This is a genomic window from Mesorhizobium sp. SEMIA396 (genome assembly GCF_024518615.1).
Classification (GTDB): domain Bacteria; phylum Pseudomonadota; class Alphaproteobacteria; order Rhizobiales; family Rhizobiaceae; genus Mesorhizobium.
Genome location: NZ_JANIFC010000009.1, coordinates 115,344 through 172,300, shown reverse-complemented (window position 1 = coordinate 172,300; position 56,957 = coordinate 115,344). Strand labels below are relative to the sequence as shown.

Annotated in this window: 50 protein-coding genes and 2 tRNA genes (2 of these 52 cut by a window edge); 21 read left to right on the top strand and 31 right to left on the bottom strand. The window is 63.2% G+C overall.

Annotation, left to right across the window (positions count from 1 at the left end; genetic code table 11):
* Window positions 1-12, top strand: the 3' portion of a protein-coding gene (locus NP503_RS21865) for a hypothetical protein (RefSeq protein WP_164748997.1). Its footprint begins 252 nt before the window's first position; the window shows 12 of its 264 coding nt (coding positions 253-264); its start codon lies beyond the left edge, outside the window; its stop codon occupies window positions 10-12.
* Between the two features lie 15 nt (window positions 13-27).
* Here NP503_RS21865 and bmt read toward each other — a convergent pair whose 3' ends face one another.
* The 3 genes from bmt to NP503_RS21850 form a co-directional block, all read right to left on the bottom strand.
* The gene (gene bmt / locus NP503_RS21860; protein ID WP_164748998.1) at window positions 28-1,050 is read right to left on the bottom strand and encodes a betaine--homocysteine S-methyltransferase; all 1,023 of its coding nucleotides are present in this window, start codon (window positions 1,048-1,050) and stop codon (window positions 28-30) included.
* 102 nt (window positions 1,051-1,152) lie between these two features.
* Window positions 1,153-1,755 (bottom strand): DUF1989 domain-containing protein, encoded by a 603-nt coding sequence (locus NP503_RS21855; protein ID WP_127267835.1) that lies wholly within the window; start codon window positions 1,753-1,755, stop codon window positions 1,153-1,155.
* A gap of 92 nt (window positions 1,756-1,847) precedes the next feature.
* On the bottom strand, window positions 1,848-2,705 hold the full coding sequence (locus NP503_RS21850) for a helix-turn-helix domain-containing protein (protein ID WP_127267834.1): 858 nt from the start codon (window positions 2,703-2,705) through the stop codon (window positions 1,848-1,850).
* A gap of 229 nt (window positions 2,706-2,934) precedes the next feature.
* Between NP503_RS21850 and NP503_RS21845 the strand changes: the two genes are divergently transcribed.
* Both NP503_RS21845 and NP503_RS21840 read left to right on the top strand, forming a co-directional pair.
* Window positions 2,935-3,945 carry a fatty acid desaturase gene (locus NP503_RS21845; protein WP_164748999.1) on the top strand — a complete coding sequence of 337 codons (1,011 nt, stop codon included), beginning with the start codon at window positions 2,935-2,937 and terminating at the stop codon, window positions 3,943-3,945.
* A gap of 92 nt (window positions 3,946-4,037) precedes the next feature.
* Complete coding sequence (locus NP503_RS21840) at window positions 4,038-4,865, top strand: phosphate/phosphite/phosphonate ABC transporter substrate-binding protein (RefSeq protein WP_127267833.1); 828 nt, start codon at window positions 4,038-4,040, stop codon at window positions 4,863-4,865.
* Here the strand turns inward: NP503_RS21840 and NP503_RS21835 are convergent.
* The 4 genes from NP503_RS21835 to NP503_RS21820 all read right to left on the bottom strand — a co-directional run bounded on the left by NP503_RS21835 (window position 4,830) and on the right by NP503_RS21820 (window position 10,963).
* A complete protein-coding gene (locus NP503_RS21835; protein WP_127267832.1) occupies window positions 4,830-6,185 on the bottom strand; it encodes a Xaa-Pro peptidase family protein in 1,356 nt (451 codons plus the stop codon). The genes NP503_RS21840 and NP503_RS21835 overlap by 36 nt on opposite strands.
* Before the next feature lie 9 nt (window positions 6,186-6,194).
* Window positions 6,195-8,765: an FAD-dependent oxidoreductase gene (locus NP503_RS21830; RefSeq protein WP_127272734.1), complete on the bottom strand. Its 2,571-nt coding sequence runs from the start codon at window positions 8,763-8,765 to the stop codon at window positions 6,195-6,197.
* On the bottom strand, window positions 8,762-9,247 hold the full coding sequence (locus tag NP503_RS21825) for an endonuclease domain-containing protein (RefSeq protein ID WP_127271897.1): 486 nt from the start codon (window positions 9,245-9,247) through the stop codon (window positions 8,762-8,764). The genes NP503_RS21830 and NP503_RS21825 overlap by 4 nt, the downstream gene beginning before the upstream one ends.
* A gap of 138 nt (window positions 9,248-9,385) precedes the next feature.
* A complete protein-coding gene (locus NP503_RS21820; RefSeq protein ID WP_127271459.1) occupies window positions 9,386-10,963 on the bottom strand; it encodes a trimethylamine methyltransferase family protein in 1,578 nt (525 codons plus the stop codon).
* A gap of 253 nt (window positions 10,964-11,216) precedes the next feature.
* On the opposite strand from NP503_RS21820, the gene NP503_RS21815 reads away from it, so the two are divergent.
* From NP503_RS21815 to NP503_RS21780, 8 genes are all read left to right on the top strand, one after another.
* Complete coding sequence (locus NP503_RS21815; protein WP_127268230.1) at window positions 11,217-12,392, top strand: MFS transporter; 1,176 nt, start codon at window positions 11,217-11,219, stop codon at window positions 12,390-12,392.
* 163 nt (window positions 12,393-12,555) lie between these two features.
* On the top strand, window positions 12,556-13,728 hold the full coding sequence (locus NP503_RS21810) for an MFS transporter (protein WP_127268231.1): 1,173 nt from the start codon (window positions 12,556-12,558) through the stop codon (window positions 13,726-13,728).
* 68 nt (window positions 13,729-13,796) lie between these two features.
* Window positions 13,797-15,869, top strand: coding sequence for a prolyl oligopeptidase family protein (locus NP503_RS21805; RefSeq protein ID WP_127268232.1), 2,073 nt, complete (start codon window positions 13,797-13,799; stop codon window positions 15,867-15,869).
* A gap of 68 nt (window positions 15,870-15,937) precedes the next feature.
* Window positions 15,938-16,078, top strand: coding sequence for a capsid protein (locus tag NP503_RS21800; protein WP_127268233.1), 141 nt, complete (start codon window positions 15,938-15,940; stop codon window positions 16,076-16,078).
* A 47-nt stretch (window positions 16,079-16,125) separates the two neighbouring features.
* Window positions 16,126-17,505 carry an aspartate aminotransferase family protein gene (locus NP503_RS21795; RefSeq protein WP_127268234.1) on the top strand — a complete coding sequence of 460 codons (1,380 nt, stop codon included), beginning with the start codon at window positions 16,126-16,128 and terminating at the stop codon, window positions 17,503-17,505.
* A gap of 143 nt (window positions 17,506-17,648) precedes the next feature.
* Window positions 17,649-18,014: a hypothetical protein gene (locus NP503_RS21790; RefSeq protein ID WP_127268235.1), complete on the top strand. Its 366-nt coding sequence runs from the start codon at window positions 17,649-17,651 to the stop codon at window positions 18,012-18,014.
* Between the two features lie 81 nt (window positions 18,015-18,095).
* Window positions 18,096-18,740: a cytochrome c oxidase assembly factor Coa1 family protein gene (locus tag NP503_RS21785; protein ID WP_127271457.1), complete on the top strand. Its 645-nt coding sequence runs from the start codon at window positions 18,096-18,098 to the stop codon at window positions 18,738-18,740.
* Window positions 18,741-18,933: 193 nt separating this feature from the next.
* Window positions 18,934-21,369, top strand: a complete 2,436-nt coding sequence (locus NP503_RS21780; protein WP_127269793.1) for an FAD-dependent oxidoreductase — start codon at window positions 18,934-18,936, stop codon at window positions 21,367-21,369.
* A 320-nt stretch (window positions 21,370-21,689) separates the two neighbouring features.
* On the opposite strand, the gene mmsB is transcribed toward NP503_RS21780, so the two are convergent.
* The 3 genes from mmsB to NP503_RS21765 form a co-directional block, all read right to left on the bottom strand.
* Window positions 21,690-22,571, bottom strand: a complete 882-nt coding sequence (mmsB, locus tag NP503_RS21775; protein WP_127269795.1) for a 3-hydroxyisobutyrate dehydrogenase — start codon at window positions 22,569-22,571, stop codon at window positions 21,690-21,692.
* Between the two features lie 91 nt (window positions 22,572-22,662).
* Window positions 22,663-23,031, bottom strand: a complete 369-nt coding sequence (locus NP503_RS21770) for a four helix bundle protein (RefSeq protein ID WP_127271453.1) — start codon at window positions 23,029-23,031, stop codon at window positions 22,663-22,665.
* Between the two features lie 36 nt (window positions 23,032-23,067).
* Entirely contained in the window at window positions 23,068-24,237 is a 1,170-nt protein-coding gene (locus NP503_RS21765) for an isobutyryl-CoA dehydrogenase (protein WP_127271451.1), read from the bottom strand.
* Between the two features lie 136 nt (window positions 24,238-24,373).
* On the opposite strand from NP503_RS21765, the gene NP503_RS21760 reads away from it, so the two are divergent.
* Both NP503_RS21760 and NP503_RS21755 read left to right on the top strand, forming a co-directional pair.
* On the top strand, window positions 24,374-24,988 hold the full coding sequence (locus NP503_RS21760; protein ID WP_127268802.1) for a dimethylsulfonioproprionate lyase family protein: 615 nt from the start codon (window positions 24,374-24,376) through the stop codon (window positions 24,986-24,988).
* A complete protein-coding gene (locus NP503_RS21755) occupies window positions 24,988-26,463 on the top strand; it encodes a cobyric acid synthase (protein WP_127268803.1) in 1,476 nt (491 codons plus the stop codon). Before NP503_RS21760 ends, NP503_RS21755 begins: the two co-directional genes overlap by 1 nt.
* Before the next feature lie 23 nt (window positions 26,464-26,486).
* Here NP503_RS21755 and NP503_RS21750 read toward each other — a convergent pair whose 3' ends face one another.
* The 4 genes from NP503_RS21750 to NP503_RS21735 all read right to left on the bottom strand — a co-directional run bounded on the left by NP503_RS21750 (window position 26,487) and on the right by NP503_RS21735 (window position 28,920).
* A complete protein-coding gene (locus NP503_RS21750; protein WP_127268804.1) occupies window positions 26,487-26,906 on the bottom strand; it encodes a VOC family protein in 420 nt (139 codons plus the stop codon).
* Window positions 26,907-26,978: 72 nt separating this feature from the next.
* Window positions 26,979-27,809 carry an AraC family transcriptional regulator gene (locus NP503_RS21745; RefSeq protein WP_127268805.1) on the bottom strand — a complete coding sequence of 277 codons (831 nt, stop codon included), beginning with the start codon at window positions 27,807-27,809 and terminating at the stop codon, window positions 26,979-26,981.
* A gap of 102 nt (window positions 27,810-27,911) precedes the next feature.
* Entirely contained in the window at window positions 27,912-28,082 is a 171-nt protein-coding gene (locus tag NP503_RS21740; RefSeq protein WP_127268806.1) for a hypothetical protein, read from the bottom strand.
* A gap of 52 nt (window positions 28,083-28,134) precedes the next feature.
* Window positions 28,135-28,920: a TSUP family transporter gene (locus NP503_RS21735; RefSeq protein WP_127268807.1), complete on the bottom strand. Its 786-nt coding sequence runs from the start codon at window positions 28,918-28,920 to the stop codon at window positions 28,135-28,137.
* A gap of 148 nt (window positions 28,921-29,068) precedes the next feature.
* Here NP503_RS21735 and NP503_RS21730 point away from each other — a divergent pair, with 148 nt between their 5' ends.
* Entirely contained in the window at window positions 29,069-29,500 is a 432-nt protein-coding gene (locus NP503_RS21730; protein WP_127268808.1) for a TerB family tellurite resistance protein, read from the top strand.
* Window positions 29,501-29,520: 20 nt separating this feature from the next.
* Here the strand turns inward: NP503_RS21730 and NP503_RS21725 are convergent, their stop codons facing one another.
* The 5 genes from NP503_RS21725 to NP503_RS21705 all read right to left on the bottom strand — a co-directional run bounded on the left by NP503_RS21725 (window position 29,521) and on the right by NP503_RS21705 (window position 35,886).
* Entirely contained in the window at window positions 29,521-31,143 is a 1,623-nt protein-coding gene (locus NP503_RS21725; RefSeq protein WP_127271448.1) for an ABC transporter ATP-binding protein, read from the bottom strand.
* Window positions 31,140-32,009, bottom strand: a complete 870-nt coding sequence (locus tag NP503_RS21720; RefSeq protein ID WP_127269829.1) for an ABC transporter permease — start codon at window positions 32,007-32,009, stop codon at window positions 31,140-31,142. Before NP503_RS21720 ends, NP503_RS21725 begins: the two co-directional genes overlap by 4 nt.
* The gene (locus tag NP503_RS21715) at window positions 32,006-32,953 is read right to left on the bottom strand and encodes an ABC transporter permease (RefSeq protein WP_127269831.1); all 948 of its coding nucleotides are present in this window, start codon (window positions 32,951-32,953) and stop codon (window positions 32,006-32,008) included. The genes NP503_RS21720 and NP503_RS21715 overlap by 4 nt, the downstream gene beginning before the upstream one ends.
* A 13-nt stretch (window positions 32,954-32,966) precedes the next feature.
* Window positions 32,967-34,445, bottom strand: a complete 1,479-nt coding sequence (locus NP503_RS21710) for an ABC transporter substrate-binding protein (protein ID WP_127271445.1) — start codon at window positions 34,443-34,445, stop codon at window positions 32,967-32,969.
* A 160-nt stretch (window positions 34,446-34,605) separates the two neighbouring features.
* A complete protein-coding gene (locus NP503_RS21705) occupies window positions 34,606-35,886 on the bottom strand; it encodes an acetylornithine deacetylase/succinyl-diaminopimelate desuccinylase family protein (protein WP_127269347.1) in 1,281 nt (426 codons plus the stop codon).
* A 222-nt stretch (window positions 35,887-36,108) separates the two neighbouring features.
* Between NP503_RS21705 and NP503_RS21700 the strand changes: the two genes are divergently transcribed.
* Entirely contained in the window at window positions 36,109-36,537 is a 429-nt protein-coding gene (locus NP503_RS21700; RefSeq protein WP_023812266.1) for a L,D-transpeptidase, read from the top strand.
* Between the two features lie 61 nt (window positions 36,538-36,598).
* On the opposite strand, the gene NP503_RS21695 is transcribed toward NP503_RS21700, so the two are convergent.
* The 10 genes from NP503_RS21695 to NP503_RS21650 all read right to left on the bottom strand — a co-directional run bounded on the left by NP503_RS21695 (window position 36,599) and on the right by NP503_RS21650 (window position 47,288).
* Entirely contained in the window at window positions 36,599-37,582 is a 984-nt protein-coding gene (locus NP503_RS21695; RefSeq protein WP_164748868.1) for a lipid A biosynthesis lauroyl acyltransferase, read from the bottom strand.
* Window positions 37,583-37,595: 13 nt separating this feature from the next.
* Window positions 37,596-38,624 (bottom strand): zinc-binding dehydrogenase, encoded by a 1,029-nt coding sequence (locus tag NP503_RS21690; protein WP_127269349.1) that lies wholly within the window; start codon window positions 38,622-38,624, stop codon window positions 37,596-37,598.
* Between the two features lie 37 nt (window positions 38,625-38,661).
* Window positions 38,662-39,933 (bottom strand): beta-ketoacyl-ACP synthase, encoded by a 1,272-nt coding sequence (locus NP503_RS21685; RefSeq protein ID WP_027039033.1) that lies wholly within the window; start codon window positions 39,931-39,933, stop codon window positions 38,662-38,664.
* 51 nt (window positions 39,934-39,984) lie between these two features.
* Window positions 39,985-41,175, bottom strand: coding sequence for a beta-ketoacyl-ACP synthase (locus NP503_RS21680; RefSeq protein WP_127267432.1), 1,191 nt, complete (start codon window positions 41,173-41,175; stop codon window positions 39,985-39,987).
* Between the two features lie 56 nt (window positions 41,176-41,231).
* The gene (locus NP503_RS21675) at window positions 41,232-41,513 is read right to left on the bottom strand and encodes an acyl carrier protein (protein WP_010909964.1); all 282 of its coding nucleotides are present in this window, start codon (window positions 41,511-41,513) and stop codon (window positions 41,232-41,234) included.
* A gap of 232 nt (window positions 41,514-41,745) precedes the next feature.
* Complete coding sequence (locus NP503_RS21670) at window positions 41,746-42,888, bottom strand: slipin family protein (RefSeq protein WP_023812260.1); 1,143 nt, start codon at window positions 42,886-42,888, stop codon at window positions 41,746-41,748.
* Window positions 42,889-43,240: 352 nt separating this feature from the next.
* Window positions 43,241-43,310 (bottom strand) — tRNA-Asn (locus NP503_RS21665).
* Window positions 43,311-43,312: 2 nt separating this feature from the next.
* Window positions 43,313-43,386, bottom strand: a tRNA-OTHER gene (locus tag NP503_RS21660).
* Between the two features lie 229 nt (window positions 43,387-43,615).
* The gene (locus NP503_RS21655) at window positions 43,616-44,164 is read right to left on the bottom strand and encodes a histidine phosphatase family protein (protein WP_127267431.1); all 549 of its coding nucleotides are present in this window, start codon (window positions 44,162-44,164) and stop codon (window positions 43,616-43,618) included.
* A gap of 103 nt (window positions 44,165-44,267) precedes the next feature.
* Window positions 44,268-47,288 carry a caspase domain-containing protein gene (locus tag NP503_RS21650; RefSeq protein WP_127267430.1) on the bottom strand — a complete coding sequence of 1,007 codons (3,021 nt, stop codon included), beginning with the start codon at window positions 47,286-47,288 and terminating at the stop codon, window positions 44,268-44,270.
* A gap of 129 nt (window positions 47,289-47,417) precedes the next feature.
* On the opposite strand from NP503_RS21650, the gene NP503_RS21645 reads away from it, so the two are divergent.
* From NP503_RS21645 to NP503_RS21635, 3 genes are all read left to right on the top strand, one after another.
* Window positions 47,418-48,368, top strand: coding sequence for an AEC family transporter (locus tag NP503_RS21645; RefSeq protein WP_027039038.1), 951 nt, complete (start codon window positions 47,418-47,420; stop codon window positions 48,366-48,368).
* A gap of 191 nt (window positions 48,369-48,559) precedes the next feature.
* On the top strand, window positions 48,560-50,017 hold the full coding sequence (locus NP503_RS21640) for an NAD-dependent succinate-semialdehyde dehydrogenase (RefSeq protein ID WP_127267428.1): 1,458 nt from the start codon (window positions 48,560-48,562) through the stop codon (window positions 50,015-50,017).
* 92 nt (window positions 50,018-50,109) lie between these two features.
* Entirely contained in the window at window positions 50,110-51,132 is a 1,023-nt protein-coding gene (locus tag NP503_RS21635; RefSeq protein ID WP_127267427.1) for an aldose epimerase family protein, read from the top strand.
* Here NP503_RS21635 and NP503_RS21630 read toward each other — a convergent pair.
* Entirely contained in the window at window positions 51,129-52,049 is a 921-nt protein-coding gene (locus tag NP503_RS21630) for a sugar kinase (RefSeq protein WP_127272010.1), read from the bottom strand. The genes NP503_RS21635 and NP503_RS21630 overlap by 4 nt on opposite strands.
* Before the next feature lie 151 nt (window positions 52,050-52,200).
* On the opposite strand from NP503_RS21630, the gene NP503_RS21625 reads away from it, so the two are divergent.
* Window positions 52,201-52,650 (top strand): FixH family protein, encoded by a 450-nt coding sequence (locus NP503_RS21625; RefSeq protein WP_027039042.1) that lies wholly within the window; start codon window positions 52,201-52,203, stop codon window positions 52,648-52,650.
* A 7-nt stretch (window positions 52,651-52,657) separates the two neighbouring features.
* Window positions 52,658-53,857 carry a cytochrome-c peroxidase gene (locus NP503_RS21620; protein WP_127272012.1) on the top strand — a complete coding sequence of 400 codons (1,200 nt, stop codon included), beginning with the start codon at window positions 52,658-52,660 and terminating at the stop codon, window positions 53,855-53,857.
* Window positions 53,858-54,367: 510 nt separating this feature from the next.
* Here the strand turns inward: NP503_RS21620 and NP503_RS21615 are convergent.
* The gene (locus NP503_RS21615) at window positions 54,368-54,820 is read right to left on the bottom strand and encodes an Lrp/AsnC family transcriptional regulator (RefSeq protein WP_127270518.1); all 453 of its coding nucleotides are present in this window, start codon (window positions 54,818-54,820) and stop codon (window positions 54,368-54,370) included.
* A gap of 163 nt (window positions 54,821-54,983) precedes the next feature.
* On the opposite strand from NP503_RS21615, the gene putA reads away from it, so the two are divergent.
* Window positions 54,984-56,957 carry the 5' portion of a bifunctional proline dehydrogenase/L-glutamate gamma-semialdehyde dehydrogenase PutA gene (gene putA / locus NP503_RS21610; protein WP_127328132.1) on the top strand. The gene runs 1,638 nt beyond the window's last position, so the window shows 1,974 of its 3,612 coding nt (coding positions 1-1,974); the start codon lies at window positions 54,984-54,986; its stop codon lies off the right edge, out of view.

Genomic DNA, 56,957 nt, shown 5'->3' with positions numbered 1-56,957 from the left:
AACAGCGAATAACCGAAATCGATGAGGTCAGGCCCGGCTGCGGCGGCGCTCGCGGCGGGCTTCGCTGGTCTCGGCGGTGTTTTCCGTCGCGACCTGGTTGCGCATCGGACCAATGCGCTCGACGATCGCCGCAACCGTCGGACGATCCGACTTGGTGTGCGCGTCGAGCGCCTTGCGCATGGCGGCAAGGTGCTGGAACGAGGTGCCGCAGCAGCCGCCGATAATCTTGGCGCCGCCATCGACGGCGAGGCGCACATAATCGGCCATCAGTTCGGGCGTGCCGGAATAATGGATTTCGGTGCCGCGGAATTCGGGAATGCCGCAATTACCTTTGACGATCACCGTCGCCTCCGGCTTCGCCTCGGTCATGTCGAGCAGCGAGGCCAGGATGTCGGACGCGCCAACGCCGCAATTGGCGCCAACGCCGAGCGGCGCCTGCGACAGCCCGTCGGTGACGCCGTGGATATCCCTGGGCAGCAGGCCCATCATGGTGCGGCCGGCAGTGTCGAAGGAACCGGTATAGGTGTAGGGCAGGCCGACGCGGATAGCAGCCTCGGCGGCGGCCCGGATCTCGTCTGGAGCCGACATCGTCTCGATCCAGGCGACTTCGGCGCCGCCTTCCTTGAGGCCCTCGATCTGCTCGGCGAAGGCGTCGACTGCCTCGTCATAGGTCATGGCGCCCAGCGGCACCAGCAATTCGCCGGTCGGGCCGACCGAACCGGCGACGATCACCTTGCGGCCGGCCTTGCCGGCGACCGCACGCGCAAGCTCAGCGGCGCGTTTGTTCAACGCGTGCACGCGATCCTGCGCATGGTGCAGCTTCAAGCGGTGACGGGTGCCGCCGAACGAGTTGGTGAGGATGATGTCGGCGCCGGCATCGACGAAATTCTGATGCAGGCTGGTGATGGTGTCGGGCGCCGTCTCGTTGAGCAGCTCTGGCGCCTCGCCCGCCTCCAGCCCCATGGCGAACAGGTTTGTGCCGGTGGCGCCATCGGCCAGCAGCACGCCCTTTTCAGCCAGCAGCTCATCGATCGGGTTCGTGGTCGTCATCGGATTGGCTTTCATGTTTCGAATTCGAATAATGATATAAAGAAGTCTTTATGTGTAGTCAATGATTTTGCCGCGACCGCTCGGCCAGATGGTGCCCTTTCCTCACGATCCGGGGGTGATCTCGACGTGGATCTCGGTGCAGATGCCGCCATTGGTCGGGTGATGGTCGACCGAGCAAGCGGTGACCACCAGCAGGAGGTCCTGTTCGGCGCGCAACGTCACATAGCCGCCCGGCGGGTTGATCGACGCGGAAACCACCAGCCGACCGTCGGGTTCCGGCAAGGAGTTCTGAAAGAGATCGACCGGATCGGGGGCGAAAGGCAGCGATATGCCCTCTGTGGCCAGCGCCTGCATCAGATTGTCCCGGCAGTTCGGATGATTGGGAAATCCGGCGCGCTCATAAAGCGCGCTGTCGCAAGCGGGGTAAAGCATGTCGTGCGGACCCGGCGAGCCATCTTCGACCAGCGTCAGCATCGGCTTGGCGGCGGCACTGAAGAAACTGTCGCCGATTGCGGGAAAAAGCCGCTCGGTGATGTCACGGGTCTGCGAGGTGCTCAGCCAGTCGACCGTCGGGTCGGTGCTGAAAGCCCAGAGATCGGAAACCTGCTGTCCTTTGGGATCGATGATGCGGATGAGGTCGCCTTGTGAGACGCGGATGGCGCGGCCCGACTGGGGTGGAACGACGATGCGGCGCGGATCGGGCATGAGCTGTCCTTCAAAAATGGAAATGGCGTGGCCGGGACGAGGCTCCACCAGAGGACCATGATTGCCAGAGATCAGACCATGATTGCCAGAGATCAGACAGTGCCTGTTGGGAACGACATGCCGGCCAGCCTGTGCGCGAAGCCGGACGCCTCGTGCGCGTTGATGTCGGCGGCGCGGATCAGATTGTCAAAATGCTGGATCAGCGTCTGGATCGGCTGGGTGGCGTTGAGCACCAGATACATGTCGCCGACATAAATGGCGGCGCGATAGGGACCGAAGATGGTGTAGGGGATGGAATAGCGAATCCGCCCGTCATAGAGAAACAGCCGGAAGGTGGGGTAGAGGTCGTCGAGCAGCGTCGCCATGTGCAGCAATTGGGCGCGGCGGTCGGCTTCCGGGAAACGATCCCAGACACCCAGGCCGCGGGCGAAAATCTCCAGCGTATGGCGAGGCATGCAGACTTCCATGTCGGTTTCCGGCCGCCTGTTGTAGTCGATGCGGTATTGCGTTTCGCCGGCCTGGGCGAGGCGGCTCTTGTTGGTGATGCCGGCTTCGTAGTCGACCAATGCTTCGGTGCGCAGAAGGTCGGGAATGCCGGCCGGTACGTAGCGGATCTTGGTGCCGGCCGCCTCGGCATGCCATTTGGCCAGCAGCGTGCGGTCGAAGCCGTCCGGTGCCTCTTCTATCTCCAGGCTCTCGCGGATTTCGCCGGTGAGACCCTCGTCCTGGCTGAGGCCGAGAAGCCAATCGAGCGACACCTTGAACTCGGCGGCGATGTTGAGCAGCGTTTCCGCTCGGGGCAGGCGCGTCGAGGCGCCCGACAGCAGCTGCGACAGCGCCGAACGGTCGATGCCGACCGCGGTCGCGAAGGCCGACTGGTTGAGGTCGGAGCGTGTCAAGAGTGTTTTCAGGCGCTCGCGGAAGATCGTCGACAGGTCGCGCTTGTCCATGTGCGTGCTCCACCTCGATTGAGGAAAAATTTGCGCCGAATCGCTTCCGAGCGCACCTCAGGCGTAAATGAATCCCTAAGCCTGTTTACAATGTGTAACATGTGCGGTCAAAAATGCGCAATCGCAACAGTTTGTGTACTTTGTCTCGTTGAGTGGAATCACTTCTCCTGACACAATGTTGTCAGGAGCCAATTGGGGCTCCGGCGACTGAGGGGCAGTGGTCGATAGCATGACGAGCAAGAGCATCAGGCGACACAGCGCACCGGCCATAGAGTGGCCGACCGTGGTACTCGCCTTCTTCTGCTACGCAACTTGGCTCGCCACCGGTTTCCTGCTCTGGCCATCTTACCCCATACTGGCGCTCGCCCTCCTGGCTTTGACCGCCGCACTGCAATCGTCGATCATGCACGAAGTGCTGCACGGTCATCCGACACGCAACGCGCGGGTCAATGAAGCCTTCGTGTTCCTGCCGATCGGTCTGGTCTGGCCGTTCCGCCGCTTCAAGACCATCCATCTGCGCCACCACGCCGACGAGCGGCTGACCGATCCGCTGGACGATCCGGAAAGCTATTATCAGGCGCTCTGGCAGCACGACGAACTGCCGCCGACGATGAAATTCCTACTCAAGATCAACAACACCATGGCCGGCCGCTTCGTGCTTGGCCCGTGGCTGTCCTGCGTCGGCTTCTTCATCGACGATGCCAAGCACGTGATCGCCGGTGACAAGGCGATCCGCAAGGCCTGGCTGCTGCATGCGATCGGCCTTGCCGTCGTGATGCCGATCGTGCAGTTCGGCTTCGGCATCCCGCTGTGGCTTTACATTCTGGTGCCGGTCTGGCTCGGCCAGTCGCTGATCTCGATCCGTACTTTCGCCGAGCATCAATGGTCGGAACATCCGGAAGGCCGCACGGTGATCGTCGAGCGCTCGCCGCTGTCGTTCCTGTTCCTCAACAACAATTTGCACTTCGTCCATCACAAGACCCCGACCGTGGCCTGGTACAAGCTGCCCAAGCTGTTTCGCGATCGCCGTGAGGAATGGCTGCGGATGAACAATGGCTATGCCTATCCCAACTATTTCGCGCTGATCAAAGCCTATGCGTTCAAGGCGAAGGAGCCGATCGTGCACCCGGTGCTGCGGCGTCAAGCCGAGCCGGGCAGGGCCTTCAAGCCGCGCATCAGGGCGCGCAGCATCAGCGGACTCGGCAGTGCGCCGGTTCCCGCAGAGCCGCCGAAGGAATAATTCCGGTCTACCCGGAATCCGTGTCGGCCAATTCTGATTGGGCGCCGCGTTTTTGCGATCATTTTTCCAGACATGATGATTTGATATCCGGCATGAGTGAATTGGTTGCGGCGTTGCCGATGTATGACTGGCCCGAAATACGCGGCGAGGTCGACGCGCAATGGGCGCTGTTGCGCGACGCGTTTCGGCAAAAGGGTATCGACGCACCGCAAACCATCGTGCGGCGCAATGGAGACCTGCCGCCGGTGCCGGGCGGTATTCGTGATGCTGCCGGTGCATTGATCGCATCCGATCCAGTGACATTGCCGCCGGACGAACTCGATTTTCACAGACTGTGGCTGCACCCGGCGCTGCTGTTCGCGCAGACCTGCTGGGGGCCGATGGAACTCGGCCTGTCCAGGCATGTGCAGGTGGTTGCCCAGCCAAGCTACGACGCCTACGAAGGCGGGCAGGGCGAGCTCTATTCCAGCGCCATCGTCATGCTGGCGGATGGCGCGCCGTCGGTTGCCTCGCCCAATGACGGCAGCCCGCTGATCCCACTCGATCGGATCCGCGGCAAGCGCTTCACCTTCAACAGCCTCGATTCGATGTCGGGGTTCCTCGGTTTGACGCGCGACCTGGAGGCGATGGGCGAGAGCCTTGACCTCTTTGCCTCGCGCAGCGAAAGCGGTGGGCACCGTTCCTCGATCGTCGCAATTGCAGAGGGCAAGGCCGATATAGCGGCCATCGACTGCGAGAGTTGGGCGCTGGCGCAACGCTTCGAGCCGGCGGCGAAAAAGGTGGCGGTCGTTGGCTGGACCGGACGGCGCAAAGGCCTGCCCTACATCACCGCCGCAGGGACACCGGAAAAGACGGTTGGGGCGTTGCGCGAGGCCATTGCCGGGCTAGCCGAGCAGTCTCTTATCCAACGGGTAGGTTGAGAGCTGTTCGTTGCCCGTCTCGGTGATCAGTATCTGTTCCTCGATCTTGACGCCTTCGCGCCCGCCAAGCCTGCCGATATAGCTTTCCACGCACAGCACCATGCCCGGTTCCAGCACGCCGTCCGGAGTGTCCGATGTCCAGTCGCTGGCATGCGGCAAGGTCGGGTATTCATCGGCCAGGCCGACGCCGTGATAGAGCACGCCGTAGCGCGTCGGGAAGCAGTCGCCGGGCGGCACCGCCGAGCGTTCGACGAGGTCGCGAAACGAGATGCCTGGCTGCATCAGTGCCGCGTTGTGCCCGATCTGGTCGGCAGCGATGCGGAACAGGTCGCGCTGTTCGCTGGTCGGCTTTCCATCGCCGCACAGCCATGTGCGCGACAGGTCGGCGCAGAAGCCGTAGGGGCCGATCAGGTCGGTGTCGAAGGCGACGAGATCGCCAGCCTCGATCTTGCGCGACGAGCATTCCTGGAACCACGGATTGGTGCGCGGGCCTGACGTCAGCAGTCGCGTCTCGATCCATTCGCCGCCGCGCGCGATGTTGCCGCGGTGCAGTTCCGCCCACAATTCGTTTTCGGAAATCCCCGGCTTCAGCGCTTGTTCCATCTCGCCCATCGCCGCCTCGCAGGCGACGATCGCGCGGCGCATGGCGAGGATCTCGTCGGGTGATTTGATCAGCCGCGCGTTCTCCATCAACGCTTCGCCATTGCCGATGGAAATGCCGAGGCGAGCCAGCTCCTCGACGCCTTCCGGATTGATATGGTCGACGGCGATGCGGCTGTTGCCGCCGCCATGCTCTTTCACCAGATCGGCTATTCCTGCGGCCCAGCGGCGGACCTTTTGCTCGGTCAACTCACCGCCATAGAGATACATCCACGACACTGCCGGTCGCACTTCGTCGACGACGCCGGAATGATCGGACAAATGCTCGCAGGAGAAATAGTCGAACAGCACCACCGGCCCCTCCGCGGCGACAAAGCAATGCCGCGTCGGGTTGTGCGCCACCCATAGCTGCATGTTGGTGCTGTCTGTGGCGTAGCGGATGTTGACGGGATCGTAGAGCACGGCGCCGGCATAGCCGCGGCGCCTCAGCTCGGCGCGGATGCGCTCCAGCCGGTATTGGCGCATCGCCGCCAGATCGGGCGCGGCAATGCCTGCCGCGGCCCATTCAGCCTCGGCCTGCGCACCGTAGCCCAGCACATGCTGGTTGAGCGAAGCCGCCTTCTGGCGGGAGGCGTCGCGCAAGGCTTCGATCGAATCGGCTTCGAACGGCATGATTTTGCGATGCCGGCCAAAGCTGCCCTTCGGCCCCGCGTTGTCCATGGTCGAAACTCAGGTCCGCATCTTCTCGCCGCTCGGATCGAAGGGCGCTTCGACATTGATGCGGGCCGGGCGCCGGTGACCGAGGATCTCGATCTCGAACAGCCCGGCACTTTCGTCCTCGGCAAGCGCTGCGGGGACGTAGCCCTGCGCCATCGACTTCTGCACATAATGCGCATAGCCGCCCGACGTGACCCAGCCGACCACGCGCCAGTCACCGTCGACGATACCCCGCACGGCGGAAGCGCCTTCGGTAGCCTTGGAGCCACGTATTTCCTTGCCGCCCTCGTCGAAGCGGGGCGCGCCATAGCCATGCGGCTTTTCAACCGTGCCATAGTCCTTGCTGACCTTGGCCCAGATCGGCTCATCGCCCATGACATCGGCGTCGGTGGCATCGACGATGAAGGAGACGCGGCGCAGCTTTGGCCCCTCGGCCTGTTCCTTGGCAGCGGCCTCGCGGCCGATGAAGTCGTTCTTCTCGAGCTTGATGAAGCGGTCCATCGCGCCTTCGAACGGTCCATAGATCGGCCGCAACTCGCGGAACCAGGTCGGAAAATTCTTTTCGAGGCGCATGGAGAGCAGCGCGCGCATGCCGAAATCGACAAGGCCGAATTCCTCGCCGGCGTCCTTGATCGCTTTGTAAACCAGGCGCTCGTAGGCCGGTGCCATCCAGATTTCATAGCCGAGGTCGCCGGTGTAGGTGATGCGGTTGACCATGCAAGGCGCCCCGCCAACCGCCATCTCGCGGAAATCCATGAAGCGGAAGGCTTTTGTCGAGACATCGACATCGACCAATTTCTGCAGCAAGTCACGTGACTTCGGCCCTGCGATCGACAGGCCGACCAGCGTCTGGTCGAAGCGGTGGATGCGCACCGTTCCGTCCTTCGGTAGATGCTTCTCGAACCAGCGCATGTGGTATTTCTGCGCCGCCGAGGAACCCCAGATCATGAAGCGGTCTTCTGCCGCCTTGGCGATGGTGAAGTCGCCAATCAGCTTGCCGAATTCGTTGAGCATCGGCGTCAGCACGATACGGCGGGTCTTCGGCATGCGGTTGGTCATCAGCCGGTTGAGGAAATCCTCGGCTGCGGGTCCCGAGACTTCGTATTTGGCAAAATTGGCGATCTCGGTGACACCGACACGCTCACGCGTGGCGCGCACTTCCTCACCGATCGGCCCAAAATCGTTGGAGCGGTGGAAGGAGACGATATCCCTGGGTTCCTTGCCTTTCGGTGCGAACCAGAGCGGCGTTTCAAGTCCCCAGCTGTCGCCCATGACGGCATTGTTGGCCAGCATCGTGTCGTAGAGCGGTGTCGTCTGCGCCGGGCGTGCCGCCGGCAGTTCCTCATTGGGGAAGCGGATGGAGAAGCGGCGCGAATAGTTTTCGCGCACCTTGGCGTTGGTGTAGCGCAGGCCTGCCCATTCGCCGAAGCGGGTGACATCCATGCCCCAGACGTCGAAGCCGGGATCGCCATGCACCATCCAGTTCGACAGCGCGAGGCCGACACCGCCGCCCTGGCTGAAGCCGGCCATGACGGCGCAGGCGCACCAGAAATTGGTCAGGCCCTGGACCGGGCCGACCAGCGGGTTGCCGTCGAGCGCGAAGGTGAAGGGGCCGTTGATGATCTGCTTGATGCCGGCTTTCTCGATGCCGGGGAAATGCTTGAAGCCGATTTCCAGCGACGGGGCGATGCGATCGAGGTCCGGCGGCAACAATTCATGGCCGAAATCCCACGGCGTGTTGACCGGCGACCACGGCTTGCAGGCCTTCTCATAGGTGCCGAGCAGGATGCCGTTGCGTTCCTGGCGGGTGTAGATCTCGCCCTTGAAGTCGAGCACGCCGATCATTTCGCGGCCGGTAGACTTGTTGAATTCCTCGACCTCCGGCATCGGCTCGGTCAGCAGATACATGTGCTCCATGGCCAGCACCGGCAGTTCGACGCCGACCATGCGGCCGATCTCGCGCGCCCACAGGCCGCCGCAATTGACGACATGCTCGGCCTTCACCGTGCCCTGTTCGGTGACGACGTTCCAGGTGCCGTCGACCTCCTGTGTCAGTTCCACAACGCGATTGCGCAGCACGATCTCGGCGCCGAGTTTTTTCGCCGCCTTGGAATAGGCGATGGTGGTGCCCGACGGATCGAGATGGCCTTCGACCGGGTCCCACATGGCGCCGACGAAGTTGGTCTCGTCCATCAGCGGGAACATCGCCTTGGCTTCGGAAGGGGTGATCAGCTCTGTGTCCATGCCGAGATAGCGGCCCTTGGCGTGGGCCAGCCGCAGGAAGTCCATGCGCTCGGGCGTGTCGGCCATCATCACGCCGCCGGTCAGGTGCAGGGAGCAGGACTGGCCGGATATTTCCTCGATCTCCTTGTAGAGCTGCACCGTATAGGCCTGCAGCTTGGCGACGTTGGGGTCGCCGTTCAGCGTGTGGAAGCCGCCCGCGGCGTGCCAGGACGAGCCGGAGGTGAGCTCCGAGCGCTCGATCAGCATGATGTCGGTCCAGCCGGCCTTGGCCAGGTGGTAGAGAACCGAGCAGCCGACGACGCCGCCGCCGATAACAACCGCTTTTACGTGAGATTTCATCTAGATAGGTCCGTTTTTGAAGAGATTGAATCGGGTGAGTGAGGCGTGAAGACAAAGCGGAGGTCGGGTGCCGTGATGTTCTCGGCTAGCCTGCCATCGAGCGCGGCGAGGATGGTTTCACAAACCGAAGTACGATGCTTCAAGACTTCATGGCTCCAAACACGCAGGATCGAATAGCCCTGGGCATGCATGAAATCGTCGCGGCGGCGGTCATAGGAACAGTCGGCGTGTTGATGTCCGTCGACTTCCACGACGAGCCATTTTTCGCGGCAAGCGAAGTCTGCGTAGTATGGTCCGATAGAGAACTGTCGCGTGAACTTGTAGCCGCCAAGTTTGCGGGCTTTTAACTCAAGCCAAAGCAGCGCTTCGGCCTGGTTGTCACCTTGCCTGAGTTTTCGGGCTCGCTGGGTGATGCCCGTTTTGCGGCGGCTGCGTGTTGCGGGGCGGGCTTCCCCCACTCCGTCTCGGCTTCGCCGAGCCACCTCTCCCCCCTCCGGAGGGAGAGGAAGGGAGCCAGCCTGCATAAGTTCGCGCCTTTCCTCTCCCCCGTCGATCGGGGGAGAGGTGTCGAGCACAGCTCGACGGAGTGGGGGTCGACCGTTCATCAACAGCACTGCCGATCAAAAATCGGTCGGCGCGCCGCCTTCGGACCGGCGCTTGGCGACGAAGGCGTTGAGTTCCTCGCGGATGGCCGGGTCCATGTAAGGCTCCTCATAGGACGCCAGCCGCTCCTTCCAGACCTTGTTGGCCTTTTCGAGCGCCGTCGGCGAGCCGGCTTCCGCCCAGGTCTCGTAATTGCGCCAGTCGGACAGGATCGGCGAGTAGAAGGCGGTCTTGTAGCGGTCCTGCGTGTGCTGGGTGCCGAAGAAATGGCCGCCGGGACCGACCGACTGGATGGCGTCGAAGCCGAGTGCCTCGTCGGAAAGATCGAGGGGGGTCAGGAATTCGGCCACCATCTGCAGCAGGTCGATGTCCAGGATGGTCTTCTCGTAGGAGCAGCGCAGGCCGCCTTCGAGCCAGCCGGCGGCATGCATCATCAGATTGCCGCCGCCCTGGATGGCGCCCCACAGCGAGAACACGCTTTCATAAGCCGCCTGCGCGTCGACCGTGTTGGCGGCGCAGGTGTTGGAGGTGCGGTAGGGAATGTTGTAGCGGCGGGCAAGCTGGCCGCCGACGAGCTGCGCCTTCATGTATTCCGGCGTGCCGAACGCCGGCGAACCGGACTTCATGTCGACATTGGAGGTGAAGCCGCCATAGCCGACGGGTGCGCCCTTGCGCACCATCTGGGCGAAGGCGAGGCCGGCAAGCGCCTCGGCGTTCTGCTGCACCAGTGCGCCGGCGATGGTGACAGGCGCCATGGCGCCCGACAGGGTGAACGGCGTCACGACGACGACCTGGCCCTTGCTCGACATCTGGATGATGCCTTCCATCATCGGCACGTCGAGCTTGAGCGGCGAATTCGTGTTGATGATGGTGAAGACGGACGGCTCTTCCAGCATCTGCTCGTGGCTGATGCCGCGCGCGATCCTGGCGATCTCGATGCCGTCGACATTGCGTTCCTTGCCGAGCGAATAGATGTGGAACACCTTGTCGGTGAGCACGCTGAGATCGCGGATGCATTCGAGGTGGCGGACGGACGGATGGATATCGGTCGGCTCGACCGGGTAGCCGCCCGTGCAGTTCAGGATGTTGTGCATCTGCGCGAGCTTTAAGAAATTGCGGTAGTCCTGCTGGTTGCCGGGCCGGCGGCCGCGATCGATGTCGGAGCAATTGGGCGCCGACGCCATCATCGAGATGATCACATTGTTGCCGCCAAAGCGCACATTGTGCGCCGGATTGCGGGCATGGATGGTGAACTCCGACGGGCAGTGCGACACCAGTTCGAGGATCATGTCGCTGTCGAAGCGCACCCGCTCGCTGCCGTCGCGCACATCGGCGCCATGCGCCTTCATGATGCTGCGGGCTTCGTCATGCAGCACATCGACGCCGATTTCCCTGAGCACGCGCAGGGAGGCGAGGTGGATCGATTCCAGCTCGTCGTCGGAGACCAGCCTGGTCGGCGTCAGCGGGTTTTTCAGCTGGCGGAAAGCCGGCTGCTCGAACGCGGCCGAGCCGCCGGCGCGCTTTCCGGCGCGGCCACCGCGACGGGCGCGGTCGGTGGCCAATGCCGGTTCCAAGGGTTGTAGGGCGGCGGTCATGATGGTCCTCGTAGGATGCGATAGCGGGCGGCATAATGGACCGGCGGCTGTCCAGCCATTGCGGAGGCGGCGACCACTAGGGCGAGGGAAGCGACATGCCGGAACGGCAGTTGCGCGGCCACGACATCGGCCTGATCCCGCCGCCTCGTTGGCGCAAGCGGATTTCGCCGGGCGGCCCTTCCTTTGCCTGGATCGAACCGATAGCTACTCGGGCTTGCCGGCCGGATGGCCAGCAATTCACATGGATGGCAGCATGGTTGCGACCGGCTCGAACGAAGGCGAAGCAGGAACGCAGTGGGCAGCGCTTGCCGGCGTCACCGCGGCACTTGCGATGTTCGGCGCGGCGCAGGGGTTGAGTTCGCCGCTGTTCACGCTGCTGATGCAGAAACAAGGCATGTCGCCAGCGCTGATCGGCTTGTCGGCGGCGATGATGCCGCTCGGGCTGATCCTTTCGGCTTCTTTCGTGCCCGCGGCTGTGCGGCTTGTCGGTGCACGCAACCTGGCGGTCGGCTGCTCGCTGATCGGCGCGCTCTGCTTCCTGGGTATCGGCTATCTGCAGGACTGGGTGGCCTGGTTCGTCATCCGCTTCATCATCGGCGTCGTCATCAACCCGCTCTACATCCTCGGCGAGGTGTGGGCACTGTCGCTGGCGCCGCCATCGCGGCGCGGCAGGGTGATGGGCGTGTTCAACACGCTAATGGGCGCCGGCTACGCCGCCGGACCATTCGCGCTGACCCTGCTCGGTACGTCGGGCTGGGCGCCCTTCATGGTCGGCGTCGCCGGTTTCGCGCTCTGCGCGGTGATCCTGCACGCGGTCTCGTCTAAGCTGACCGGTTTCGAGGATGACGACCAGCCTGCCAGCGGCCTTGTCGGCTTTGCCAAGGTGGCGCCGGCGCTGCTGCTTGCCGTGCTTGTCTCGGCGGCGGTCCAGCAGAGCACCTATGCGCTGGTCCCGGTCTTCGGCGCCAGCTACGGCTTGGCGGAAGCCGTTCTGGCCTCGCTGGTGATGGCGCTTTCCCTCGGCAACATCCTGCTGCAGATACCACTCGGCCTTCTGGCGGAGCGTTTTGGCGGCCGCGCCATGATCATCGTCTGCGCGCTGGCAACAACCGTTTGCGCGCTTTTGCTGCCTTTGCTGATCACAACGCCGTTGATCTGGGTCGTGCTGCTGGTGATGGGCGCGGTCGGTTACGGCGTCTACACCATGGCATTGGTCGAACTCGGCAGCCGGTTCAAGGGCTCTGTGCTGGTCGCCGGCAACGCTGCCTTTGCACTGATGTGGGGCGTCGGTGGCATCGTCGGCCCACCCGGTGCCGGCGTGCTCATGCAAGGCATCGGCCCGCTCGGGCTGCCGGTCGTGATCGCCGGCCTCGACGCGGTGCTGGTGATGTTCGCGCTGTATCGGTCGTCCGTGCGCCGAGCTTCCTGACGAGCCCAACCTCCTGACCGGCCCAACTTCCTGACAGGCCCAACTTCCTGACAGGCCCAACCTCCTGACAGGCATTGTCTGGAGCAAGCGGTTTTCGCCTCCCAGGGGCTTACCACCACGTTGCTCAATCGCTAATCCTGCAGCCTCGATAGCGGTGCGCACAATGAATTTGGTTGAATCGAACAAGGACGAGACGATGCAGTGGGCGGCGATCACCGGTGTGATCGCGACCGTCTCGGTGTTCGCCATCGCGCAAGGGTTGTCCTATCCGCTGCTGAGTTTCATCCTGCAGCGCCAGGGCGTTTCGCCAGCGATGATCGGCCTGTCGGCGGCCATGACGCCGATTGGTTTCATCCTGTCGTCGCCATTGATCCCGGCGCTGGCCCGCCGGTTCGGGGCAGGGCGCACAGCGCTTACCTGTGCGGCGCTTTCGGCTGTCGTGCTGGCGCTGATCGGCTGGACGCAGAATGTCTATCTGTGGTTTCCCCTGCGCTTCCTGATCGGTGTGGTGACCAACCCGCTCTATGTGCTGAGCGAGATCTGGGTCATCGCGCTGGCGCCGCCGGCGCGGCGAGGGCGCGTCATGGGTGTCTATTCGACGATCATCTCGGCCGGTTTCGCGGCCGGGCCGCTATGCCTGCTTGCAGTCGGCACTGAGGGCTGGCCGCCCTTCCTCGTCGGCATCTCCGCCTTCGTGCTGTGCGGCATCTGCCTGGGCTTGGTGCTGCCGCGCTTGCCCAAGGTCGACGAGGCCGGGCATCAAGTTTCCGTCCTGGGTTTCGTGCCGCTGGCGTGGCTGCTTTTGTTTGCCGTCATAGTCGCCGCCGGTTTCGAACAGGGCGCGCTGGCGCTGCTGCCTGTCTATGGCACCCATCACGGCATTACCGAAACCCGCATGTCGGCGCTGCTGTCGGTGATGATTGCCGGCAATATCGCCATGCAGGTGCCGCTAGGCCTGCTGGCGGAAAGGCTTTCCGCGCGCCTGGTGCGGCTTGCCTGCGTCGCGATCACGGTGCTCGGCTGCGTCCTGCTTCCGCTTCTCATCGAGTCGCCGCTGATCTGGCCAATGATCTTTGTCTGGGGTGCGGTTTCCTACGGCATCTACACGATGTCGATCATCGAGCTCGGCGAACGCTTCACCGGCTCCGCACTGGTTGCCGGCAATGCGGCCTTTTCCTTGATGTGGGGCGTCGGCGGTATCGCCGTGCCGCCGCTGGCGGGCGGCGCCATGGATATTCTGGGTGCCGGCGGGCTGCCGATCACGCTTGGGCTGCTGTGCCTGGCGCTGGCTATTGCTAGCCTCGCTGGTGGGCGGAAAGCCTCAATTGTGCGCTGAGCATAGTGAATATCGATACGGCCTATCCGCGTTGGCTTTTTCAAAGCAACGCGTTTATCGGAGACCTCATGACCAAGCCTTCCACCCAGACGCCGAATTCCACCCTCTCGACCGACGATCCCTTTCTCTGGCTGGAGGACAGGACAGCCATACAGTCATTGGACTGGGTACATCGCCAGAACGAGATCACGGTTGGTGAATTGCAGGGCGATCCGTCCTACCAGGCGTCGTTCCAGACCGCGCTCGACCTGATGACGGCCGAGGACAACATTGCGGTCGGCGCTGCGTTGAAAGGCCATGTCTACAATTTCTGGCAGGACAAGACCAATGTGCTCGGCCTCTGGCGCCGCACGACGGTCGCTTCCTACAAGACCGAGAAACCCGACTGGGAAACAATCGTCGACTTCGACCAGCTTGCGGCGAAGGAGGGGATCAAATGGGTGTTCAGCGGCGCCAGCCGGCTCTATCCGGACTTCAACCTTTGCCTTGTCTCGATGTCGCCGGATGGCGGTGACGCGAGCGAGATGCGCGAGTTCGACATTGCGACCAAGTCGTTTGTCCACGGTGGGTTTCGCGCGCCCGCTTCCAAGTCGGGCTTCAGCTGGCTGGATAAGGACACCGTGATTGTTTCCGCCGCTTTCGACGAGGCCGACAAGACCGAGTCCGGCTATCCGCGAGTCATAAAGCTGTGGAAGCGCGATACCAAGCTGGAAGACGCGACGCCGATCTTCGAGGCGCAGAAAGAGGATCTCGCCGTTGGTGCCGCTGTCGAGTACGACGGTGACAGACGCTATCTGGTCCTGGCTCGAACGCTGAATTTCTTCGCTTCGCACATCTTCCTTCGGCTGCCTTCCGGCGAAAACAAACAGCTGCCGCTACCGGACGACATGACCGATACGGCAATATTCAGGGATCAGCTCGTGTTCGGCGTGCGCAGTCCATGGACGTCGCCCGACGGCACGGTTTGCAAGCCCGACGGCCTCTATTCGCTGGATCTGGCGCACTGGGTCGAGACCGGCGCGCTCGGATCTGTCGAAACCTTGTTCGAGCCGGCATATCGCGTTTCCATCGCCGGCATGGCCCGCACGCAGGACCGGCTGTTCATCAGCCTGATGGACAATGTGCGCGGCAAGGTCGTCGTCTGCGAGCGCAAGGATGGCAACTGGTCGCTGAAACCGGTGGCGCTGCCCGAAAATGGCAATGTCGGCATCAGCCATGCCGAGCAGTTCGGCTCGACCGTGTCCTTTTCCTTCACCGATTTCCTGACCCCGAGTGCGATCATCTGGTCTGACGACAATGGCGAGACGCTCGCTACCGTGAAGTCGCAGCCGGCGCGTTTCGATGCCTCGCCGCTCATCTCGGAACAGTTCGAGGCGCGCTCCAAGGACGGCACGATGATCCCTTATTTTGTCGTCAGGCGGCGCGATCAGAAGGGGCCGGTGCCGACGCTGCTTTACGGCTATGGCGGTTTCGAAGTGCCGCTGCTGCCCGGCTATGCCGGCGTGCGCGGGAGGCTATGGCTGGAAAAGGGCAATGCCTATGTGCAGGCCTGCATCCGCGGCGGCGGCGAGTTCGGCCCGGCCTGGCATCAAGCGGCGCTCAAGGGCAATCGCCAAAACGGATTCGACGATTTCGCAGCGGTCGCGCAGGACGTCGTCAAGCGCGGCATCGCGACAGCAAGCTCACTCGGCATCCAGGGTGGTTCGAATGGCGGCTTGCTGACCGGCGTTTCCTTGACGCAGCATCCCGAGCTATTCGGCGCCGTCATCATCGAGGTGCCGCTGCTCGACATGCTGCGTTACGCCGAATTGCCGCCTGGCGCCTCGTGGATGGCCGAATATGGCGATCCGTCGAAACCCGAAGACGCGAAATGGCTTTCAGCCTACTCGCCCTACCAGCATGTCGACGCCGCTGCCGCCTATCCGCCGGTGCTGCTGACCACATCGACCGCTGACGATCGGGTCCATCCCGGCCATGCGCGTAAGATGGCCGCCCGCCTGCAGGAAGCCGGCCATGCCAGGACGCTGTTCTTCGAGGAGACCGAGGGTGGTCATGGCGGGCGTGGCGACCGCCGGCCGCAGGCGGCGCAGACGGCGATGAAATATGTCTTCCTGCAGAGGGCGCTGACAGCCAAGGCCTAGACTCATTCCGTTATGGGCCAAGCAAAGGGTGGTTCTCCTCGACCAGCCTTTGCTCTAAGGTGCCAGCCATGGCTCTCGTCAGGATGTTGGTTGGCGCATTTGAGGCTCGCGCATTGCGGGTCGCGGTGACGCCGTCACCGCGTACGCTGCGCGCCGAGCTTTTGCGGCTGTGCGCCCGCATCGGCTATTCGCCACCTCTCTGCCTCTGAAGCATTCGCCCCGGCTTGCCGGATAGAATCCAGAGGGAAGATCAGACATGACCTATCAGAATTATTCGCTGAAGCAGCTTCAGCAGATCGACGCCGCGCATCATCTGCATCCGTTCACCGACCACAAGGAAATGCGCGGGGCCGGGTCGCGCATCATCACCCATGCCAATGGCCCTTTTATCTACGATTCCGAGGGGGCTGAAATCCTCGATGGCATGGCCGGGCTGTGGTGCGTCAACATCGGCTATGGCCGTGACGAGCTGGCCGAGGCCGCCTATGCCCAGATGAAGGAACTGCCTTATTACAACTCCTTCTTCAAATGCTCGACGCCGACGCCAGTGCTGCTGTCCAAGAAGCTGGCGGAGATCGCGCCAAAGCACGTCAACCAGGTGTTCTATGGTTCGTCGGGCTCGGAGGCCAACGACACGGCACTGCGTCTCGTGCGCCACTATTGGGTGCTGGAAGGCCAGCCGGAGAAGAACCGCATCATCTCGCGCAAGATGGCCTATCACGGCTCGACCGTTGCCGGCACCTCGCTCGGCGGCATGGATGGTATGCACAAGCAGCTCAACGGTGCGGTGCCCAACATCGTCCATGTGATGATGCCCTACGCCTATGAACTGGCGCTGCCGGGAGAGAGCGACCATGATTTCGGCCTGCGCGCGGCCGGGGCTGTCGAGGAGGCGATCCTCGAAGCCGGCGCCGACAAGGTTGCCGCCTTTATCGGCGAGCCGGTCATGGGGGCCGGTGGCGTGAAGATACCGCCGGCGAGCTACTGGCCGGAAGTGCAGCGCATCTGCCGCAAATACGATGTCCTGCTGATGCTGGACGAGGTCATCACCGGCTATGGCCGCACCGGCGAGTGGTTCGCTGCCCAGACGCTCGGTATCGAGCCCGATACGATCACCACCGCCAAGGCTCTGACCTCGGGCTATCAGCCGCTGTCGGCATTGCTGGTCGGCGACCGCATCGCCTCGACGCTGGTCGAGAAGGGCGGCGAGTTCAATCACGGCTACACCTATTCCGGCCACCCGGTGGCCTGCGCCGTGGCGCTGAAGAACCTCGAGATCATCGAGCGCGAAGGGCTGGTCGACCGCGTCCGGAACGACACCGGCCCTTACTTCGCCAAGGCGTTGCAGGAGCGCATCGCCGGACATGATCTGGTCGGCGAGGTGCGTTCGATCGGACTGATGGGCGCGATCGAGATCGTCAAGGACAAGGCGACCAAGGAGCGGTTCCTGCCGGCTGGAAGTGCGGCGGTAACCGTGCGGGATCATGCCATCGCGCACGGCATGATGCTGCGCGCCACCGGTGACACGATGATCCTGTCGCCGCCGTTGATCTGGACCCGTGATACGATCGATATGGCCTGCGATCGCATCTCGAAGGCGTTGGATCTGGCGCAAGCCGACCTGCGCAAGCGGTAGAACTCGACCCCTCGGCTGGGCGCTCCTCGGCGGGAGCGCCCAGCCTTGAGGCCATGCTGACGCGGGGAGCGAACGAATTCCACTACAAGCGCGTAGTGTGTGGGGCTGCGGCTGATTCGGCCGCGACAAGGGGTTTTGTTTCCATGAGAAAGACCGGCAAGAGCCGACGGACGCAAGAAGCGGCCAGCATCGGCGGCGACCTGATGCTGGCGCCGCTGGTGGCGATGATGCGGCTGCCGTTGATGGCCATGGATGGCGGGAGCAGTCAGCCATGGAGCACGGAGACCGCGCGTGCGGTAAACGAGAAGACCGCCGCTATGGCCGAAGGCGTGTTTGCGGCGCAAATGTCCTTCCTGCAATCGGCATCGCGGTTCTGGCCGGAAATCTTTTCCGGCCGCACGCCATCGCTGTTCAACGGGGTCGCGGCGGAGCGCTCGATCAGCGCCGCGCTGAAGCCGGCAAGCCGTGCCGTGAAAGCGAATTTTCGCCGGCTATCCAACAAGACCTGACAGAAGTTGCAGAACTTTGATTTTGCGCATTGACGGGCTCATGCGCTAGAATCAGTCGGTACGTCACCGATGGGGGACACGATGGCCGGACAACCGCTCAACCAGCCGGCTGAAATTCCAGCCGAACTCGACCGCTGGAACTGGGGCGCTTTCTTCCTCAACTGGATCTGGGGCATCGGCAACAGCACTTTCATCGCGTTACTGGCGCTGATCCCTGTCGTCAACATCATCATGATCATCGTGCTGGGCGCACGCGGCAGCCGCTGGGCCTGGCAGAACCGCGCCTGGCGCGACGCGGAACAGTTTCGCAAGACGCAACGCAACTGGGCAATCGCCGGCCTTGCCGTCTGGGTTGTCGGGATTGGCGGCTGCGCGACGATGGTGGGCAGCATTCCCTACGTCCTGAAAGGCAGCGATGCCTACCACATGACGATGGACAGGCTTCGCGCCGACGACCGCGTCAAGGCGGCGTTGGGTGATGATTTGACCGACAGTTTCTGGGTCGGCGGCCATCTCAACGTCAATGCGAATGGGGCCGGCGACGCCCAGTTCGGCATTCCGGTCCACGGCGCCAAGGGCAAGGGCACGGCCTACTCGACCGCTGTCCGGACAGCCGGCACATGGAGCCTGCGCCTGCTGGTCGTCAGGGTCGAAGGAGCCGACGCGCCGATCGTGCTGATCAACGAAGATCATGTCCCGATCCCGAATGCTGCAATCGGAATATAGCAGGGCAAAACGCAAAGAAGCAGCCTAAACGCGGGCGCGAAGGCTGACAGTTCGGCCGGCTTTGTGGCCCAACAGTCGGGTGACCACTGCTGCGTTCCAGACAAGGAAATATGCTGAAAAGCCGGATGCTGTCTGACAGTATGCGCATGCGTTCATGTGGACCGGTGGCAATTTCATACAAGGGCACGCGCATATGGTGAGTTCCTTTCGTGCGGTCGTGGTCGGTGGCGGCTGTGTGGGTGCAGGCATTCTCTACGGCCTGGCAAAGCGCGGCTGGACCGATGTGGCATTGCTGGAGCGAACGCAGCTTACGGCCGGGTCGACATGGCATGCCGCGGGGCTCATCCCTTCTTACGCGCGCAGCCGCAATGTCGGCCGCATGATCGCCAGGTCGATCGAAATCTATGAGGGGCTGGAGGCGGAGACGGGCCAGAACGTCGGCTGGCACAAATGCGGCCAGCTGCGCATTGCCAACACGCGCGACAGGCTGGACGAGTACAGAAGCTACATGGACGTTGCCGAGGTCCAGGGTGTGCGGGCCCGGATCGTATCGCCCGCGGAAGCGCGAGAAATCTGGCCGCTGCTCGACAACAACAGCATGCTGGGTGCCCTTTATCATCCCGATGACGGCCACATTGCACCCGCCGATGTCACCCAGGCCATGGCCAAGGGTGCACGCGACCGTGGCGCGAAGATCCATCTCGATACCGAGGTTGTGGGCTTCGAACGCATGCCGAGCGGCGAGTGGAGGGTCAAGACCTCACGCGGCGAGATCGTCTGTGAACATGTCATCCTTGCAACAGGCAATTACGCCCGCCAGACCGGCGCCATGCTTGGCCTGGACATTCCCGCGATCCCGATCCTGCATCAGTACTGGATCACCGAGGCGGTCCCCGAAATTGTGGAACGCAAGCGGCTTGGTCTTCCGGAAATGCCGATCCTCAGGGACGAGGGTTACGAGGGCTATCTGCGCGAAGAAGGCGACGGGCTGATGTTCGGTCCCTACGAGCGCACCGAGCAGCTCAAGCTGTTCGCTGAAAACGGCGTCCCGGAATGGTTCGGCGCCGATCTGCTCGATGAGGATTTCGATGCCGTGTCCTGGAACTGGGAACGTGCGACCGAACTGGTCCCCGCGCTCGGACGCGCCGGCATCAAGCGGAATGTGCGAGGACCTTTCCAGATGACGGCCGATGAACTGCCGCTGATGGGACAGGCGTGGGGTCTGGAGAATGTCTGGCTCGCCGAAGGGGTGCCGGGAGGCATCCTTTGGGGCGGTGCGATTGGCTATTACCTCTCCGAACGGATCGTGGAGGGCGGCAACAGCATCGACACGACGGAGCTGGATCCCCGTCGGTTCGGCCACTATGCAAACAAAAACTGGACCCGGGCAAAGGTCCGGGAAGCCTGGGGCACCCACGCCGCACAGCACTATCCTGGCCAGGACATGCCGGCGGCGCGACCGCAGAAAACGGCCCCGTCCTATGATCGCCTAAGCCAGCTCGGCGCGGTGTGGGACGTGTTGAACGGCTGGGAGATGCCGAGCTGGTTTGCGCCTGCCGGTGTCGAAGCGCGCAATGTCTACAGCTGGCGCTGGACCCCCAAAGGGAACCACGTCGCCGCGGAGGTTCAGGCTGTCCGCCAGGCCGTTGGGCTGGTCGAGATGACTCCCATGACCAAGTTCGAGGTTAGCGGGCCGGGCGCCAAGGACTGGCTCGACGGAATCCTGGCCAACAGGCTGCCTCGTCCCGGTCGCGTAGCTCTTGCCCATCACCTGACGCCGGCCGGCTGCGTGCAGGCCGAATATGTGGTGGCGCGGCTGCAGAGCGAGCTGTTCTATCTCATATCGACGCCGCGCGCCGAGCGCTGGAACCTTGACGATCTCAGCCGGCTGTTGCCGAAGGACGGCAGCGTGCATCTGCGCAACGTCACGGAGGATCGCGGCAGCTTCACGGTGGTGGGGCCGAAGGCGCGCGACATATTGCAGCCGCTGACGGAGATCGACCTCTCCAATGAAGCCTTTCCATGGTTCAGCGTGCAGTCCGGCACCGTCGGCATGGCCAGCGACGTACGGCTCCTGCGCGTCAACTATTCGGGCGAACTGGGATGGGAACTCTATCATCCTCTCTGCTATCAGCGGCATTTGCTGGATGCGCTCCTGGCATCGGGAGAGGCACACGGGCTGAGGCTGGCCGGACTTCAAGCGCTGGAATCGCTTCGTCTCGATAAATCCTACCGCGCCATGTATCGCGACATGAACCCCGAATTGTCAGCCTGGGAAAGCGGCCTCGACCGATTCATCAGCCTCGACAAAGGGGACTTCATCGGCCGCGCGGCACTGGTCGCAAAACAGAAGCAGGTGACACGCCGGATCGCCACGTTGTCGATCGATACGGATGGTGCGAGCGCGTTCGCCTTCGAGGGCGTTTACCGCGAAGGCGAGCTCGTCGGCCACATCACCTCGGCGGGCTACTCCTACACTTTCGGTCACGACATCGCACTTGCGCTGTTGCCCCTGGCACTTGTGTCGCCCGGCACCGAGCTCGAGGTGTCCATCCTCGGCGAGCGCCGCGCGGCCAAGGTGATCGCCGACTCGCCCTATGATCCGGAAGGCGCCCGCGGGCGCATGTGAGGCATCCCGGAGTACAGTTCCGGGTTATCGATGTCTCAAAACGTGCTGCAGGGCAAAATGCAAAAACCGCGCTCCATCAGGAACGCGGCTTTGCCAGATACGCATGGCGCTTCGCTACGCAAACACTTTGCGAAACTTATGGCACTTGTCGAAACTTACGGGCTCCGGTACGCGAGACCTGATCCGGAGCGCCGGGCGGATGAGATATGTCCGCCTCGCAGTCCGTTTTATAGGGACATCGTTACCGCGGAGTTATCGAGAGCTTAAGCAAATCTAAATTTGCACTTTTTCCACCCAAGGAAACCGGAAAAATCCGGGGGTTACGCTGGGTTACCCCTGAGAAAATTAATTATGCCGGAGAAATCGACCCCGCCATGTCCCTGGGCGTTGAACAAGGCATAGAGCTGGGCTGCTTCGGCACCAAGCGGCGTTACAGCACCCGCACCATGCGCGGCTTCCTGGGACAATTTCAGGTCTTTCAGCATCAGTGCCGCTGCAAATCCTGGGTTGTAGTCCCTGTTTGCGGGCGAAGTCGGCACCGGCCCGGGCACCGGGCAGTAGGTGGTCAAGGACCAGCACTGGCCGGAGGAGGTCGAGGCGACGTCGAACAGCGCCTGGTGTGACAGGCCGAGCTTTTCCGCCAGCACGAAGGCTTCGGCGACACCGATCATCGAAATGCCGAGGATCATGTTGTTGCAGATCTTTGCCGCCTGGCCGGCGCCGTCGCCGCCGCAATGGACGATGCGACCGGCCATCGGCTTCAGGATCGGCTCGGCAGTTGCAAAGGCGTCATCGGAGCCTCCGGCCATGAAGGTCAGCGTGCCGGCCGCGGCACCGCCGGTGCCGCCCGAGACCGGTGCATCGATCGACGACAGCCCGTGCTTCCTGGCGACGGCATGGGCCTTGCGGGCTGACTCGACGTCGATGGTCGAGGAATCGATGAATAGTGCGCCCTTTTTCGCCTTGAGCGCTATGTCCTCATAGACCGACAGCACATGCTTGCCCGCAGGCAACATGGTGATCACCACGTCGGCATCCTTCACCGCGGCCAAGGCATTCGCCATGATCGTCACGCCTTGTTCTTTGGCGACGTTGAGGTTCTCCGGCACAAGGTCGAAACCATTCACCGCATGCCCCGCCTTGACCAGGTTGGCGGCCATCGGATTGCCCATGTTCCCTAGGCCGATGAAGGCGATCGTCATAGTGGTGCTCCGTGATTTGGGCTAACAGTAGGCAGTAGGCAGTAGGCAGTAGGCAGTAGGCAGTAGGCAGTAGGCAGTAGGCAGTAGGGGTCTATTCGGGTGCAAGTTTGAAAATAAGCTGGCGAAGCATTTTGCCGATGCCCTCCGTGGATGTCAGCAACTGACTAGCTTGATCATGCGTGGCAAGGCCAATGCGTTCAGCGATCTGGAGGTGTGTCTCGAATTCCTTCAGCGAGCCTTGGGCAATCCTCAGAAATTGCTGATAGGAACCTCTGTTGTCTCGGCCATAACCTTCGGCGATGTTTGCAGGAATAGAGGTTGCTGAACGGCGGATTTGGCTGGTCAACCCATACAATTCCTCTTTTGGCCATGCCTTGGTCAAAGAATAGGTGGCGACAGCCAGATCCATCCCCTGCTGCCACACGATAAGATCCTTGTAGGAATTGATCTTGCCGGTCATCTCACTGCCTACTGCCTACTGCCTACTGCCTACTGCCTACTGCCTTCCAATTAATGCTCGCGCGATGATGACGCGCATGATCTCGTTGGTGCCTTCGAGGATCTGGTGCACGCGCAGGTCCCGCACCAGCTTCTCGATGCCGTAGTCGTGCAGGTAGCCATAGCCGCCGAGCAGCTGCAGTGCGTCGTTGGCGACATTGAAGCCGGTATCGGTGACGAAGCGCTTGGCCATCGCCGACCATTTGCCGGCGTCCGGCGCCTTGCGGTCGAGCTTCGCGGCGGCGGCATAGAGGAAAATACGCGCCGCCTGCAGTTCGGTCTCCATGTCGGCCAGCCTGAACTGCAGCGCCTGGAACTGGTTGATCTTCGAGCCGAAGGCCTTGCGCTCGGCGGTGTAGGAAAGCGCCTTGTCGAGCGCCGACTGCGCGCCGCCCAGCGAACAAGCGGCGATGTTCAGACGGCCGCCGTCGAGCCCGGCCATGGCGATGCCGAAACCCGCACCTTCGCCGGACAAAAGGTTCTCCGCCGGCACCTTGCAATCCTCGAAGATGACCTGGCGGGTCGACTGCATATGCCAGCCCATCTTGTGCTCGTTGGCGCCGAAGGAGAGGCCTGGCGCATCTCTGGGCACGACGATGGTGGAAATGCCTTTCGGCCCCTCAGTGCCGGTGCGCACCATGACGGCATAGACATCGCTGTCGCCGGCGCCGGAGATGAACTGCTTGGTGCCGTTCAGGACATAGTCGCCGCCGCTCTTGACCGCGCGCGTTTTCAGGGCCGCGGCATCGGAGCCGGAGCCGGGCTCGGTCAGGCAATAGCTGGCCAGCCATTCCATCGAGGTGAGTTTCGGCAGGAAGCGCTGACGCTGCTCGTCATTGCCGAAACGGTCGATCATCGACGCCACCATGTTGTGGATCGAGATGAAGGACGAAAAGGCCGGATCGGCGTGCGAAAGCGCCTCGAAGATCAGCACGGCGTCGAGCCGGCCAAGTGCCGAGCCGCCGACATCGTCCCTGATATAGATGCCGCCGAGGCCGAGCGGCCCGGTCTCGCGGATCACGTCGGCCGGGAAATGCTTGTTGCGGTCCCAGTCGAGCGCATTCGGCGCGACGCGGTCGGCGGCGAAGGCCTGCGCCATCTCCTGGATGGCGCGCTGCTCCTCGTTGAGTTCGAACTGGTTGGTGCTCGCATCGACCGCAGCGTCCATGGCGTGCTCCCTAATCTTCGACCTGTTGGCCTGTCGTTTTTGGCTTTGCGCGCGCACCAATCTAGACCAATGATGCCGCCGCGCAACCCGACCCTTCGCGGAGCGGCTGTGCACCAATGCATGCCCGGAGCACGATGTGACGACAAAATTCGATGAACTGCTGGGACAGTTCCACGCATACCTTGCGTCAGTCGATCACGCCCTGGTGCGCGATGCCGTGGCCCGGATCGGCTGGGACATGCCGGCTCGCACGCTGGAGCCGCATCCGCTCGCCTGCCTGAGCCATCTCGATCGCGCCGCCGAACTGGCGCCGCCAGATGCCAAGCCGCTGTTGCAACTGCTTGCCGAGCATCGGAATGATTTCCGCTGGGGGCAGACCTATGGCGAGGCGGACTTTGGAAAAGAGTTCATCGACAATTACGGCTGGCTGGAAGTGTTCGGCACCCGAGGCCACTTCGCCAATGACGAGGTCGCTGCCGGCCTGCTGATCCTTGGACCCGATATCGTCTATCCCGACCACCACCACGTCGCCGAGGAAATCTACATTCCGCTGACCGGCGGCGCCGAGTGGCGCATGGGCGAGAGCGGCTTTTGCATGCGCACGGCCGGCGAGGTCGTCCACCACGCGTCCAACGTCAATCACGCCATGCGCACCGGCAAAGACCCACTGCTGGCGCTCTACATCTGGCGCGGCGGGCCACTGGCGCAGAAATCCGATATTGCCGGAACCGTGGCGCAGGGCAGGGGCTGATGGCCAGAGCGATCATGCTGCAGGGCACGGGTTCGGATGTCGGCAAGACGGTGCTGGTCGCCGGCCTCTGCCGCGCGGCAAAAAAGCGTGGGCTGAAGGTGCGGCCATTCAAGCCGCAGAACATGTCGAACAATGCCGCCGTCGCCGACATTCCGGGCGACAACAAAGCCGGCGGCGGCGAGATCGGCCGCGCGCAATGGCTGCAGGCGATCGCTTGCGGTGTGGCACCCTCGGTCCATATGAACCCGGTGCTGCTCAAGCCGCAGACCGATGTCGGCGCGCAGGTCATCGTGCAGGGCAAGGTGTTTGGCGAGGCGCGGGCGCGCGACTACCAGGCGATGAAGGGCCGGCTGATGGACGCCGTGCTGGACTCCTGGGGCAAGATCGGCGAGGGCGCCGATCTGGTCATCGTCGAGGGCGCCGGCTCGCCGGCCGAGATCAACCTTCGCAGCCGCGACATCGCCAATATGGGCTTTGCCACGCGCGCCGACGTGCCGGTGGTGCTGGTCGGCGACATCGATCGCGGCGGCGTCATCGCCTCGGTCGCCGGCACGCATCTGATCCTGCCGGAAGAGGACCGACGGATGATCGTCGGCTATCTCATCAACAAGTTTCGCGGCGACGTTTCGCTGTTCGACGACGGTATCAGGTCGATCGAGAAATTCACGGGCTGGCGCTGTTTCGGCGTCGTTCCGTGGTTGAAGGCGGCGGCACGCTTGCCTTCGGAAGATTCGGTGGTGCTGGAACGGCTGGCGTCTGGCGAAACGCGCGCGCTGAAGGTGGCCGTGCCGGTGCTTGGCCGCATCGCCAATTTCGACGATCTCGACCCGCTCAAGGCCGAACCGCAGGTCGAGGTGGTGTTCGTGCCGCCCGGAAAGCCATTGCCTGCCGATGCCGGGCTGGTGGTCATTCCAGGCTCCAAGTCGACGATCGGCGATCTGCTGAAGTTCCGCGAGAACGGATGGGATCGCGACTTGCTGGCCCATCGCAAGCGCGGCGGCCATGTCGTTGGTATCTGCGGCGGCTTCCAGATGCTCGGCCGCACAGTGCGCGACCCTGACGGCATCGAAGGCAGCGTCATCGAAGCCGAAGGGCTCGGCCTCCTCGACGTCGAAACGGTGATGGAACCGGAAAAGACGGTGCGCAACGTCAGCGCCCGTTCGGTGCCGTTCGACTTGCCGCTCGAAGGCTACGAAATCCACCTCGGCCGCACCATCGGACCGGATACGCTGCGGCCTTCCGCTGTCATCAATGGTGTCGAGGACGGGGCGGTGTCGGCCGACGGCAAGGTGATCGGCACCTATATGCACGGCCTGTTTGGCGCCGACGGCTTTCGCGGGAGATTCCTCGAAAGCCTCGGCATCAAAGGCGGCGGCATCGACTACCGGGCCGAGGTCGAGCGGGCGCTGGACGAGGTCGCAGCCGAGCTGGAGACCCATCTCGACTGCGACGCGATCTTTGCGCTGGCTCGGTAATTCGCAGAGCGCCCGAGGTTGGCTCAGGCCTTTTCGCCCGCCTTCGGCCAGTAGGTGCCGAAGGACCAGACGTTGCCTTCCGGGTCGCGGCAGATGAACTCGCGGCTGCCATAGTCGCGGTTGGTTAATTCCTGGATGATCGTGGCGCCGGCGTTCCTGGCCTTGGCATAGGCGGCATCGGCATCGTAGACGGCAATGTAGATCGACTTGCCGCCGCCTGAGCCGGGTTCGCCGACCATCTTGCCGTAGTCGTCGTCGCGCACCGTGCCCAGCATGATCATCGAGGAGCCGAAGACCAGTTCGGCATGGTGCACGACATCGCCTTCGCCATAGCGGGCACGGACGCTGAAGCCGAAAGCCTCGCCCAGCCAATCGATCATTCTTGCCGCGTTCTTGTAGCGCAAAGCGGGGTAGAGGCGGGGCGCTTCAGTGGTGGTTGGCATGGGAACCTCCTTCATTTGGGTTGGTCGATAACCCACCCTGCTCAAAGACCGTTCCGGCGTCTTGAAGAAATGTTACCTGACAGAGAGCGCGGTCGGCGTTTCGCCGGCGAGGTCGCGAAACTCGCGCACCAGATGCGCCTGGTCGGCATAGCCGCAATCGGCGGCGATGCCGGCCCAGTCGACGGTCTGTTGTCTCGACAGGCCGAGCGCGCGGTTGAAGCGGACAATGCGCGACAGCGTCTTGGGGCCGATGCCGATGGCGTTGGAAAAACTGCCGGCGAGATGCTTGCGGCTCCAGCCCAGCCTTTCGGCGATTGATCCAATGCGGGTCCGGCCGCCGGATGCGATGATGCGGTCATAGGCCCAGGCGATTTCAAGCGGCGTCTCGGCGGCATTCTCGAGACGGGCGGTGACGAAGGCTTCGGCCATGTCGAAACGCGCCGTCCAGTCCGGCGCGTTGCCAAGCTTTTCACGCAGCGCCAAGCCTTGCGCGCCAAGCACGTCGTCGAGGACGACCATGCTGTCGGCCAGTTCGCTCATCGGCAGGCGGAAGAAACGGCGTGCGCCAAGCGGCGTGAAGTTGACCTGGACGCAGCAGGCGCCGCCGAATGATTCGATCAGCACCGGTCCGGCAAAGAGGCCGGCGGCGAAACTGGCGAAGCGGTCATTGTCGCCGGGCGCCTTGCCGAGGCCGATGGCGAAGGGTTCGGCGAAGCTGATGACCAGCGGTACGGTGAGGGACGCGTATTCGACGTTGCGCATATGGCCGGGCGTCATTTCGCGATAGCCGCAAATGTCCGACACAATGCCCTGAAGTCGAGGATCCGGCAGGCGCCGGCGCATCTCGAACCGCCCGGCGACGGACCGGTCCTGCTCTTGCTGGGGTTGCATCTCGACTGGCATCGGCCATCCTTGCGCCAAGTCAAATCTAGCAGACCCGGGGCCGGAATCAAAAGCGCCCGGCTTTTGGCCGGGCGCTCCTCGTCCCCACTTCAAGGGAAATGGTCAGGCGCCGCGCATCAAGCAGCCGCCGGCAAGCACGATGAAAGCAATAAGAACAATCCACACCGATGCGAGTGGAATGAACGCAAGAACGCCAAGCGCGGCGAGTGCGCCGATGATGGCGATAACAACGGAAATGATAAAAACGATCTGCGTAGGTGCGCTAAGATTCATGTGTGGCTCCTCCTACATGATTCGAACAGCGGCATTCTATCAGGGCGCGTGATCACACACCAATCAGGGCGCGCAGCGGGTTCGCCGGGTCGGCCAGCAGCTTCACAGCAAGCGCCAGGCACACGATCACCAGCAGCGGCTTGATCAGTTTCGCGCCGATGCGCATGGCCAGGCTGGCGCCGACGCGGGCGCCGATGAACTGGGCAACGCCCATCATCAGGCCAATCTTCCAGTAGACGACGCCGAAGGCCGCGAAGACGATGAAGCCGCCGATGTTGGAGGCGAAGTTGAGCAGCTTGGTATGCGCCGTCGCCTTGAGCACGCCATAGCCGGCAAGCGCCACGAAGGCCAGCATGTAGAAGGAGCCTGCGCCCGGTCCAAACAGGCCATCGTAGAAGCCGATCGCGGGCACAAGGATCAGTCCGAATAGGAAGGGCGACAGCCGCTCGGCGCGATCGATGTCGTTCATGTTGGGCTTAAACGCGAAGTAGAGCGCGATGGCGATCAGCACGATGGGCAGGGCAGCCCGCAGAATGTCACCCGGCACGATCGTCGCCAGCAAGGCGCCGATGGCGCTTCCGACAAGGGCCAGAAGCGCCGACGGCAATTGCCGGCGGAGGTCCACATGACCCTTCGATGCGTAGTGGATGGTCGCCGAGCCCGAGCCGAACATGCCTTGCAGTTTGTTGGTGGCGAGCGCCTGGACCGGCGTGAAGCCGGCAAGCAGCAGCGCCGGCACGGTGATCAGCCCGCCGCCGCCGGCGATCGAATCGACAAAGCCCGCGGCAAAGGCGGCGAAGGCGAGCATGGCGACGGTCTGGATGCTAAGGTCGATCATCTGATGTATGGCGGTGTCCGGCCGGCTGAAATATCGGGCGTTCGACCACGGCCGCCCTGTTTGCGCAAGGTCGATTCCGCGCTACCTCTATCCAAGCGCATCGCGCTTGGATTTGTATTTGTGTGGTTAACCCGGAAAGAGGCTCCTGATGGCATTCGCATTGCTGGACCAGATACGTCAGATATTCGACGGCGACCCGGGTGTGCGCAAGGTGGCGGACGATCCGGTCCTGTCGGCGGAACTGCTGATGTTGTTTCGCATGATCCTGGCCGACGGGTCTGTCAGCGAGAGCGAGATGGTTGTCTTCCGGCGCATCTGCAAGGACGCCTTCGGCATTGCGGAAAGCAGTATCGACAGCGTCATCGAATATCTCAACGAGTTCGGCTACGAGACCAACGGCTCGCAGGCGATTGCACTGTTCCGCGACCTCGATGTCGAGCGGCGCCGGCAATTGGCCAAACATATGGCGGAGATCGCCAAGGCGGATTCGCAACTTGCCGAGAGCGAGATGCGCCTTCTGCGCCGCACGCTCGACCTGCTCGACATCAGCCCGGTCGATGTGGTGAAGCCGCAGGAGTGATTGGACGCCTTCTCTCCTGATCAGCCTTGCTCTCGCAGCCGCTTCGCGATTGCCCGGTGCAAGTCAGGAGCGGCGGTGACAAGCGCCTTGGCAGCCTCGGACTGCGGGTGGTCGAGCACCGCGTTCGTCTTGCCGCGCTCGACGATCTTGCCGTCATGCATGACCAGCACCTCGTCCGTGATGGCGCGGGCGACGGTCAAATCATGGGTGATGAAGAGATAGGCGATGCCGAGCTTCTGGTTGAGCTCGGCGAACAAATCGAGGATTTGGGCGCGGATCGAGACGTCGAGCGCCGAAACCGGTTCGTCGGCGACGACCAGCTTGGGGCGGGTGATGATGGCGCGGGCGATCGACAGGCGCTGGCGCTGGCCGCCGGAAAATTCATGCGGGTATTTGTCCATGTCGCTGATGCCGAGGCCGACTTCGTGCAGCGCATGCGCCACCATTTCGCGGCGCTCGGTGCGTGTCGGCTGCTTCTCCAGCACATGCAGGGGTTCGGCGACTAGTTTTTCGACCTTCTGACGCGGGTCGAAGGATCCGTAGGGATCCTGGAAAACGACCTGCATGTCACGGCGAGCCGGCTTCAGCTCGGCTTCGCTTTTGCCGGTGATGGTCTCGCCGCGAAACCGGATCGAGCCCGATGTCGGCCGATCCAGCGCCAGGATCATGCGGGCGAGCGTTGACTTGCCGCAGCCGGATCTGCCGACCAGCGCCACTGACTGACCCGGCGCCATCGACAGCGAGACATCGTCGACGGCGCGGATGCCAGGCGCGCGTTTGAACAATGAGGTGCGCCGTCCGGGATAGTCGCGTGTCACGCTTTCGACCTGAAGCAAAGGTCGGCTCGTCTCGATGCCATGCGGCCTGGCGCGCGCCGGCACATGCATCGAGGCCTGCGCCAGCTGGCGCGTGTAGGGATGGAACTGTTCGGACAGCGTGCGCGCAGTGTCGCCGGCTTCCATAACCTCGCCGCGGCGCAGGATAGTGATGCGGTCCGCCATCTCGGTCACCACGGCGAGGTCGTGCGAGATCAGGAGCAGGCCCATGCGGCTCTCGGCGACGAGGTCGCGCAAGAGGTCGAGGATCTGCGCCTGCAGCACCACGTCGAGCGCCGTCGTCGGCTCGTCGGCGACCAGCAGCTTCGGCTTCAGCGCGCAGGCGATGGCGATGACGACGCGCTGGCGCTGGCCACCGGACAGTTCATGCGGATAGCGCGACATTGGGAATTTCGCTTCGGGGAGGCCGACGCGGTCGAGCATTTTTCGCGCCCGGTCTTCGGCCTCGGCGCGGCTGGCCTTGGTGTGCCAGCGTATGCCTTCGGCAACCTGTTCGCCGATGGTCTTGACCGGATTGAGCGCCGTCATCGGCTCCTGGAAGACCATGCCGATGTCGTCGCCGCGCAGCGCGCACATCTGATCCTCGGTTGCCGCGAGGATGTCGATGCCGTCGAATGTGACGCGTCCGGTGGCGCGCGCGGCATGGGGCAGAAGCTGCATCACCGTCAGCGCGGTCATCGACTTGCCCGAGCCGGATTCGCCGACCAAACCCATCACCTCGCCGGGCGCGACGGAAAGCTCCATTCCTTTAAGGATCTGCGTGTCGCCGATGGTCAGCGACAGGTTCTCGATGTCGAGCAGGCTCATCGCTGCCGCCGCGATTTCGGATCGAGGATGTCGGCGATGCCGTCGCCCAGGAGGTTCAGCCCCAGCACGGCGACAACGATCGCCATGCCCGGAAAGATCGCCATCCATGGCGCCACCACCATGCGGGTCTGCGCGTCGAACAGCATGCGGCCCCAGCTCGGCATTGGCGGTTGCGCGCCAAGGCCGAGATAGGAAAGCCCGGCCTCGGCTAGGATGCCCAGCGCGAACTGGATGGTGCCTTGCACCAGGAGCAGCGTGGCGATGTTGGGCAGCACATGTTCGATTGTGATCTGCGTGCTGCTCTTGCCGGCGGCGCGCGCGGCCAGAATGAACTCGCGCGGCCAGATCGCCAGCGCGCCGGCCCGGGCGACACGGGCAAAGACCGGGATGTTGAAGATGCCGATGGCGATGATGGCGTTGATCGCGCCTGGCCCGAAGATGGCGGTGATCATGATCGCCGACAGCAAAGCCGGGAAGGCGAAGACGAGGTCGTTCAGCCGCATCAGTGCCTCGTCGACGAGGCCGCCGCGTGCCGCCGCAAAGGCGCCGAGCGGCACGCCGACCCCCATGCCGATGCCGACCGCGACCAGCGCCACGGCAATCGAATTGCGGGCCCCGACCATGACCATCGACAGAATGTCGCGGCCGAAATGGTCGGTGCCGAACCAGTGCGCCAGCGAGGGTGCCTGCGTCTTGTCCGATATCACCAGTTTGGTGACGTCGTAGGGCGTCCAGCCATAAGAGACTACAGCCATTGCCAGGATCAGCAGCGTGATGACGAAACCGGCCACGAAGGCGGTATTCCTGAACGCCTTGCCCAGGATGTTGCCAAACGTCTCTTCTGACATCTCGATTTGCAGTGTCATTGCCGGCTTCTCAAGCGCGGATCGACAACCGCATAGGAAAGGTCGACGAGGAGGTTGACGGCGATGACGGCGGCGACCAGCAGCATGACGACGCTTTCGACGACGATCAGATCGCGCTGGGTGATGGCCTGGAACACCAGCCTGCCGAGGCCGGGCAGGTAAAAGACATTCTCAATGATGATGGTGCCGGCAAGCAGGAAGGCAAACTGCAGGCCCAGAATGGTCAGCACCGGGATCATGGCGTTGCGCAGTGCATGCCGCCACAAGACTGCGCGATAGGGCAGGCCCTTGGCGCGGGCGGTGCGGATATAGTCCTCGTTCAGCACCTCGATCAGCGCCGAGCGGGTGACGCGCGCCAGGATCGCGGCTTGCGGCAAGGCAAGTGCGACCGCCGGCAGCAGCAGCGATTTCAAGGCTGGCCAGATGCCAGCACTCCAGCCGGGAAACCCACCGGCGGGGACCAGCCGCAGCCAGACGGCGAAGACATAGATCAGCATCAGCGCGAACCAGAAATTGGGCACGGCAACGCCAAGCTGTGCGGCGCCCATGGAAATCGTGTCACCGGCGCGTCCACGCCGGCTGGCGGAAAACAGGCCAACGGGAATCGCGATGATGGTGGAGAGCGCAAGCGCAATCAGCGCCAGCGGCAGCGAGACGGCAAGCCGCTCGCGCACCAGATCGATGACCGGCACCGAATAGGTGTAGGAGCGGCCGAAATCGAGACTGAGCAGGCCGCCGGCCCATTGCAGGTAGCGCAAGGCCAGCGGCGCGTTGAGGCCCATCTGGTTGCGCAGCAGCTCGACCTGATCGGCACTGGCGTTCAGGCCCAGCATCAGCCGCGCCGGATCGCCGGGCAGGATCTCCAGGACGGCGAACACCACCATGGAAGCCAGCACCAGCGTGGCGAGCGCGACGGCGAAGCGTTTTAGGAGGTAGGCGGTCATGGAAGGTGGGGGATCACTCGCTCCACTTCACCTTGGTCAAATCATTGGCCTGGATCGGGGCGTTTTCCCACAGGCCTTGCAGCTTGGCGTCCCAGACGCCGACCTTGGGCAGTTCGTAGAGGAAGCCGACCACGGCATCGTCCGCCAGGATCTTCTGTGCCTGCCCCAGCAATTCCTTGCGCTTGGCTTCGTCGGAGGTGACGCCGAGATCGGCAATCACCTTGTCGAAGGCCGGGTTGTCGTAGTTGAAGTAATAGTCCTTGCGCGAATAGATATCGATGTCGTTGGGCTCGGTGTGGGAGACGATGGTCAGGTCGTAATCCTTCTTGGTGAACACCTGATCCAGCCACTGCGCCCATTCGACCGGGATGATCTCCAGATCGATGCCGACGTCGCGAAGTTGTGAGGCTATGATTTCGCCACCGAGGCGGGCATAGGCGGGCGGCGGCAGTTTCAGCGTCGCCTTGAAGCCGTTTTCGAGGCCTGCCTCTTTCAGCAATTCCTTGGCCTTGGCGACATCATGCTGGTAGCGGCCGGTGAGGTCGACATAATCCTTGCTGGCCGGCGACATGTGCGAGCCGATCGGCTGGCCGAGGCCGGCCGAGGCGCCGTCGATGATCGCCTTGCGATCGAGCGCGTAGGAGATCGCCTGCCTCACCTGCAACTTGTCGAAAGGAGGCTTCTTGTTGTTGATCGACAGGATGGTCTCACCCTCGGTCGAGCCGATCACCACCTTGAAGCGCGGATCGTCCTTGATCTGCGCGAGGCTGTCGGCATCGAAGAACGGGAAAGCCTGGATGTCGCCGGAAAGCAGGGCCGGCACATAGGCCGCGGCATCGGGCACGATGCGGAATTCGGCCTTGTCGAGGGACGCCGGTGTGCCCCAGTAATTGTCCGATTTGACCAGCGTGATCGACGATCCCTTGGCCCAGCTCTGGAACTTGAACGGGCCGGTGCCGATCGGTTTCTCCTTGTTGGTCTCTGCCGATTCCGGCGCCACGATCACCGCGTCACCCCAGCCCATATTGTAGAGGAAGGATCCCTGCGGGTTCTTCAGCGTCACTTTGACGGTCGCCGGATCGACGACGTCTATCGTATCGATGGCCGCGAATAGGCCCTTTTGCGCGTTGACCGAATTTTCGGCGCGGGCTCGATCGAGCGAGAATTTCACGTCGCCGGCATCGAAGTCGGTGCCGTCATGGAATTTCACGCCGGTGTGCAGCTTGAAGGTGTAGACCTTTCCATCATCGGAAATGGTCCAGCTTTCGGCCAGATCCGGCAGCACCTCGCCAGTGGGCCCGATGCGTGTCAGGCCCTCGAACACATTGGCATATAGAACCTCGTCGATTGCCGCGGCGGCACCTGCGGTCGGATCGAGATGCGGGGGTTCGAGCGGAATGCCGATGACCAGGTCGGTCCGCGCGGCAAACGCGGAAGCGCCGGCGGCCAGCGACAGCACCGCGGCCGCCAGGATGGTTTTCCACAGTTTCATCGTGCGACTCCCCATGCGTTTCAGACACGTGCTCGAACCCGGGCGATAGAAGCGTGATTTCGCCGCGGAGTAAATTGCGTTTCGTTCTGCCCGTTGGCGTGGCCGGGAATGTTTTGTCCTGGCCACTGCATCGGCAGGTCGAAGCTTGTCGCGGTGCGCCTTACCCCGCGGCTGTGCCGCGCAGCAGCACGTTGAGCCCTATCGCCATCACCTTGGCCGATTCTACCATGTCCGCTATCCCGACCCATTCGTCCGGCCGGTGGGCGAGGTCGAGAATGCCCGGCCCATAGGCGATGCAATCATAGATATGGCCGATGCGCGCAATGTGCTTCTGGTCGTAGGTGCCGGGCGAAATGACATAGCCGGGTTCGCGGTCGAAGATCGCCATGATGCCTTGCGCAACCGCCTTGACCACCGGGGCGTCGCGCTCGGTCATCAGCGGCAGCACTTCCATCAGGTCGCGGATTTCGTAGTCGAATTTTGTCCGCTCGCGCTTTAGCCGGTCGAGAATACCGGTCACTTCGCCTTTGACGGTGTCGAGATCTTCCTCCAGCAGGAAACGACGGTCGATGGTCAGCCGGCAGGAGTCGGGCACGTTGGGCGACGGCAGGCCGGGCCGGAAGTCCTCGGTCTGGCCGCCATGGATCGAATTGATGTTCATGGTCGAGCGTTTTGCCCCTTCGGGCACGACCGGCATGCGCGTCATCTTACGGTCAAGCGCAGGGAACAGCTCGTCCTCGAAAGCCCTCAGCACGGCGCCCATGTGGCGCACCGCATTGTCGCCGAGAAACGGCATCGAGCCGTGCGCGATCTCGCCCTTGGTCTCGATCTCCGCCCACCAGACGCCGCGATGCCCGAGGCAGATGCGATCCTTGTTGAGCGGCTCGGGAATGATGACGTGGTCGACCCTGGGTTTTGAGAAATAGCCTAGTCTGGCCAGATGGGCGACGCCGCCGAAGCCGCCGGACTCCTCGTCGACGGTGCCGGATATTTCGATGGCGCCGGGAAAGTCGGGGAAGACTTCCAGGAAGGCTTCGGCTGCGATGATCGAGGCGGCCAGTCCGCCCTTCATGTCGCAGGCGCCGCGACCATAGACCTTGCCGTCTTTGACGATGCCGGCAAAAGGATCGACGGTCCAGCCGTCGCCGGCTTCGACCACGTCGATGTGCGAGTTGAAGTGGACGCAGGCGCCTGACGATCTTCCGTCGAAACGGGCAACGACATTGACGCGCGGGTAGCGGTCGGTGTCGCCGGGCGTGCCTTCGGCGCGGATGAATTCGGTCTCGAAACCACTCTTCTTCAGCCGCGCGCCGAGATATTCGGCGCATGGCCGATAGGCCTCGCCGGGTGGATTGATGGTCGGAAAACGGATCAGCTCAGTGGTCAGCGCGACGACATCGTCGCGCCTGTCATCGATTGCCCGGAGGAGTCGCTCGTTCATGCCCAGAGTTGAGCAGCGATCTCGGCGGTTTTGCAAGCCCGTTGGTGATCGAGCCTGTGCGGCGTGTCGTTGCGGCAACTATTGCGGGAAATCGTTCAAATTCGCTGCTTTGGATTGGCGAATTGGTCAAGGTGTGTGTGTTAGCCCGTTCATCTGCCATTAAAAAGATGAGAGACAATTTGAGGGCAGGCAGGTTAGGGGCAATCAAAGGGGTTTGATCGCATGAAAAAGACAGTTCTCATGGCAGCCGTGTTTGTTGCGATGCTGTTCGGTGCTTCGGGGCAGGGCTGGGCAGCCAGCCTCGTTGCAAATATTGACGTGTCTTCGCAGACGATGACCGTCAGATATGGCGCGTCGGTTTACCGGTGGAGCGTCTCCACCGCGCGCAAAGGTTACATTACGCCGCGCGGCAGCTATCGGCCGCAACGGACGGCGCGGATGTGGTATTCGCGCAAATACGACATGTCGCCAATGCCTCATTCGGTGTTCTTCCGCGGCGGCTATGCCATTCACGGCACCGGCGCGGTGAGGCAGCTCGGGCGCCCGGCATCGCATGGCTGTGTGCGCTTGCACCCGACCAATGCCGCCGCCTTCTATGCGATGGTTCGGCAAGCCGGTTTCGGCAATACGCGCATTGTCGTCACCAACTGAAGAGATTCAGGTTCGCTGTTGTCGGCTGGCGCAGGGCTAATACCCTCGCCAGCAGTTCCGTTTAAGCGTTCGGGACCGCTTTTGCCTGCGAGGGCCGCTTTCGACGCCCGCCGCTGATCTCCCACCTTTTGTGGAACCACATCCACTGGCCGGGATCTTCTCGCACCCAGCGTTCGACGACATCGTTGAGACGCTGGGTGGTGGCGTGGACATCGACGCTGCCGTCAGCCGTGCGCGGCAATGTCAGCTTGTCCTCGATTTCGAGCCGGAAGCGGTTGCCTGGCAGCCTGATGCAGCGAGCCGGATAGACGTCGCAGTCATAGTGACGGGCAAGGGTGGCCAGCACCCGATTGCTCTGGCACGGACGGCCGAAGAATGTCGTCTCCAGTCCGCTGGAGAATTTCTGGTCGACAAGGATGCCGATGTTGCCGCCGTTCTCCAGGACCCCGGCCAAGGCGAATGAGGCACCGGCCATCGATGGCAGCAACGAGCCCATGGTCGAGCGGCGCGTCGAGAGGATGTAGTCGGCAAGATAAGGATTGTTGGGTGGGCGAAACAGCGCCGTGATGTTCATGCCGAAGGTCGCCGCCGCCACCGGCAGAAGTTCGAAATTGCCGAGATGGCCGGTAAAGACGATGTGCGGCTTCACTTCGCTGGCGATTTCGAGGAAGTGGTCCGCTCCTTTGACCTCGATGCGGCCGGGCTTGATCGCTGTAGGGTCATAGTCGAAGAGGGCGTCGAGAAAGATGTATTCCGCGGCAAGACGGGCCATGTTGCCCCACATGTCTGAGGCGATCGCCTGGATCTCGGCTTCGCCCTTTTCCGGATAGGCCTTGCGCAGATTGTCGACGGCGACCTGATGGCGTCCCACCCGGGGGCCGACCATGCGTGCGGCGCGGTCGGCGAAATTCAACGCACTGTCGGCCGGCAGCAGGCGCAGGACCGAGATGATCATCATTGCGGCGCGCGCCACCAGCCAGTAATTGAGCTGGCGCAGTTGCCTGCCGTAGCGAAATTTTAGATCCCGGCGGAACTTCTTGAACACAGAGGTCAAGGCTCTAGCCGACGCGCAGGATGATCTTGCCGAAAACGTCGCGGCCTTCCATGCGCTTCAGCGCGGCGTCGATACCGTCGAAGCCGACTTCGGTGTCGATGACGGGTGCGACCTGTCCCGCCGCCATTTTCTGCATGGCGTTGGCCATGTTTTCCATGCGGCAGCCAAACGAGCCAAGCAGTTTCAATTGCTGCTGGAACAGCTGCATCAGATTGATCTGCGTCGACACGCCGGAAGTCGAACCGCAGGTCACCAGGCGGCCGCCGCGCTTCAGGCACAGCATCGAGGCGGCAAAAGTGTCGGCGCCGACATGTTCGAAGACGACATCGACGCCCTTCTTCTTGGTCAGCTTGCGCACGACGCCCTCGAAACGGTCGTCGCGGTAGTTGATGACATGGTCGGCGCCGAGCGCCTTGGCCTTGTCGATCTTGTCGTTGGAGCCGACCGTGGTGATGATGGTGCAGCCCATCCGCTTGGCCAGCTGGATGGCCGCAGAGCCGATGCCGGATCCGCCGGCATGGATAAGGATCGTCTCGCCGGGCTGTAGCCTGGCGTTGTCGAACAGCATGTGCTCGACCGTGCCGAAGGTGACGGGCGCGACCGCCGCGCCGATGTCGGTCACGCCGGGCGGGGCGGGGACCAGCAGGCGAGCCGGCAGGTTGATCTTCTCTTGCGCGAAACCGTCGAGATGGAAACCGTGCACACCCGAAACATGTTCACAGAGGTTGTCGCGGCCTTCGCGGCAGGCTCGGCAGAGGCCGCAGGTGCGCGCGCCGTAGATCGATACCAATTGTCCGGGCAGCAGGCTGGAAACGCCGGAGCCTACCGCCTCGACCTCGCCCGAGGCTTCGGCGCCGACGACCAGCGGCAGCTTGCGCTTGGCGAAGGCCATGCCGCGCCAGCCCCAGACGTCGATATGGTTCAGCGCCACCGCCTTGATGCGCAGCGTGACTTCGCCAAGTGCCGGCGGTGGGGGAGGCGGCAGGTCCACCGTTTCAAGACGGCGGTCCTCGATAAGTTGCAATGCGCGCATTGGGCCTGTCGGTTTCGGTCTGGCTGAAAAAGGTCGCTTAGACCGGTTCCCGCGCCATGACAAGGCAAGTGTTCTGGCCGCCGAAGCCGAAGGAGTTCGACAGCACGGTGCGGACCTCGGCATTGCGCTTCTTGTTCGGCACCACGTCGAGCACGATCGCGGGGTCGGGATTGTCATAGTTGATGGTCGGCGGGATGACGCTTTCGCGCATCGTCATCAGTGAGAACGCCGCCTCGACGGCGCCCGCCGCCGACAGCGTGTGGCCGATCATCGATTTGTTCGACGAGACCGGCATCGAGCCGATCCGTTCGCCGAACACCGTCGACAGCGACAGATGCTCCATCTTGTCGTTTTCCGGCGTCGAGGTGCCGTGGGCGTTAACGTAGTCGATCTCGTCCTGGCTCAAGCCGGCATCGGCTAGCACAGCACGAACCGCCGCGATCGCCGGCGAAGCGTCCGGCTTCGAGCGGGTGCGGTGGAAATCGTCCGCCTTTTCGCCGCAGCCGCGCAGGATGCCAAGAATCGTGGCGCCGCGCGCGAGTGCGGTTTCCAGTGATTCCAGTACCAGCGCGCCCGAACCCTCGGCGAGGACAAAGCCGTCGCGGTCCTTGGAGAAAGGTTTTGACGCCTTTTCGGGAATGTCGTTGTGGGTCGACAGCGCGGACAGCAGCGAAAAGCGGATCAGCGCCTCGGCGGTCGCCGAACCGTCGGCGCCGATCGACAGCGCGCGGTCGCATTCGCCGCGGCGGATCGCCTCGACGCCGAGCTGGATGGCGGTGGCGCCGGAAGCGCAGGCGGTCGACAGCGTGATCGGCAGCCCGCGGGTGCCGAAACGGTCGGCAAGCCGGCCGGCGATCGAGCCGAACTGCGTGGTCTCGAAAAAGTCGAGTTCTTTCAATCCGCGCGCCACCCGCAGCAGCCGTTCGCCGCCGGAGTCCAAATCATTGGAATTGTAGAGCGCGAAGCGGTCGTGCCAGTCGAGTTCGACCGGCGGTGAAGCGAGGAAGAGAGGACCACCAAAATCACCGGAATCGAGGCCGGACTCGGCCACGGCCTCACGCGCGGCGGTTTCCGCCAGTTCATAGGTGAGATGGCTGGAGCCCTTCGAGCTCGACGGCAGGAAGTCGACCATGCCGGAGATGCGGGTGTTGAGATGATCGACCGGAAAACGGGTAATCGGGTGGATGCCCGACTTGCCCGAGGTCAGCGCCGCCCAATTATCGGCCTTGCCGACGCCAAGCGAGGTCACCACGCCGATGCCGGTGACGGCAACGATCGGCCTGCCCATATGATCGTTCAGATTGGCCATGCGGTAGCCCTCGATCGTCTATCGTTGCGGCATGGATCGTGGACCACCGCCTCAGGCGGCGTTGACGAGCGCCATGCCCTCGAATTGGTGATAGCCGATCGCCGTTGCAAGGACGGTTGCGGGAACCCCTTCGAACGGCTTCTCGGCTGCGGCATCAAAAACAGGGTAGGCGGCCTTGCGATCGACGGCCAGCGCCGCCAGTGCCACAGCGAAGGGAAACTGTGCTTCCTTCATGTGTCCGGTCAGCGTCGAGAAACCGCGCGCGGCAATCGCCGGATTGGCATCGAGCGCGGCTTTCTCGGCGATGGTTGCCGTATGGGCGCCCGACGCGCCCGACATGGCCAGCAATTTGCCGTTCGGCATTGCAGCCTGCTTGAGCAGGGCGGCGATCTGGGCGTCGAGTTCTCCCCGTGGGCGCCTGGCGCGGCCGGAGACGACCGGCCCAAGCTCGGCATAGATCTTGCGGCCGCGGCTTATCGCGTGTTCGCGCTGCTCCAGTACCAGGAAGGCACCGCCGGATCCAGTCACGACGCCGCCGCCCTCAGCCCCCTGTCTTTGCCAGACCGGCTTCCACTGGCCGCGATGCAGATAGCCGGCGAGTTCATAGCCGAGCAGCATGTCGGAATGTTCGGTCTGGAAGGCGCCGCCGACCAGGATGTGCGTCGACTGGCCGGAGCGGATGCGCGCGGCTGCTGTCTCGACGGCGGCGACACCGGCACCTTCCTCGCCCATGAAGGTTCTGGATGAGCCGGTCACCTTGTGGACGATGGAGATGTTGCCGGCGAGCAGATTGGAAAGCTGCGCCAGGAACAGTGTCGGCCGCAATTCGGTGGTCAATTTCTCGTTGATCAGCACATCGCGGTCGTTGCGGCTTTCCGACGCGGCGAGAATGGCGGCATCGACCGCCTCGTCGCGTTCGCCGCCGCCCGCGGCCACGACCATGTCCATGGTCGTGCAGAGTTCGTCATTGCCCTTGATGCCGGCGTCGTCCAGCGCCAGGCCTGCGGCATAGGTGCCGAGCCTCTGCCAGGTTTCCATCTGGCGCTGATCGCCACGTTTGGCGATCTGCAGGTTCCAGTCGATCTCCGGCAATGGATGAACGGTATAGGGTGCAAAGCGCGCCGCTTCGAGCACCGGTTCCAGCCCCGGCTGCACGAGCTTTTGCCAATGGGCGTCCGGACCTTCCCCCAGCGAGGAGACAAGGCCGATACCTGATATGACGACGTCGCGGGGGCTGCTCATGTGCGGCTTTGTGGGTCAGGCGGCAGAGCGCGTCAAGATCGAACGCTCAACCGATGTCAGGCGGTCTTGGCGGCAACCAGCGCGTCGATCTTGGCGCACAGGTTCTTCATGACGAAGTAATCGTCCGTCGAAGCCTTGCCGTCATTGACCTCCTGGGTCCACTTTTCCAGTGGCACCTTGATGCCGAATTCCTTGTCGATGGCAAAGACGATGTCGAGGAAATCGAGGCTGTCGATGCCGAGATCGTCGATCGTGTGGCTCTCGGGCGTAATCGTGTCGATATCGATCTCGCTGGTGTCGGCAATGATCTTGGCGACTTTGTCGAACGTGGTGGACAAGGGCTTTTCCTTCGGTTGCGGGCGGAATCTGTCCGCATCTTGTTTGGGCGCTGTCTAATCGGTTTTTCCCGGCAGGAAAAGGCCTGATGCGCCGGGCGCAGATGGGTAGGGCATCCAGGAAACGCAAGAAGGGCCGCCGGTTTACCCGGCGGCCCTTCTGTTGACGTCACGTCAGCCTTTGTTTCGATGCAGGTCGTTTTTCCAAAACCGGAACCACTTTGGGCGACATGCATCAGCTGTCGCGGAGCTTGACCAGATCGTTCAGCAGCCCGCCGGTTCCGTTGTGGACGGTCAGCCGCTCGACCTTGCCGGCGATGGTTTCCAGAGCCTCGAGCTCCTTCAACCGCAGCATCACCGGGTTTTCCGCCATCACCCTGGCCGTGTTGAGGAGGGAACGCGTCGCGTTCGTCTCCTCGCGGCGACGGATGATGTTGGCCTCGGCCTGCTTTTCGGCCGACACCACCTGGTTGAGGATCTCGCGCATCTCGCCCGGCAGGATGACATCCTTGAGCGCGATATCGCTGACCTCCACCCCGATCTCGGCCATATCGGCGCGGACCTTGCCAGCGGCCTCTTCGTCGATCGTCACCTTCTTTTCAAGGATCTGATCGAGTGTCAGCGCGCCAAGGGTCTTGCGGAAGGCGTACTGCAGGGCGCGGTAAAGGGCTTCGGAGAAGTCCTTCACCATGCTCACCGCCTTGACAGGATCGACGACCCGGTATTCGGCCGCGATGTTGACGCGGATCGTCACGCGATCCTTGGTCAGCACTTCCTGCCCGGCAACGTCGAGCGACTGGCGCTTGAGGTCGACGACCTTGATCTGCACCATGCGTCCGACGTTCCAGAAGCCATGCACGCCCGCCGTCAGCGTCCTGACCAGAACACCGTCGATGAACAGCAGTCCGGCCTGACCGTCGACGACCGGATGGACGGACATCAATTCCGCCTTCCGGGCCTGGCCGAGCCGGCGCATGACCGCCGCATCGATGGCGAGATCGACTGATGTGTCGATCAGCGTCACCTTCCACGGGCCGGCATCCGTCCACAGCACCAGCTTGCGGTCCGGCGCCAGCACGGCGTGCAGATTGCCGTCGCGCTCGATGATGGCGACATCCGTGCGCCCGGTGCGAACGACGGTGAAATGACGCGCGGCCACATCCGGGAGCTTGTCGAACAACGCCTTCTCGTATGCCGAAACGAATTCCGGGTTCTTCAGATCGTGCCGGGACACTTCGAGGCTGCCGCGCCGGTTGGCGAGCCAGTGCTCGCCCGGCAGCAGGACAGTCTTGATTTCCCCCTTGTGGAGGGTGAGGGCACGTTCGTTTTCCTTTACGAGGACGCGCTCGCGCCCAAGAACCTTGTCGAGAATTGTCATTGTCTTACTCCTGTCGGGCATGGCCCCATGCGAGGCGTCAAGTCATGCGTCGATCGTTCCTTTCGTTTCTCGTTTCACGTCGTCTCTTGCGTCACAGCCCGGGCACGAATGATCCGGGGACTGGTGGCATCAATCCGTGGCGGGCCTTCGGGAGCGGATCGCGGGGCAGTGAAGCGGGCGCCGGAGGCCTTGGCCTCCCTTGCCGGCGACGCTGCGCCTTGATCGTCACCGCGGGCCTGGCCGCGAGCCGATGGCGAAAGACGCTTGGGATGATCCGCGCCCGAGGGCTTGGGCCATCCGTCCAGTCTTTCGCATTCCAGTCCCCGGACCGTTTTTCGGATGGCTTTTCAGGCCAATGGAGAAGGAATCGAACCTTCGACAGTCAGATTAACAATCTGATGCTCTAACCAAACTGAGCTATCCGTGGTGCAGATGAAGGGAATTGAACCCCCGACCTCCGGACCCAAATCCGGCGCTCTCCCGCTGAGCTACATCCGCGATCCCAATCCCCAAAGCAGCGCCGTATACAGGGCGGCAAAGCCGCCTGCACGGGCGGAGGCGAAAGCTCCAACCGTTGTGCTCACTTCGGTTCTCGTGACCGGGAGCGCGCCTATAGCCCCTGCGACGGGTTGTCGCAAGCGGCATTGTCGTGGCGGATTTGCGGCTTCTTGCGGCGGTGGCATTTAGGCAACACCGCTTTCGACGTCAGCGATCGCGCGCAGGGCGCTCAGAAGGTGACGCGGCCGAGCACGCGCAGGCCATCGCCCTGCGGCTCCACGACCACGGCCTCGCCTTCGCGCGGTGAGATGCCGGTCAGCGCCACGATGTCTTCCAGATGGGTAACCATGACCAGATTGTCGGAGCCGGAATAGGCGCGGATTTCTTTGAGGATCGCCGCGATCTGCGCGGCTTTCTGCGCCTCGTCGCCCTTCAGGAGATCGAGCGGAGCAAACAGCTCCGGCTCGGCCTCGAAGGCGATGCGGGCAGTGTCGAGGCAGCGGCAATAGCGGCTGGACAGCACACGCTCGATCGGTGCCGCACGGGCGGCAAACAGAGCGCCGATCTTGCTCGCCTGCTGCTTGCCACGCGCCGACAGGTTCATCTGGGTGGCACAACTGTCGATGTCGAAATTGGCCGGGTCGGTGGTGCCGGTGACCATGGCATGGCGCAGCAGCACGACATGTCCGCCATCGCGCAGCAGCGCCCAGCCTGCATCCGTGGCGTGGGCTACGCCGGGAATAAGAAACAGGAACAACGCCAAGGCAAATCGAATCATCCGCTATCCTTCTCCGGTTCCCGGCAATGGGTTCCGGTGACGGGACATATAGGGACGGTAAAGCCAGCCGAAAGACAAGGCGCGGTCGGCGGGATGCGTAGACCTACTTCTTCGCCATCTGCTTCTTCACCAGATCGATCTTCTGGTCGGTGAGCGGGATGGGGATCGTGTAGCCGGCTTCGGTAAAGCCCTGCTTGGCGTTCTCGAAGAATTCGATCGCCTTTTGATATTCGGCCTTGCCCCCGCCATAGCTGGCTCGGTTCCAGCTGACGTCACCGAGATTGTTCTGCGCGAAGGCCCATTGCATGGGCAGGCCTTCCCTCGAGAATACCTTCAGCGTCGCCGTGAAGGCGGCCTCGGCGTCACCGAGATATTTGCCGGTGCGTTCGAGATTTCCGAGGTTGAGCAGGCTCATGCCGATGCCGTTCTGGGCGTTGGCCCAGTCGACCGGTGCCGCGTCGACGGTGAGTACTTCGAGGGCTGCCCGGCGGGCCGCTATGGACTCAAGCAGGGTCCTGGAGTCGGCATTGCTCATGCTCAGCCAGTGCAGCGTCGAGCCGAGGCCGGCCTGGGCTAGCGCCCATTGGCGGGGATTCGTCTCGCGCTTGTACTCGCGCAACGCATCGCGGTAGGCGGCAATGGCTTCACCATAATGTTCCGGCTTGTCGGTCACGCCGCCCAGAAGCTGCAGCGTGTTGCCGAGATTGTAGTGGCTCATTGCCCAATCGCGAGGGAATTTCCGTCTGACATAGACCTGCCGGGTCGCCCGGAAGGCGCTCGCCGACTGCTCCAGCTTGGCCGCGTCGCGGGTGCGCTGGCCAAGCGTCTGGTAGATCGAACCGAGATTGTTCTGCGCCGACGCCCAGTCCATCGGGAAACGCTGCCGGGTAAAGACCGTCAGTGCGTCATCATAGGCGGCCGCGGCCTCTTCAAGCGCGCCGGTGCCCATATCGAAGCGGGCGACGCCGCTCAGCGCGTTGCCGAGGTTGAGCCTGCTGGTCGCCCATGAGACGGGGAAGGTCTCACGGGTTCGCACCTCGAGCGCGGCACGGAACGCGTCGGCCGCTTCGTTTATCTTCGCCTTGTCGTTGAGCTGAATGCCGAGCGACACCAGCGTGTTGCCGAGATTGTTCTCGACCATCGCCCATTCCACCGGCGCCGTTTCGCGTGTGTATTCCTCAAGTGCCAGCCGGTAGGCCGCCTCGGCTTGCGTCAGATGTTCGCCGGCGGCCTCGCGCTCGGAAAGCGCATAGAGCGCCAGGCCGAGATTGTTCTGCGAAGCGGCCCACTCGAGCGGCACTTTTTCGCGTGGGCGTTTCTGGAGCGTCGCGCGCATCGCCACAACCGCCTCGTTCAGGCGCTTCGGGTCGCTCTCGCGCTCGCCGATCTTCAACAGCACATTGGCCAGATTGTTCTGCGCGGCGGCCCAGTTGAGGTCGTCCTTCTCGCGCTCGAACACGACAAGGGAATCGCGAAAGATCCGGGCTGCCTCTTCAAGGCGCGCGGTCTCCGTCTCGCGCTCGCCGATGGTCTGCAGCACCACCGCCATGTTGTTGCGGGTGATGGCCCAGTCGCGATTCTGTTCGCCATTGGGGATGAAGTTCAGGATGGTGCGATAGGCCTCAATGGCGTGCTGCAGCGCATCGAGGTCGCCGGTGGCGTAGCCGTAGGCGTTGAGCGCCTCGGCTTCCTGGTTCTTGTAGTTCCAGCGCAGCTTGTCGTCCCATTTTCCGGCCAGCGAAAACGCCTTGGCATAGTCGCCGGCAGCGGATTTGTAATCGAAGACCAGCCCCGAGGCATCGGCGCGCCTGGCATAGATCGCGGCGTCGGCAAGACGCTTCTGCTTGACGAGATCCTCGGCTTGATCGACCGCATCGTTGGTCTGCTCGACCCGGCCGACCGCATCGTCGAGGAATTTGCGCGCCGTCACGATGGCGCCCTGGCCGATCGCCTTGTCGGCGGAAGCGACAAGCCGTTTGATCTCCGGATCGTCGGTGCGCAGTGCTGCACGCTCGGACATCATCTTCTTCAGGCGCTCGGCCTGGGCGTCGAGCACCTTTTGCAGGTCGGTCGGGTCTTCGGGGATCTTTTCCGTGCCGAGCGCCTTCAGCACGCCATAAAGCGCGTCGAGCGGCACGCCTTCCTGCAGCGAGGCCAGTTCCACCTGCGCCCGTTTCGGGTCGGGCAGGCCGGAAATCGTCAGCAGGAGCTGGCGCCTTTCGCCTGTGATCAGTCCGTCGTCGCCGGTCGGCTCCACTGGTGCGACGCCGAAATAGAGCAGCCGGCGCAGGCTTTCATTGATCCAGGGACGCTGCTTCGCTTTTGTGTCGAGATAGACCTCCTCGGTCACCATGCGCATGACCGAGCCGAATTCGGTGCCCTTCATCGCCGCGAGGTGGCGCAGCAGGGCGGACGCGTAAGGGCTGTTTTCGCCGGCGGCGCCATCAAGTGCAGGATGACCCGGTTCTGCGGCAAAGCCGACCACTGTACCCAGGCTCGCGTCGGCCGCCGGTGCATTGCCGAGCGCCTTGGCGCCGCGCACCGGCTCCAACCCGCCGGCGCCTATGGGCGAGGCGGAAGCGGTCGGTGAGCGCCGTACCATGGCATCCGCGGGGAATGGATTGGTGCGGCAGGCATCGAGCAGCATGATCGTCACCGGCACTGTCTTTTTCAATGCCTCCATGACGGCCGATATCGGCACAAGGCTGGTGCCGGCATCCTTCAGCGACGGGACGTCGGCATCGACCGGAACCAGATAGTTTTCGCCGCCGGCCTCGATGCCATGACCGGAGTAGTAGATGAAGGCGACATCGGCGCCGTCGGCATCTTCGGTGAACCGCTCCAGGTCGCGCTTCAGCTTGGTGGCGTCGCGGTCGGTGACGCTGCGGGCGTCGAAGCCAAGGTCGGTCAGCATCTTGGCCATGTCGCGGGCGTCGTTGGCGGGGTTGGGCAGGGCGGCGATGTGCAGGTAATTCGACTGGCCGATGATCAGCGCCACGCCCTTAAGGCTTTTCGTCTCGGCAACTGCAAGCGCGGTCGCGGCAAGGCAAAGCAGTGCGGCGACGATAGCCGTCAGCCATGCCCGCCGCAAACGACTAAGGTTCGAGAGTCCGACAAAAGCCATTTGTCGTTCGTGTCCGCCCTGATGATCCAACCCTCTATAACGCTGCCAGCCGACGATGATCAAATTCAGGCGCGATTGCGTCGCGGTCGTGGCTCGCCTATCACGGGAAATTCGCCCGTCACGGTAAAAATGTCTCCGCTCACCGAAACCGTCCTTTTCGTCTTCAGCCTTGTCGCGCTCGGCTATCTCGCCGGGTTTACCGGCTATTTGAAGCCAGCGAGCGGCGAGGGGATATCGGAATTTGCCATCAACGTGGCGATGCCGCTGCTTCTGTTCCAGACAATGGTGAAGTCCGATTTCCACGGCGTGGCGCCATGGTCGCTGTGGGGCGCCTATTTCGCCGCGGTCGCCATCACTTGGGCCGCCGGCCATCTGGTCACCACCCGTATCTTCGGCAGGGATGCCCGCGCCGGCGTCGTCGGCGGGGTTTCGTCCGCCTTTTCCAATATCGTGCTGCTCGGCGTTCCCTTCATTCTTGGCATCTTCGGCCCGAGCGGCTTCGAAGTGCTGTCGCTGCTGGTCTCCGTGCATCTGCCGATCATGCTGATGGCCTCGATCGTGTTGTTCGAAGTCTTCGGCCGCGGCAGCGGCGAACCCGTGCATCCCTTGCGCGTTATCCGTAGCTTCCTCAGGCGGCTTTTCATGAATCCGTTGATCATCGGCATTCTGGCAGGCCTTGCATGGCGCATCACGGGTGCGCCGCTGCCTGATGTCGCCATGCGCCTGGTCGATGCGCTGGCCGATACGGCCGGTCCGGTGGCGCTGTTTGCCATGGGGCTCAGCCTGCGCCGCTTCGGCATTTCGGGCAATGTCAGGCCGGCGTTGGTGCTTTCGGTGCTGAAGCTGTTCCTGATGCCAGCGCTGGTCCTGGTCTTCGTCTGGCTGCTCGGCTTGCCGCCCTTGACGGCCAAGGTGGCGGTGATGGTGGCCGCGATGCCATCCGGCGTCAATTCCTATCTGATCGCGGTGCAGTTCAACACCGGCCAGGCGTTGGCGTCGAACCAGATGACCATCGCCACGGCCTGCGCCGCCGTCACCACCGCTTTCTGGCTGACTGTTGTCTTGCACGTTTTCGGGTAAGGCATCGGGGTAAGCACGTCGCCTGCTCTCGTCTCGCTGTGGCCCAAGCCCTATATGCCATCTTGCGATTGCTTGCGGGCCTTGCCCTCGGTAAAGAGCAGTGGCTCCGGCGTGCCGGCTTCAGTCCATGGCGCACGCTCACCGAAGATTTCACAGACCGGCCCGTCAGGGCGCTGAACGGAGGATAGACCATGCTTCAGAAAACCAGCCATTTCATGCGGCAGGCCAATCTCATCAACGGCGAGTGGGTGCAGGCCGACAGCGGCCAGACGGTCGACGTCAACAATCCGGCCACCGGTCTCAAGATCGGCACCGTGCCGAAGTCGGGCAAGGCCGAGACGCGCCGCGCCATCGAGGCCGCCGCCGTCGCCTTCAAGTCGTGGCGCAAGACCACCGCGCTCGAGCGCTCGAAGCTGCTGCGCAAGCTGCATGACGCGATGATGGACAATCAGGACGTGCTGGCCGAACTGCTGACCATCGAGCAGGGCAAGTCGCTGTTCGAATCGAAGGGCGAGATTGGCTCCGCCGCCGCCTATATCCTGTGGTTCGCCGAGGAAGGCCGCCGCACCTATGGCGATGTCGTGCCCTCACCATGGGCGGACCGCCGCATCCTGGTGACCAAGGAGCCGGTCGGCGTCATTGCCGCCATCACGCCATGGAATTTCCCGTCCTCGATGCTGGCTCGCAAACTCGGCCCGGCGCTCGCCGCCGGCTGCACCGCGGTGGTCAAGCCGGCGTCGCAGACGCCGTATTCGGGTCTCGCCTGGGGCGCGCTCGCCGAGGAAGTCGGCTTCCCCAAGGGCGTCGTCAACATCCTGACCGGTTCGGCCAGCGAGATCGGCGACGAGATCTGCGCCAATCCGCTGGTGTCGAAGATCACCTTCACCGGATCGACCGAAGTCGGCAAGCTTCTCATCCAGAAGTCGTCGGTCACCGTCAAGAAGGTATCGATGGAGCTCGGCGGCAACGCGCCGTTCATCGTTTTCGACGACGCCGACCTCGAGCGCGCGGTCGCCGGTGCGATCACCGCCAAGTACCGCAATTCCGGCCAGACCTGCGTTTGCACCAACCGCTTCCTGGTTCAGGCCGGTGTCTATGACAAGTTCGTCGAGAAGCTCGCTGCCGCCAGCAACGGGCTGAAGGTCGGCTCCGGCCTCGAGGACGGCGTGCAGCAGGGACCGCTGATTGACGAGAAGGCGGTCGAAAAGGTCGAGGAACTGATCGCCGACGCCACATCCAAGGGCGGCAAGATAGTCGCCGGCGGCAAGCGCCATGCGCTCGGCGGTTCGTTCTTCCAGCCGACGGTCATCGCCAACGCGACACCCAAGATGCGCTTCATGAAGGAAGAGATCTTCGGCCCGGTCGCACCGGTGTTCAAGTTCGAGACCGAAGAGGAAGCCGTCGCCCTCGCCAACGACACCGAATTCGGCCTCGCCTGCTACTTCTATACGGGCGATCTCGGCCGCGCCTTCCGTGTGATGGAAGGGCTGAAATACGGCATGGTCGGCGTCAATGAAGGCCTCATCACTACGCCGGAAGCGCCGTTCGGCGGCGTCAAGGAATCCGGCCTCGGCAAGGAAGGCGGACATCAGGGCATCGAGGATTACCTCGACACCAAATATGTCTGCATCGGCGGCCTCGGCCTCTGATAGGCTATCCCTGAGATGAGCAGGCCGATAGCCTGCCCATCTCTCGTGGGAAAACCAGCCGAAGTCTTCTGGATCAACTGGCATTTACGGGCATGGCGATGAAGGACGGCGAGGTTTTCGGCACGACGCAGGCTGGCGAGCAGGTGCGTCGCTTCACGATCAGGGGCGGCGGCATCACAGCCAACATCATCGGTCTGGGCGCGATCATCCAGGATCTGCGCCTGACCGGGCACGATGCTCCGCTGGTGCTCGGCTATGACAGCCTGGAAGGCTACGAGACGGATACGGCGTTCTTCGGTGCTGTCGTTGGCCGCTACGCCAACCGCATCCGTGACGGCCGCTTCACCATTGGCGGCAGCCGCTACCAGACCGAGCAAAACTTCCTCGACAAGCATACGCTGCATGGCGGCTCGCAAGGTTACTCCCACCGGCCGTGGACGGTTTCCTTGCATGGCAGGGATTTCGTCACGCTGACCCTGCACGATCCCGACGGCGCGATGGGTTTTCCCGGCGCGCTTGATGTCACCTGCACCTACCGGTTGAAGATCCCCGGCACGCTTAGCGTCGAGCTGACAGCCACCTGTGAGGAGCCGACGCTGTGCAATCTCACCCAGCATTCCTACTTCAACCTGGACGATGGCGGCGCCGGAGACATTCTCGACCACAGGATGATGTTGAATGCCGGCGCCTATCTGCCGGTCGATGGCGACATGATCCCGACCGGGGTGGTCAAGCCGGTTGACGGCACGCCGTTCGATTTCCGCCAGGCGCGGCCGTTGCGCATGGAGACCGAGGGCGAACAGCTGCCCTACGACCAGAATTTCTGCCTCGCTTCGACACGCGGGCCGCTCAAACAGGCGGCGTGGACGCAAGGCGCCAGTTCCGGTGTCGAGATGGAGGTCTGGACCACTGAGCCCGGCGTCCAGCTCTATACCGGTCAGTATGTGACGCCGCGCACCGGGCTGGAAGGGCGGAACTACAAGGCCTTTTGCGGTTTCTGCCTCGAGCCGCAGATTTGGCCGGATGCGCCGAACCGGCCCTATTTCCCGCAGGCGACGCTGTGGCCGGGCGCGATCTACCACCACGTCACGGAATACAGATTCCGGCTACCTTAGCCTTCGAACGCCGCCCGCAGCGTCTCGAACGGCGCCAGTGCGCCACGTACCTGCACTACGGCGGCGGCGACACGATGGGCATGGCGTGCGGCTTCCAGCGGTTCGTGACCGGCAAGTCGAGCCGCAAGATAGCCGCCGTTGAAGGAATCGCCGGCGCCCGTCGTATCAGCGGGAGCCGCGACATGGATCGCCGGCACGTCGCGCAGCGTTCCTCCCTTGGCGATCAGCGCCGGCGCTTCGCCATTCTTGACGACGACCTCGCCAACCAATTTCCCGATCCGCTTAGCGGTCACTTGCGGCGTCGCATCCTCAAACAGCATCTGCTCGTCGGGAAAGGTTGGTAATGCGATATCAGTGACGGCAAGGGCTTCGACGATCGCTGCCTGCGCCTCCTCGCGCTCACGCCAGAGCCGCGGCCGGTAGTTGGGGTCGAAGGCGATAAGGGAACCAGCCGAACGCGCCTTGGCGACGGCCGCCAGCAACGCAGCGCGCGCGGCTTCGTCCAGAATTGCCAAAGTGATTCCGGAAAAATAGACAAGTGCCTGGTTTTCCAGGTTTTTCGATAATGCGGCCGGGTCCGAGGCAAGCTGCCGCGCGGCGGCGTCGCCACGCCAATAAGTGAAGGAGCGTTCGGCTCCCGTCAGCGTGATGGCATAGAGGCCGGGCCGCGCGCCCGCTATGAGCGGGCTGGAGCCGATGCCAATGCCGTTTTCAGCGAAGAAATCGATCTGGCCTTGCGAGAACGGATCGTCGCCGAAGGCCGAGACATAGGTTGCCGGCCGCTCGGTGCTCAGCGCGTGCAGCGCCCACAGCGTGTTGAACGTGTCGCCGGCAAAGCCCATGCGCCAGTTCGGTCCCGTCTGGCCCGACAGTTCGAGCATGCATTCGCCGATCGAGGCGACGCCGTTTCCCGCCATCTACAATCCTCCAGTGATCCCGGTGCTGTAGCTTTTTGCCACCGGCAGCGCCATGCTTGGCAAGCAGGGTTTTTTCCGTCACAGCGTTTTCCCACAGGCTGGCGGGATGCGATCCGTCCGGCAGAGCGTTGTCTGCGGAAGAGGAACCGGTTTGGCATCGATATGGCGTTATCTTCTGGCGGGTCTTGGTCTGGCTGCCTTGCTGGTCGGCATTCTCGCGGTCGTCTTCCTGACGGCGCCGCGGTCGTCGCTGCCTGCCGGCCCGGATGTCTCGCGGACGAAGAACACCGCCAACGCGCTGTTCGTGGCCAGCTTCGCGCCGGAGCGGGGTGTCGTACGGCAGGGCGAACTGCAATCCTGGCTGCTGACCTTGAAGACAAAGGCAGGAGTTCCGGTGGAAGGTGCCGCGATCGCGATTTCGGGCGGCATGCCACTGCACAGTCACGGCCTGCCGACCAGCCCGCAGGCGACCGACTATCTCGGCGACGGGCGTTATCGAATCGAAGGAGTGAAATTCACCATGAGCGGCTGGTGGCAGTTGCATTTCGCCATCTCGGCCACCGCCGGCTCCGACACGGTGCTCTTCAACGTGGTGCTGTGAGCAGGACATGAGGCGGCTTTCGCGTTTTCTGGCGCTGATGCTGGCCGTTGTCCTTGCCGGTTGCACGAAGCCGGATTTTTCCGACGCCGAAAAGACGACCATCGCCTCGCTGGCGCTGTCGTCGCTGCCGGCGCTCAAGCCCGACACCACCAATCGTTTTGCCGACGTGCCGGCGGCTGCCGCACTCGGCTCGACGCTGTTCTTCGACCAGGGCATGAGCGGTGACGGGTCGATATCCTGTTCGACATGCCACAAGATCGACCGCCAGTTCCAGGACGACCTGCCGCAGGCGGTCGGGGTCGGCCGTACCAGCCGGCGCACCATGCCACTGGCCGGCGTCGCGCGCGATCCCTGGTTCTTCTGGGATGGCCGCCGCGACAGCCTGTGGGCGCAAGCGCTGACGCCGCTCGAAAACCCGCTGGAGCAGGCGGGAAACCGCACCGCCTACGCGCATTACATCAAAGCGCGCTTCGGCGAACGCTATGAGCGCATCTTCGGGCCGCTGCCCGACCTTTCCGGCATGCCGTTGGATGCCAGCCCGCTTGGAAACGATGTCGAGAGGGCGGCCTGGAATGCCATGAGCGGCCCGCAGCGTGACGCTATCAACGGCGTCTTTGCCAATCTAGGCAAGGCGATTGCCGCCTTCGAACGCTCGATCGCGCCGGCGCCAACGCGCTTCGACCGCTTTGCGCTGGACCTCGCCACCGGTGCCGAGCCGAAGGGCGATGCTGTCTTTTCCAAACAAGAAATCCTTGGGCTTAAACTGTTCATCGGCAAGGCCAATTGCGTGACCTGTCACAACGGCCCGCGCTTCACCGACAACAGCTTCCACAACACCGGCGTGCCATCCGTTGCGGGCCTGCCGCCGGATCGCGGCCGTATCGATGCCGTGCACCAAGTCGAGGCGGACCCGTTCAACTGCTTCGGCGCCTATCGCGATGGCGACGCCAGCGCCTGCGGCGAGTTGCGCTTCATGGTCAAGGATGCGCCCGAACTCGTTCGCGCCTACAAGACGCCATCGCTGCGCGGAGCGGCAACGCGGCCGCCCTATATGCATACCGGGCAGTTTTCGTCGCTCGACGAGGTGGTGGCGCACTACGCCAAGGCTGCCCCCAGCGTCGAAGGGGTATCAGAGGTTCACCCGCTGGAGTTGTCGGATCGCGAGCGCGGAGCGCTGGTGGCGTTCCTGAAGACGCTGGCGGAGTGAGGTTGCCGGCGATAGGAATAGTTGAGCGAAGCGAGGCGAGTTGGTGCTGAAGCGAGCAAAGGAGGTTCTATGAGCCGGAGTATGATTCCCGTCGAGGAAAGCCGCCAAGGAATGGTTCAAGGATTCAAAATTCGCTGCCCAATATGAGGCATTGGAAGAAGAATTCGCAATCGCAGAGGCTTCGATCAAGGCTCGGTGCGAGAAACAGGAAGCCAAAGTCGTGGGGCGACCGCTGAGCGCCTAATTCCTTAAGCACGGACCGCATGCTTCGGCGATTGGCGCAAACATCCATCGCTTCGTCATCCTGGGGCGTAGCAAGGAGCGAAGCGACGCGGCGCAGACCCCAGGATCCATGCCGGGACTCGGAAGCGCTGCTGCGGTGCGGAATTCTGCTCCGCTGCATTCTTCGGCCGAGGTCGCGGCATGGATCCCAGGGTCTCCGCGACGGAGCTTCGCTCCTGCTTCGCCCAGGGATGACGAAGTTGGGGAGGCTTCAGCCATCCCTACGCTCTACCGATCCTTGACCGTCTCCATGGCCACGAAGGTCGAAGTCTGGGCGACGTGGGGCAGGGCTGAGATGCGCTCGCCGAGGACGCGGCGATAGGCGGCGATATCCCGGGTGCGCACCTTCAGCAAATAGTCGAAGCTCGACGCCATCATGTGGCACTGCTCGATCTCCGGCACGGCCTGCACGGATCGGTTGAAGGCATCGAGCGCGGCGGATCGGGTGTCGGACAATTTCACCTGGACGAAAGCGACATGGCCTTCGCCCATGCGCTCGCGGTCGATGATCGCCTGGTAGCCTCTGATATAGCCGTCCTTTTCCAGCCGCTTCACCCGCGCCTGCACCGGCGTCTTCGACAGGCCGACCTTTGCCGCCAGTTCCGACATGGAAAGCCGGCCATCGCTTGCCAGCGCCGACAGGATGTTCCTGTCGATGCGGTCCAATTGGTCTTCTATCATCGAAAATGCAGTCCATATGTCAAGTCTGAGCTGCCAGGATAAATCGAATGACCTGCAATGTCGATTTCTTCGGACCGACTGAAAATTCACACTTGTGCTAGCTTGCGCCATTCGGTCCGGTGACCGCCGGCCCGATCCCCTTTGCTCGATCCACGGGACCGCCATGCCAGCGCTTGATGCCATCCGCCAGCAGATCCGCGCCAACTACCTGCCCGACGAAGACGAGGCCGTGAAGCGACTGGCCGAGACGACGGGCCTTTCAGTGAAAGACCGCAAGGCGATCTCGGCACGGGCCGCCGATCTGGTGCGGGCGGTGCGCGGCTCGTCGGATCCTCGGCTGATGGAAGTCTTCCTCTCGGCCTATGGTCTCTCCACCAAGGAAGGCGTGGCGCTGATGTGCCTGGCCGAGGCGCTGTTGCGTGTGCCTGACACCGAAACGATGGACGACCTCATCGCCGACAAGATCGCGCCGCACGACTGGTCGGCGCATTCGGGCGGTTCAAGCTCCATCTTCGTCAATGCCTCGACCTGGGCGCTGATGCTGACCGGCCGCGTCCTCGATGAGGGCGAGGGCGGCATCGAGGGCACGCTGCGTTCTATGGTGCGGCGGCTCGGCGAGCCGGTCATCCGCAAGGCGGTGGCCGCCGCCATGCGCGAGATGGGCGAGCAGTTCGTGCTCGGCCGCACCATCACGGAAGCCGTCAAGCGAGGCCGGCCGATGACGCAGAAGGGCTATCTCTACTCCTTCGACATGCTGGGCGAGGCAGCCCGCACCGAGGCCGACGCCTTGCGCTATCACAAGGCCTATGCCGACGCGATTTCGTCGCTCGATTCCGGCTCCAACGGTCCTGACATCAGGCAGAACCACGGCATCTCGGTCAAGCTTTCGGCGCTGCATCCGCGCTACGAGGTGGCGCAGAAAGACGAGATGCTGCCTGTGATGGCAGACCGGCTCCTGTCGCTGGCGCTGGCCGCGCGCCATTCGCGCATGGGCCTCAACATCGATGCCGAGGAGGCCGACCGCCTCGATCTGTCGCTCGACGTCATCGAGCGGGTGCTGGCCGAGCCGGAGCTCGCCGGTTGGAACGGCTTTGGCGTGGTGGTGCAAGCGTATGGGCCACGCGCGGCCTTCGCCATCGATTGGCTCTATGCGCTGGCCAGGAAATACGACCGCAACATCATGGTGCGGCTGGTCAAGGGTGCCTATTGGGACACCGAGATCAAGCGCGCGCAGACGCTCGGACTGTCAGGCTATCCAGTCTTCACCCGCAAGACCAACACCGACGTTTCCTACATGGCTTGCGCGAAGAAGCTTTTGTCGATGACCGACCGCATCTATCCGCAATTCGCCACCCACAATGCCCACACCGTCGCCGCCATCTTGGCGATGGCGGACAATCGCGATTCCTTCGAGTTCCAGCGCCTGCACGGCATGGGCGAGGCGCTGCACGAGACGGTGCGCCGGTCCGAAGGCACGCCCTGCCGCATCTATGCACCGGTCGGTGCGCATTCCGATCTGCTGGCCTATCTGGTCCGCCGGTTGCTGGAGAATGGCGCCAATTCCTCCTTCGTACACCAACTGACCGACGAGGACGTCGAGCCGGAGGACATTGCGCGCGATCCGCTCGAAACGGTCGAGAGCCAGGGTCCGGCCGCCAATCCGGCGATTGCCCGGCCTTCCCAGATTTTTGGGGTCGGGCGACGCAATTCGAAAGGATTCGACATCACCGACACGGTGACGCTGGCGGCGATCGACAAGGCCAGGGCGGCCTTCGCTGGGCCGGATCGTTGGCATGCCAAGCCGATCACCCGTGCCGCCGGCTACGGCAAGCAGCGTCCGATCGTCAACCCGGCAAAGCCTTCCGAAGTGGTCGGCACGGTCAGCGAAGCCGCCGCAAAGCAAGTCGCGACCGCCGTGCGCTTTGCGGTGGAAGCGCAGCCGGCCTGGGCAAAACGTCCCGTTGCCGAGCGCGCTGCCATCCTCAATCGTGCCGCCGATATCTATGAGGCGAATGCGGTCGAGTTCTTTGCACTCGCCACCCGCGAGGCCGGCAAATCGCTGGCCGACGGCGTCGCCGAAGTGCGCGAGGCCGTCGACTTCCTGCGCTACTACGCCACCGAGGCGGCCAATGCGGAG

Excerpts from the sequence above, each read along its gene's own strand:
- NP503_RS21765 (WP_127271451.1), bottom strand. The coding sequence starts at position 24,237 with ATGGACGCTGCGGTCGATGCGAGCACCAACCAGTTCGAACTCAACGAG.
- NP503_RS21640 (WP_127267428.1), top strand. The coding sequence starts at position 48,560 with ATGCTTCAGAAAACCAGCCATTTCATGCGGCAGGCCAATCTCATCAAC.
- NP503_RS21630 (WP_127272010.1), bottom strand. The coding sequence starts at position 52,049 with ATGGCGGGAAACGGCGTCGCCTCGATCGGCGAATGCATGCTCGAACTG.
- NP503_RS21815 (WP_127268230.1), top strand. The coding sequence starts at position 11,217 with ATGGTTGCGACCGGCTCGAACGAAGGCGAAGCAGGAACGCAGTGGGCA.
- NP503_RS21650 (WP_127267430.1), bottom strand. The coding sequence starts at position 47,288 with ATGGCTTTTGTCGGACTCTCGAACCTTAGTCGTTTGCGGCGGGCATGG.
- NP503_RS21830 (WP_127272734.1), bottom strand. The coding sequence starts at position 8,765 with ATGAAATCTCACGTAAAAGCGGTTGTTATCGGCGGCGGCGTCGTCGGC.
- NP503_RS21780 (WP_127269793.1), top strand. The coding sequence starts at position 18,934 with ATGGTGAGTTCCTTTCGTGCGGTCGTGGTCGGTGGCGGCTGTGTGGGT.
- NP503_RS21655 (WP_127267431.1), bottom strand. The coding sequence starts at position 44,164 with ATGATTCGATTTGCCTTGGCGTTGTTCCTGTTTCTTATTCCCGGCGTA.
- NP503_RS21820 (WP_127271459.1), bottom strand. The coding sequence starts at position 10,963 with ATGACCGCCGCCCTACAACCCTTGGAACCGGCATTGGCCACCGACCGC.
- NP503_RS21855 (WP_127267835.1), bottom strand. The coding sequence starts at position 1,755 with ATGCCCGATCCGCGCCGCATCGTCGTTCCACCCCAGTCGGGCCGCGCC.
- NP503_RS21690 (WP_127269349.1), bottom strand. The coding sequence starts at position 38,624 with ATGCGCGCATTGCAACTTATCGAGGACCGCCGTCTTGAAACGGTGGAC.
- NP503_RS21730 (WP_127268808.1), top strand. The coding sequence starts at position 29,069 with ATGGCATTCGCATTGCTGGACCAGATACGTCAGATATTCGACGGCGAC.
- NP503_RS21745 (WP_127268805.1), bottom strand. The coding sequence starts at position 27,809 with ATGCCAGTCGAGATGCAACCCCAGCAAGAGCAGGACCGGTCCGTCGCC.
- NP503_RS21715 (WP_127269831.1), bottom strand. The coding sequence starts at position 32,953 with ATGACCGCCTACCTCCTAAAACGCTTCGCCGTCGCGCTCGCCACGCTG.
- NP503_RS21750 (WP_127268804.1), bottom strand. The coding sequence starts at position 26,906 with ATGCCAACCACCACTGAAGCGCCCCGCCTCTACCCCGCTTTGCGCTAC.
- NP503_RS21615 (WP_127270518.1), bottom strand. The coding sequence starts at position 54,820 with ATGATAGAAGACCAATTGGACCGCATCGACAGGAACATCCTGTCGGCG.
- NP503_RS21840 (WP_127267833.1), top strand. The coding sequence starts at position 4,038 with ATGAGTGAATTGGTTGCGGCGTTGCCGATGTATGACTGGCCCGAAATA.
- NP503_RS21790 (WP_127268235.1), top strand. The coding sequence starts at position 17,649 with ATGAGAAAGACCGGCAAGAGCCGACGGACGCAAGAAGCGGCCAGCATC.
- NP503_RS21795 (WP_127268234.1), top strand. The coding sequence starts at position 16,126 with ATGACCTATCAGAATTATTCGCTGAAGCAGCTTCAGCAGATCGACGCC.
- NP503_RS21680 (WP_127267432.1), bottom strand. The coding sequence starts at position 41,175 with ATGAGCAGCCCCCGCGACGTCGTCATATCAGGTATCGGCCTTGTCTCC.
- NP503_RS21805 (WP_127268232.1), top strand. The coding sequence starts at position 13,797 with ATGACCAAGCCTTCCACCCAGACGCCGAATTCCACCCTCTCGACCGAC.
- NP503_RS21755 (WP_127268803.1), top strand. The coding sequence starts at position 24,988 with ATGGCCAGAGCGATCATGCTGCAGGGCACGGGTTCGGATGTCGGCAAG.
- NP503_RS21810 (WP_127268231.1), top strand. The coding sequence starts at position 12,556 with ATGAATTTGGTTGAATCGAACAAGGACGAGACGATGCAGTGGGCGGCG.
- NP503_RS21770 (WP_127271453.1), bottom strand. The coding sequence starts at position 23,031 with ATGACCGGCAAGATCAATTCCTACAAGGATCTTATCGTGTGGCAGCAG.
- NP503_RS21710 (WP_127271445.1), bottom strand. The coding sequence starts at position 34,445 with ATGAAACTGTGGAAAACCATCCTGGCGGCCGCGGTGCTGTCGCTGGCC.
- bmt (WP_164748998.1), bottom strand. The coding sequence starts at position 1,050 with ATGACGACCACGAACCCGATCGATGAGCTGCTGGCTGAAAAGGGCGTG.
- NP503_RS21800 (WP_127268233.1), top strand. The coding sequence starts at position 15,938 with ATGGCTCTCGTCAGGATGTTGGTTGGCGCATTTGAGGCTCGCGCATTG.
- NP503_RS21720 (WP_127269829.1), bottom strand. The coding sequence starts at position 32,009 with ATGACACTGCAAATCGAGATGTCAGAAGAGACGTTTGGCAACATCCTG.
- NP503_RS21635 (WP_127267427.1), top strand. The coding sequence starts at position 50,110 with ATGGCGATGAAGGACGGCGAGGTTTTCGGCACGACGCAGGCTGGCGAG.
- NP503_RS21845 (WP_164748999.1), top strand. The coding sequence starts at position 2,935 with ATGACGAGCAAGAGCATCAGGCGACACAGCGCACCGGCCATAGAGTGG.
- NP503_RS21685 (WP_027039033.1), bottom strand. The coding sequence starts at position 39,933 with ATGGCCAATCTGAACGATCATATGGGCAGGCCGATCGTTGCCGTCACC.
- NP503_RS21705 (WP_127269347.1), bottom strand. The coding sequence starts at position 35,886 with ATGAACGAGCGACTCCTCCGGGCAATCGATGACAGGCGCGACGATGTC.
- NP503_RS21620 (WP_127272012.1), top strand. The coding sequence starts at position 52,658 with ATGAGGCGGCTTTCGCGTTTTCTGGCGCTGATGCTGGCCGTTGTCCTT.
- NP503_RS21835 (WP_127267832.1), bottom strand. The coding sequence starts at position 6,185 with ATGGACAACGCGGGGCCGAAGGGCAGCTTTGGCCGGCATCGCAAAATC.
- NP503_RS21735 (WP_127268807.1), bottom strand. The coding sequence starts at position 28,920 with ATGATCGACCTTAGCATCCAGACCGTCGCCATGCTCGCCTTCGCCGCC.
- NP503_RS21785 (WP_127271457.1), top strand. The coding sequence starts at position 18,096 with ATGGCCGGACAACCGCTCAACCAGCCGGCTGAAATTCCAGCCGAACTC.
- NP503_RS21850 (WP_127267834.1), bottom strand. The coding sequence starts at position 2,705 with ATGGACAAGCGCGACCTGTCGACGATCTTCCGCGAGCGCCTGAAAACA.
- NP503_RS21725 (WP_127271448.1), bottom strand. The coding sequence starts at position 31,143 with ATGAGCCTGCTCGACATCGAGAACCTGTCGCTGACCATCGGCGACACG.
- NP503_RS21740 (WP_127268806.1), bottom strand. The coding sequence starts at position 28,082 with ATGAATCTTAGCGCACCTACGCAGATCGTTTTTATCATTTCCGTTGTT.
- mmsB (WP_127269795.1), bottom strand. The coding sequence starts at position 22,571 with ATGACGATCGCCTTCATCGGCCTAGGGAACATGGGCAATCCGATGGCC.
- NP503_RS21700 (WP_023812266.1), top strand. The coding sequence starts at position 36,109 with ATGAAAAAGACAGTTCTCATGGCAGCCGTGTTTGTTGCGATGCTGTTC.
- NP503_RS21670 (WP_023812260.1), bottom strand. The coding sequence starts at position 42,888 with ATGACAATTCTCGACAAGGTTCTTGGGCGCGAGCGCGTCCTCGTAAAG.
- NP503_RS21645 (WP_027039038.1), top strand. The coding sequence starts at position 47,418 with ATGTCTCCGCTCACCGAAACCGTCCTTTTCGTCTTCAGCCTTGTCGCG.